This is a genomic window from Pseudoalteromonas agarivorans (genome assembly GCF_024518735.1).
GTDB lineage: Bacteria > Pseudomonadota > Gammaproteobacteria > Enterobacterales > Alteromonadaceae > Pseudoalteromonas > Pseudoalteromonas atlantica.
The window spans coordinates 1-57,671 of record NZ_JANIGJ010000003.1 but is presented as its reverse complement, the minus strand read 5'-3'; the positions used below and the strand labels follow the sequence as shown (position 1 = coordinate 57,671).

General features: G+C 40.9%; 49 protein-coding genes (1 of these 49 running past the window's edge). 29 read left to right on the top strand and 20 right to left on the bottom strand.

The genetic code is table 11. The features are described from left to right. From NQT65_RS06930 to NQT65_RS06910, 5 genes are all read right to left on the bottom strand, one after another. Positions 1-777: the 5' portion of a tetratricopeptide repeat protein gene (locus NQT65_RS06930; protein ID WP_096042897.1), read on the bottom strand. 252 nt of this gene lie to the left of the window's left edge; 777 of the gene's 1,029 nt are visible here — the first part of the coding sequence; it begins with the start codon at positions 775-777; the stop codon falls past the left edge of the window. Positions 778-833: 56 nt separating this feature from the next. Further along, positions 834-1,346 (bottom strand): cadherin-like domain-containing protein, encoded by a 513-nt coding sequence (locus tag NQT65_RS06925; protein WP_138579117.1) that lies wholly within the window; start codon positions 1,344-1,346, stop codon positions 834-836. 10 nt (positions 1,347-1,356) lie between these two features. After that, on the bottom strand, positions 1,357-2,949 hold the full coding sequence (locus NQT65_RS06920; RefSeq protein ID WP_029771656.1) for a DUF4331 domain-containing protein: 1,593 nt from the start codon (positions 2,947-2,949) through the stop codon (positions 1,357-1,359). A gap of 386 nt (positions 2,950-3,335) precedes the next feature. Next, complete coding sequence (locus tag NQT65_RS06915; RefSeq protein WP_256850787.1) at positions 3,336-4,019, bottom strand: anti-sigma factor; 684 nt, start codon at positions 4,017-4,019, stop codon at positions 3,336-3,338. Then, complete coding sequence (locus NQT65_RS06910) at positions 4,016-4,540, bottom strand: sigma-70 family RNA polymerase sigma factor (RefSeq protein ID WP_024031922.1); 525 nt, start codon at positions 4,538-4,540, stop codon at positions 4,016-4,018. The genes NQT65_RS06915 and NQT65_RS06910 overlap by 4 nt, the downstream gene beginning before the upstream one ends. A gap of 457 nt (positions 4,541-4,997) precedes the next feature. On the opposite strand from NQT65_RS06910, the gene NQT65_RS06905 reads away from it, so the two are divergent. Beyond that, positions 4,998-6,617: a diacylglycerol kinase family protein gene (locus tag NQT65_RS06905; RefSeq protein WP_126009045.1), complete on the top strand. Its 1,620-nt coding sequence runs from the start codon at positions 4,998-5,000 to the stop codon at positions 6,615-6,617. A gap of 38 nt (positions 6,618-6,655) precedes the next feature. Here the strand turns inward: NQT65_RS06905 and NQT65_RS06900 are convergent, their stop codons facing one another. Next, positions 6,656-6,964: a VF530 family protein gene (locus NQT65_RS06900; protein ID WP_004588743.1), complete on the bottom strand. Its 309-nt coding sequence runs from the start codon at positions 6,962-6,964 to the stop codon at positions 6,656-6,658. A 54-nt stretch (positions 6,965-7,018) separates the two neighbouring features. Next, positions 7,019-7,321, bottom strand: a complete 303-nt coding sequence (locus NQT65_RS06895; protein ID WP_126009043.1) for a DUF1496 domain-containing protein — start codon at positions 7,319-7,321, stop codon at positions 7,019-7,021. Between the two features lie 117 nt (positions 7,322-7,438). Here NQT65_RS06895 and NQT65_RS06890 point away from each other — a divergent pair, with 117 nt between their 5' ends. Beyond that, positions 7,439-7,672, top strand: a complete 234-nt coding sequence (locus NQT65_RS06890) for a TIGR02647 family protein (protein WP_004588741.1) — start codon at positions 7,439-7,441, stop codon at positions 7,670-7,672. On the opposite strand, the gene maiA is transcribed toward NQT65_RS06890, so the two are convergent. Then, a complete protein-coding gene (gene maiA / locus NQT65_RS06885; RefSeq protein WP_126009040.1) occupies positions 7,669-8,298 on the bottom strand; it encodes a maleylacetoacetate isomerase in 630 nt (209 codons plus the stop codon). The genes NQT65_RS06890 and maiA overlap by 4 nt on opposite strands. Before the next feature lie 5 nt (positions 8,299-8,303). Continuing rightward, the gene (hmgA, locus tag NQT65_RS06880) at positions 8,304-9,602 is read right to left on the bottom strand and encodes a homogentisate 1,2-dioxygenase (protein ID WP_256850951.1); all 1,299 of its coding nucleotides are present in this window, start codon (positions 9,600-9,602) and stop codon (positions 8,304-8,306) included. Between the two features lie 415 nt (positions 9,603-10,017). Here hmgA and NQT65_RS06875 point away from each other — a divergent pair, with 415 nt between their 5' ends. After that, a complete protein-coding gene (locus NQT65_RS06875; protein ID WP_256850786.1) occupies positions 10,018-10,443 on the top strand; it encodes a MarR family winged helix-turn-helix transcriptional regulator in 426 nt (141 codons plus the stop codon). A gap of 123 nt (positions 10,444-10,566) precedes the next feature. Here the strand turns inward: NQT65_RS06875 and NQT65_RS06870 are convergent, their stop codons facing one another. Together NQT65_RS06870 and NQT65_RS06865 are read right to left on the bottom strand one after the other, a co-directional pair. Further along, positions 10,567-13,707: a TonB-dependent receptor gene (locus tag NQT65_RS06870; RefSeq protein WP_256850785.1), complete on the bottom strand. Its 3,141-nt coding sequence runs from the start codon at positions 13,705-13,707 to the stop codon at positions 10,567-10,569. 330 nt (positions 13,708-14,037) lie between these two features. After that, entirely contained in the window at positions 14,038-14,883 is an 846-nt protein-coding gene (locus NQT65_RS06865; RefSeq protein WP_154945598.1) for a S1/P1 nuclease, read from the bottom strand. A 233-nt stretch (positions 14,884-15,116) separates the two neighbouring features. Here NQT65_RS06865 and NQT65_RS06860 point away from each other — a divergent pair, with 233 nt between their 5' ends. Together NQT65_RS06860 and NQT65_RS06855 are read left to right on the top strand one after the other, a co-directional pair. Further along, a complete protein-coding gene (locus NQT65_RS06860; RefSeq protein ID WP_004588735.1) occupies positions 15,117-15,998 on the top strand; it encodes a type 2 periplasmic-binding domain-containing protein in 882 nt (293 codons plus the stop codon). Further along, the gene (locus NQT65_RS06855; protein ID WP_256850784.1) at positions 15,991-16,935 is read left to right on the top strand and encodes a hypothetical protein; all 945 of its coding nucleotides are present in this window, start codon (positions 15,991-15,993) and stop codon (positions 16,933-16,935) included. Before NQT65_RS06860 ends, NQT65_RS06855 begins: the two co-directional genes overlap by 8 nt. A gap of 41 nt (positions 16,936-16,976) precedes the next feature. Here the strand turns inward: NQT65_RS06855 and ushA are convergent, their stop codons facing one another. Further along, complete coding sequence (ushA, locus tag NQT65_RS06850; RefSeq protein ID WP_256850783.1) at positions 16,977-18,599, bottom strand: bifunctional UDP-sugar hydrolase/5'-nucleotidase UshA; 1,623 nt, start codon at positions 18,597-18,599, stop codon at positions 16,977-16,979. Positions 18,600-18,895: 296 nt separating this feature from the next. Here ushA and NQT65_RS06845 point away from each other — a divergent pair, with 296 nt between their 5' ends. Next, the gene (locus NQT65_RS06845; protein WP_126009027.1) at positions 18,896-19,654 is read left to right on the top strand and encodes a peptidylprolyl isomerase; all 759 of its coding nucleotides are present in this window, start codon (positions 18,896-18,898) and stop codon (positions 19,652-19,654) included. Positions 19,655-19,702: 48 nt separating this feature from the next. Here NQT65_RS06845 and NQT65_RS06840 read toward each other — a convergent pair whose 3' ends face one another. Continuing rightward, a complete protein-coding gene (locus tag NQT65_RS06840; protein ID WP_256850782.1) occupies positions 19,703-20,122 on the bottom strand; it encodes an MAPEG family protein in 420 nt (139 codons plus the stop codon). A gap of 168 nt (positions 20,123-20,290) precedes the next feature. Here NQT65_RS06840 and NQT65_RS06835 point away from each other — a divergent pair, with 168 nt between their 5' ends. Next, positions 20,291-23,182, top strand: a complete 2,892-nt coding sequence (locus NQT65_RS06835) for an insulinase family protein (protein ID WP_256850781.1) — start codon at positions 20,291-20,293, stop codon at positions 23,180-23,182. Between the two features lie 117 nt (positions 23,183-23,299). Here the strand turns inward: NQT65_RS06835 and NQT65_RS06830 are convergent, their stop codons facing one another. Continuing rightward, the gene (locus NQT65_RS06830) at positions 23,300-24,682 is read right to left on the bottom strand and encodes a Na+/H+ antiporter NhaC family protein (protein ID WP_256850780.1); all 1,383 of its coding nucleotides are present in this window, start codon (positions 24,680-24,682) and stop codon (positions 23,300-23,302) included. Positions 24,683-24,968: 286 nt separating this feature from the next. Between NQT65_RS06830 and NQT65_RS06825 the strand changes: the two genes are divergently transcribed. After that, positions 24,969-25,469 carry a GNAT family N-acetyltransferase gene (locus NQT65_RS06825; protein ID WP_256850779.1) on the top strand — a complete coding sequence of 167 codons (501 nt, stop codon included), beginning with the start codon at positions 24,969-24,971 and terminating at the stop codon, positions 25,467-25,469. Here NQT65_RS06825 and NQT65_RS06820 read toward each other — a convergent pair. Genes NQT65_RS06820 through NQT65_RS06810 form a run of 3 tightly spaced genes read right to left on the bottom strand, consistent with a single transcriptional unit; the run spans position 25,466 to position 28,892 of the window. Further along, a complete protein-coding gene (locus NQT65_RS06820; protein ID WP_256850778.1) occupies positions 25,466-26,074 on the bottom strand; it encodes a PqiC family protein in 609 nt (202 codons plus the stop codon). The genes NQT65_RS06825 and NQT65_RS06820 overlap by 4 nt on opposite strands. Continuing rightward, positions 26,074-27,729 (bottom strand): intermembrane transport protein PqiB, encoded by a 1,656-nt coding sequence (gene pqiB / locus NQT65_RS06815; RefSeq protein WP_138684659.1) that lies wholly within the window; start codon positions 27,727-27,729, stop codon positions 26,074-26,076. The genes NQT65_RS06820 and pqiB overlap by 1 nt, the downstream gene beginning before the upstream one ends. Further along, positions 27,726-28,892 (bottom strand): paraquat-inducible protein A, encoded by a 1,167-nt coding sequence (locus NQT65_RS06810; protein WP_236695089.1) that lies wholly within the window; start codon positions 28,890-28,892, stop codon positions 27,726-27,728. Before NQT65_RS06810 ends, pqiB begins: the two co-directional genes overlap by 4 nt. A gap of 167 nt (positions 28,893-29,059) precedes the next feature. On the opposite strand from NQT65_RS06810, the gene NQT65_RS06805 reads away from it, so the two are divergent. Next, on the top strand, positions 29,060-29,785 hold the full coding sequence (locus NQT65_RS06805; RefSeq protein WP_256850777.1) for a substrate-binding periplasmic protein: 726 nt from the start codon (positions 29,060-29,062) through the stop codon (positions 29,783-29,785). A gap of 24 nt (positions 29,786-29,809) precedes the next feature. Here NQT65_RS06805 and NQT65_RS06800 read toward each other — a convergent pair whose 3' ends face one another. Further along, positions 29,810-30,631: a thioesterase family protein gene (locus tag NQT65_RS06800; protein WP_256850776.1), complete on the bottom strand. Its 822-nt coding sequence runs from the start codon at positions 30,629-30,631 to the stop codon at positions 29,810-29,812. 241 nt (positions 30,632-30,872) lie between these two features. On the opposite strand from NQT65_RS06800, the gene dnaK reads away from it, so the two are divergent. The 9 genes from dnaK to NQT65_RS06755 all read left to right on the top strand — a co-directional run bounded on the left by dnaK (position 30,873) and on the right by NQT65_RS06755 (position 40,176). Further along, entirely contained in the window at positions 30,873-32,792 is a 1,920-nt protein-coding gene (gene dnaK, locus NQT65_RS06795; RefSeq protein ID WP_256850775.1) for a molecular chaperone DnaK, read from the top strand. A gap of 201 nt (positions 32,793-32,993) precedes the next feature. Then, entirely contained in the window at positions 32,994-34,136 is a 1,143-nt protein-coding gene (gene dnaJ, locus NQT65_RS06790; RefSeq protein ID WP_024031901.1) for a molecular chaperone DnaJ, read from the top strand. A gap of 301 nt (positions 34,137-34,437) precedes the next feature. After that, entirely contained in the window at positions 34,438-34,899 is a 462-nt protein-coding gene (gene ybaK / locus NQT65_RS06785) for a Cys-tRNA(Pro) deacylase (protein ID WP_256845842.1), read from the top strand. A 120-nt stretch (positions 34,900-35,019) separates the two neighbouring features. Further along, the gene (locus NQT65_RS06780) at positions 35,020-35,424 is read left to right on the top strand and encodes a DUF1761 domain-containing protein (RefSeq protein ID WP_004588719.1); all 405 of its coding nucleotides are present in this window, start codon (positions 35,020-35,022) and stop codon (positions 35,422-35,424) included. A gap of 52 nt (positions 35,425-35,476) precedes the next feature. Then, entirely contained in the window at positions 35,477-35,845 is a 369-nt protein-coding gene (locus NQT65_RS06775) for a response regulator (RefSeq protein WP_024031358.1), read from the top strand. A gap of 157 nt (positions 35,846-36,002) precedes the next feature. Beyond that, positions 36,003-36,254, top strand: a complete 252-nt coding sequence (locus tag NQT65_RS06770) for a hypothetical protein (RefSeq protein ID WP_004588717.1) — start codon at positions 36,003-36,005, stop codon at positions 36,252-36,254. A 186-nt stretch (positions 36,255-36,440) separates the two neighbouring features. Beyond that, complete coding sequence (locus tag NQT65_RS06765; protein WP_004588716.1) at positions 36,441-36,707, top strand: CBU_0592 family membrane protein; 267 nt, start codon at positions 36,441-36,443, stop codon at positions 36,705-36,707. Positions 36,708-36,878: 171 nt separating this feature from the next. Further along, positions 36,879-38,603 carry a sensor histidine kinase gene (locus tag NQT65_RS06760; protein ID WP_256850774.1) on the top strand — a complete coding sequence of 575 codons (1,725 nt, stop codon included), beginning with the start codon at positions 36,879-36,881 and terminating at the stop codon, positions 38,601-38,603. Positions 38,604-38,757: 154 nt separating this feature from the next. Further along, positions 38,758-40,176 carry a coniferyl aldehyde dehydrogenase gene (locus NQT65_RS06755; protein ID WP_256850773.1) on the top strand — a complete coding sequence of 473 codons (1,419 nt, stop codon included), beginning with the start codon at positions 38,758-38,760 and terminating at the stop codon, positions 40,174-40,176. A 71-nt stretch (positions 40,177-40,247) separates the two neighbouring features. Here NQT65_RS06755 and NQT65_RS06750 read toward each other — a convergent pair whose 3' ends face one another. Beyond that, positions 40,248-40,973 carry a tetratricopeptide repeat protein gene (locus tag NQT65_RS06750; protein WP_024032214.1) on the bottom strand — a complete coding sequence of 242 codons (726 nt, stop codon included), beginning with the start codon at positions 40,971-40,973 and terminating at the stop codon, positions 40,248-40,250. A gap of 596 nt (positions 40,974-41,569) precedes the next feature. On the opposite strand from NQT65_RS06750, the gene NQT65_RS06745 reads away from it, so the two are divergent. The 7 genes from NQT65_RS06745 (at position 41,570) to NQT65_RS06715 (ending at position 49,701) form a co-directional block, all read left to right on the top strand. After that, positions 41,570-42,430, top strand: coding sequence for a DUF6279 family lipoprotein (locus NQT65_RS06745; protein ID WP_256850772.1), 861 nt, complete (start codon positions 41,570-41,572; stop codon positions 42,428-42,430). 417 nt (positions 42,431-42,847) lie between these two features. Further along, positions 42,848-43,867 (top strand): XdhC family protein, encoded by a 1,020-nt coding sequence (locus NQT65_RS06740; protein WP_256850771.1) that lies wholly within the window; start codon positions 42,848-42,850, stop codon positions 43,865-43,867. A gap of 1 nt (position 43,868) precedes the next feature. Continuing rightward, positions 43,869-44,477 (top strand): nucleotidyltransferase family protein, encoded by a 609-nt coding sequence (locus NQT65_RS06735; protein ID WP_055253989.1) that lies wholly within the window; start codon positions 43,869-43,871, stop codon positions 44,475-44,477. Between the two features lie 194 nt (positions 44,478-44,671). After that, positions 44,672-45,160 carry a (2Fe-2S)-binding protein gene (locus tag NQT65_RS06730; protein ID WP_029771953.1) on the top strand — a complete coding sequence of 163 codons (489 nt, stop codon included), beginning with the start codon at positions 44,672-44,674 and terminating at the stop codon, positions 45,158-45,160. A 12-nt stretch (positions 45,161-45,172) separates the two neighbouring features. After that, entirely contained in the window at positions 45,173-47,464 is a 2,292-nt protein-coding gene (locus tag NQT65_RS06725; protein ID WP_256850770.1) for a xanthine dehydrogenase family protein molybdopterin-binding subunit, read from the top strand. 84 nt (positions 47,465-47,548) lie between these two features. Beyond that, the gene (moaA, locus tag NQT65_RS06720; protein ID WP_256850769.1) at positions 47,549-48,520 is read left to right on the top strand and encodes a GTP 3',8-cyclase MoaA; all 972 of its coding nucleotides are present in this window, start codon (positions 47,549-47,551) and stop codon (positions 48,518-48,520) included. Between the two features lie 143 nt (positions 48,521-48,663). Next, the gene (locus tag NQT65_RS06715) at positions 48,664-49,701 is read left to right on the top strand and encodes a GGDEF domain-containing protein (protein ID WP_164521648.1); all 1,038 of its coding nucleotides are present in this window, start codon (positions 48,664-48,666) and stop codon (positions 49,699-49,701) included. An 8-nt stretch (positions 49,702-49,709) separates the two neighbouring features. Here NQT65_RS06715 and NQT65_RS06710 read toward each other — a convergent pair whose 3' ends face one another. Further along, entirely contained in the window at positions 49,710-50,648 is a 939-nt protein-coding gene (locus NQT65_RS06710) for a LysR family transcriptional regulator (protein WP_004588705.1), read from the bottom strand. A 120-nt stretch (positions 50,649-50,768) separates the two neighbouring features. Here NQT65_RS06710 and NQT65_RS06705 point away from each other — a divergent pair, with 120 nt between their 5' ends. Genes NQT65_RS06705 through NQT65_RS06690 form a run of 4 tightly spaced genes read left to right on the top strand, consistent with a single transcriptional unit; the run spans position 50,769 to position 57,542 of the window. Further along, complete coding sequence (locus NQT65_RS06705) at positions 50,769-51,935, top strand: efflux RND transporter periplasmic adaptor subunit (protein WP_126008997.1); 1,167 nt, start codon at positions 50,769-50,771, stop codon at positions 51,933-51,935. 9 nt (positions 51,936-51,944) lie between these two features. Continuing rightward, positions 51,945-55,097: an efflux RND transporter permease subunit gene (locus tag NQT65_RS06700; RefSeq protein WP_256850768.1), complete on the top strand. Its 3,153-nt coding sequence runs from the start codon at positions 51,945-51,947 to the stop codon at positions 55,095-55,097. Then, positions 55,090-56,499 carry a TolC family protein gene (locus NQT65_RS06695; RefSeq protein WP_256850767.1) on the top strand — a complete coding sequence of 470 codons (1,410 nt, stop codon included), beginning with the start codon at positions 55,090-55,092 and terminating at the stop codon, positions 56,497-56,499. The genes NQT65_RS06700 and NQT65_RS06695 overlap by 8 nt, the downstream gene beginning before the upstream one ends. A 14-nt stretch (positions 56,500-56,513) precedes the next feature. Continuing rightward, positions 56,514-57,542 carry a zinc-binding dehydrogenase gene (locus NQT65_RS06690; RefSeq protein WP_064387187.1) on the top strand — a complete coding sequence of 343 codons (1,029 nt, stop codon included), beginning with the start codon at positions 56,514-56,516 and terminating at the stop codon, positions 57,540-57,542. The last annotated feature ends 129 nt before the right edge of the window (positions 57,543-57,671 follow it).

Below are 57,671 nucleotides of genomic sequence, written 5' to 3'. Positions count from 1 at the left end.
TAACTTGAGCAAAATAGCGTCTTCAAGCGATGAGTGGCTATTGGCAAGTTTACCGAGTGTATTAAGCACTTTTTCAGGGTTGTTTTGCTGCAGTTGAATATCGGCCCACAGCACAATAAGGCTCACTGGGGCTGTGTTTAAATCAATATTATTTATATGCTGCTGCGCACGGGTGAATTTATTAAGTCTAAATGCCATTTCGCTGAGCACATGTTTTGTCGCTAAGCTGCTGTTTTTGTTTTGCGTAAGCTTAACTAACGCGTGATAACTTTCACTAAGTTTGCCCTGTTGGCTTTGTACATCTAGCACACACGTGCTGGCCGTTAATAGGCTGGTGTTACCAATTAATGCCACACAATGACGCTTAGCTTGTTCAAATTTGCCTTGTGTCATCAACATATTAGCGAGTAATAAATGGGTGTTTACATGATCTGGCTGGGTTTTTAATACGTTATTAGCAACGTCTATGGCACGCGAAAACGCATGCTCCTTTTGAAGTACCCGTGCATATAAATAACCGGTTTGTGCAGTTGCAGAAGCGGTATATAAGTTTTTTAAGCGTTTTTTTAATACACCTTGATAGCGCTCTGTTTGGCCTATGTATTGGCTATTTAGCACCAGCGCAGTGAGTTGCTCAAGGGTTAAATTAGCACTTAATGTTGCATTGCTTGAGGCAATAATTGCGTTATCTTTTGGGGTAATTGGTTTTGCAAGCACGTTATTTACACAAAGTGCAGCGCAAAAAACAAAGAGCATTTTTTTATAATGACTGCGCATTGTTTTATCCTCTTAAAAAAGCCATCCATGGCCATCAGCTTAATTTACTTACTGAGTTAGTTACCAGAAGCGCCCGATGAAATACCGCTTACGTCTGTGTCTGTATTGATAAAGACACGTCCGTTGGTAGATAGCGGTTGCGCAGTGGGGCTTTGATTAAATGCGTCGCTTGCAAATTGTGCAAAGTCCACTTGCAGTGCTTCAATGGTTATATTTACCGCTGCAGTCACTTGCTGGTTAACACCGTCTGATACGCCAAACATAAAGCTGTCGCTACCGGTTGCTTCTTTGTTTGGGGTATAGGTAAAGCTGCCATCGCTATTTACTACAGCGTTACCTAATGTCGGCTGCGAAGTTAATGTGTATGTTAATGTATCGCCATCAGCATCGGTGGCCACTAACATGTCGTTAATTTCAACTTCTGTTTGTGTGGTTAACATTGCATCACTAGCATTGGGCGCAGAATTTACAACCGGTGTGGGCTGTTTGTTATCATCATCACTGCTACACGCGCCTAGTGCCAAAGCGCATAACAATATACTGCTATGGGTAAGGTTTAAATTACGCATACGTTACTCCTTATTTAGAGCCTGCAAGTGGGGTGGCTAAGTATGGGAAAGTGGCATCCATCATGCTCGCATCAACTGGAGCACCATCAGTGAATGGCACTGTACCTACATCAGCATCCTCTGGTGTACATAGACCTAAGTCGGTGTCTTCACCATTTACAGGAATAGGGTGACATAAACGCCCCATTACCACGCGAAGTGCAATATCAACGACATCGTCACCTGGACGGCGCCCGTTTGGAAAACCTGCTAAATCATCACCGGCTACACCAAATGCAGACTGATCAGTTTGTGCTGTCGCTGCAATTGCAGTATTTAAACGTAGCATTTCTGATGGCGTTACGGTGGCTTGTTGGTTTACCCCTGCAAAACCAGTTAAAAATGCGGTGATTAAATCAGTACGTGGAAAGTTAGTTGGAGCAAGAGTTTCTAAATTAGCGCCAAGTGTGGTATTTACTGCATCTTTAAATAAAATATTTAACAGCTCTGGTAAAGACGGGTGCGAAACGTAATCTAAAAACTGTGCATCGTCTTTAGGGTGAGCCGTTGAGAAGGTATCTTTGTCTTTAATACCAATAACAAGCTCATTAACTAATGGATTACCTAAGCGTGAAACCTGCGTTAATGCACCGCCATTTACCGCGTTGTCTGCAAATTTAGCGTTAGGGTTTAAAATGCGTGCTTGAGGTAGGCTCGCTGTTGTCCATGAACCAATTACGCCGTTGCCTTCACCTACAATACAGCTTTTAGGCATTTCAACTGCAATTGAGGTAACGTTTTTATCTACGAGGTCGTCATTCTCACTGCTTTGTGTAATCCCTCCAGGGAAACCACCGCCATCCCCAGCACCTGGCGCACTATCACCTTCAACGGGAACGTAATTTACTAAATCGAATGTTTTACCTAAGTTAACGACAAATGGGTCTTTGCGCTGACCAACAAATACTTTGGCCATACTGTCACAGCCTGGTACCGAAACTTGATAAACAAACTGATCTGCATAGGTTTGGTAATCAGCCATTGAACCAAATGTTTTGTCACCTATATAATCAAGCGGTTTATTAAACGTGGTTGAACTGGTGGTGGTATTACTTAATGCTGTACTGGTACCCGTGCGTTGTGGACCGCTTATCATGCTGAGTGTGTATGACTCGCTAAAATTAGCGGCGCTATCATCACCTGCTGCTACACCACCAACGTTTTTAAGAGGTACAGATACAGTACGTTGATTATCTTCTGGGCCAACGGTTAATTGCACGCCTTGATTATCGTTTGGCAGCATACTGGTAAAATTAAAAGCAAAGGTAATATCCTCAACTGCATCACCGTCGTTATCAATATGAATACTGTAGGTTGCATCTGGGTCCATAGCAAAGTAGTTAGGGCCGCCGTAGGCATCTTGTAGAGGAATATAGTTGGCAATAAATGTAACGTAGTCGTCTCTGCCTGCTTCATAACTATTAAATACGTAAAAGTCGGTAGAGTCTAAGGTTGGAAAGCGGCTAATGTTCGGCGCTTCACGATGACTTGATGCCTCGCTAGAGGTGCTTACTAAGGTACTGCATACTACTACTGCGAGTATAGATGGAGTTAAAGCTTTCATGACTTTTTCCTTTAGTTTTGATTGGAGTCATAACTAATAACGAAACAAAAAGCACAATGGATGCAAAAAAGTTAAATATTTTTTTATTTTGTTAATAAAGGGGTGTTTAACGTTCAAGATTAAATTTGCAACAGGCTGTTTTGCATTTAGATAAGGAAGTGATAAGAGAGTGTTAAGGGGCTGAAGCGGTTTGGTTTTATACTTATTACAGGGGGTGTATGCAATTAAAATAACGCAGCAGGTATTGAGCACACAATATGATAAACATCGCACCCCGATTAAGCCTACTTTAGTTTAATCAAATATTAATGGTAAAGGGCGGTAGACCGAAGATAAATAAAAAGGTTGGCCAAACAAAGTTTGACCAACCAGTCGCGTTTATTTAGTTATAAAATAACTAAATCTGTCGTGTACAGTACTTGTGTTGGTAGGCCGTTTGGCGAGCCACCTAAAGGCTCTAAGCTAACAGCGAGTAGGGCAATGTCTTGCGCCTTAAAGCGTGTGCCTTTGAGTAACTGTTTTTCACCGTTTTTAGGCAGTAGACCCAACGAAATTGGCGTGTCTTGCCCTTTTAAAATCATCCACAGCTCGTAGTCTTTATCGGTTTGCGCAACGAGTTTATCACTGGCTTTAACCGATAATGTTTGCTCATCTACGTTAATAAACCACAGTGATTGCTTATCTTGGTTTTGTACTAAAGCAATTTGTTGGCTGTATTGGGGCTGAGTTGTGGGCTGAATAACTAAAAATGCTAAGATAATACAGGCAGCTGTGGCTATAAATGACCAATTGCGCCACAGCGATGTAGCTGGTTTGATCACCGGTTTAACGGGTTGGTTGGTGTGCTCTAGTGTATTTAAAATATTCTGCCACACTTGCGCGCTGGGTGTTTGAGGCGTAATTGCACTGGCTAAATCATTTAAATTTTGCTCCCACATTATAGTGGCTTCTCGGGCTTGCGGTAAGCTGAGCATTAAGCGTTGAAAACGTTTTCGTGCCAGGCCTTTTAAAGTACCCAATACATACTGCCCTGCTAAAGCATCAAGTAATTCTGGTTTATTATAATTCATAATGTTAAACACCTCTGCAACTGCTGCAAACCACGCCTGATCCAGCTTTTAACTGTGCCTAAGGGCGTTTCTATGTGATTGACTAGCTCACCATGGCTTAGCCCTTTGTAATAGGCTAAATGAATGGCTTGTTTTTGTTGGGGATCAAGTTGCTCAATACAATTAACAAGTTTGGTTTGTTCGTCGTAACTAACATCGACTGCTTGTTCATCGTATTCATCGTCACCCATTGCCTGCTCTTTTCTTACCTTGTGATAACGCAATGCATCTAAGCTGCGGTATCTCACAATGCTTATCATCCAGCTAATAACTGTGCCTTTAGATGAATTGTACTCTGACGCGTTATGCCAAATTTTTATAAATGCCTCTTGCAGTACTTCTTCTGCGTGCGCGCGGTTTGACAGCATATTTAAACTAATCGCAAAAAGCTTTGCGCTTGTTTGCTGATACAAATCAGCAAACGCGGCTTTGTTACCCTGTGCTGTTTTACACAAAAGGGGAAGTAAATTGTCGTTTTCCATAAGGTTCCTGTTGTTTTTATTATTACCGAGGTGTGTTGAGCTTCGTGAATTAAAAATTGTTTTATTTAAGCGCAACTTAATCGCTTTGAAATAGAGATTAAACAGGCTGTTATAAATTTAACTAATAAAGATAAACACACTCTCAATAAACGTGTGAAAAGAGTGATTGGATGCAAAAACTTTTAAGCTGACATTTATATTAGCTGCTGTACACATTGAAACAAGTTTTAAATATAAACAGTTACCTTTGGGTAGTGAGAAAAAATGACCGATTAGTGTGTAAAAAGCGCCTAATATGCGAATACAGCTAAAGCTATCTACTTTTATTTATTTTATATCAGTCACTTAGTGTTGTTTCTGTTCCTGAAAAACAACTTTTGTTGGCGTGCAAATTGCTACTACACTTATACACAGCTGTAAAAAAATGTGCCAAAACAGTAAAAATAAAGGAGAAAATATGTGGGCTGCAACGAGTTATTTAATTTTAGCGTTAATTTTTATATTTATAGGGTGGGAGGTTAACTCGGTATATTTTGCAGTGGTATTTTACTGGAGTGCATTGTCGTTAATTCTTGTCAGTGGTGCTTACATTTTTAATTTGGCGAAAATTTTTAGAAAGCGTGAAAATGGTGTTATTCCATTTTATATTCGCTGGGCATTTGTGCCTTTTTTACTGGGTGCTCAAATTTACAATGCGTATTCTCGCAAGCACGATAAAGTCCCTCCCATTCAAAAAATTAACGACCATTTATTTTTAGCATGCCGATTGTTCCCCTCTGATATTGATACGTTAAAAGAAAACGGCATAACGGCAATATTAGATGTAACGTGTGAGTTTGATGGCTTAGAATGGAGCTCTACACAAGAAAATATTAGCTATTTAAATATTCCGGTGCTTGATCATAGTGTGCCTACCCACTCGCAATTAAACCAAGCCATTAACTGGATACATCATCATATTAAAGAAGACCGCCGCGTGGTAGTTCACTGTGCACTGGGCAGAGGGCGTTCGGTATTTGTTATGGCAGCGTATTTACTGAGCCAAGATAAAAACGCCGATGTTCACCAAGTGCTCGCGCAAATAAAAGAAACCCGCGAAACCGCAAATCTTAATAAGCATCAACTTCGTCATTTAGCAAAGCGACATAAAAAGGGGGAGCTAGTTATTAAAAACAAAGCCGTTATTATTGCAAACCCTGTGTCGGGTACCAAAATGTGGCAAGACAAAGAGCATTTAATAGTGGCTAGGTTGTCGGCGTATTATGATTTAGAAGTATTAACCACCACCAAAGAAATAGACGGTATTGAGCTTGCTAAACAAGCTATTAAAGATAAGCCAGATATAATAATTGCCTGTGGCGGCGATGGAACCGTGACAGAAGTAGCAAGTGTGTTGGTAAACACTCAGTGCAAGCTGGGTATTATTCCAATGGGCACAGCCAATGCCTTAGCGCATGTGCTTATGGGGATTAGCTCTAAAATCATTCCTGTTGAGCAGGCCTGCGATCTTATTATTGATGGGCAAACCCAAACAATTGATACGGCCTATTGTAATGACGAGCTAATGCTGTTGTTAGCGGGGATTGGTTATGAGCAATCAATGGTAGAAAAAGCAGATAGAGACTCAAAAAACGAATCGGGTCAGCTTGCCTATTTAAGTGGTTTTTTTCAGGCATTTAGTGAGCAAAAAGCGCAAACCCTTTATGTTACCCTTGATGATAATCAAACGCAGGAGGTAAATACAAATAGCTTTATTGTGGCTAATGCTGCGCCATTTACTACGTTATTAGCCCAAGGAGGTGGTCAGCCCGATCACGAAGATGGCCTATTAGACATTAATTGGCTGCTACCTAGTGATGAAAACACCACCCGCGTGTTAAGCATTGCTGAACTTATGTTTAGTAGTATTACACAAACGCATTTAGCAATTAGCTCACATCACACTAACGCTAAAAAAGTAACGATAACCGCAGACGAAGAAATTAAGTATGTACTCGATGGTGAAATAAAAATAGCGGATACGCTTACTATTACAGTTGACCCTGCCTCGTTAAATGTAATTAGTAAGGAGTTATAAAATACAAAATGCACGTGTTTAACGTGCATTTTTGTGTATTACTTTTTAATGCTTGGCCAAACAAAACCACTGCTATCGCTTTGGCTGGCAGGCTTAGGGCGCTGAGCGCTTTTGGGTTTACGCAGCGGTTTGTTACTTAACGTATGTAAGTAGAGAGCTTCAACTTTATCGCGTGCCCAAGGGGTTTTACGCAAAAATTTTAAGCTTGATTTAATACTTGGTGAGTCGGTAAAACATTTAATGTTTACTTGCTCGCCCATGGCTTTAAACCCTAAGCGCTGCTCAAGCTCTACTAAAATTTGTTCTAACGTTACCCCATGAAGAGGATTTTTTGGTTGATTATCCATAGCCATACTACTTATTTAAACTGTGCGCATTGTAGCGTAAATCCTCTTTTAGCGCTAATTGACCGTAATGGTTTTAGGCTTTGTGGGATAAACAATATTGCCTTTTTTATCTAATTTTAGCCAAATTAGCTTACTGTTATTATGCTGCGGGTTTTTAGCAGCGCACACTAAGGTAAAAGAATGTACTTGCACCAGCGCGCCTTCACTATAACGTTTGTTGTCGTACCAACAAATATCACCATTATTAATAATCTCATTAGCGTCAATAATAGAATGCGTTTTGACTGTTTTTGCATAACTGCTAGGGGCTAAAGTGAACGCAATTAAAAAAATAAATAAAACCATAATATGGCGCATGAGCGACCTCGGATTTTGATAGTTTAAAAATAGTACACACGATTAAAAAACATGCTAGGGTAAGTAATAGCGTTAAACAACACTGACTTAAACACACAATTATAAAAAGGTGAACACATGCAATTTAATCAAACAATGATAGATGAATTTACGTTATTAGCTAAATTTCCACGTGAGAGCAAAATGCAAGGAATTAAGTTACATTCGGATGCTGAACCAAATTTATTAAGCGCGGCACAAAGGTTGTTTGATAAAGGCGTGATAGACAGCCCAGATGGCGGCTATTTAACCGAACTGGGCCTTGATTTAATAGAGCACGTGAGTGTTATTCACTGCGCGTTAAAAAGTTAAACTGCATCGCGCTGATTTTGCGGCGCGGCGTCACTAAAAGCGGGTAATGCATTACAACGTGCATAAATGGCTGCAATTTTTGGATACGCAGCCATATCTACATTAAAACGCAACGCATTAAATACCTGTGGCACTAAGCATATATCAGCGAGAGTGGGTGTATTGCCTACGCAAAACTCATTGTTTTCACTTAGCATCATTTCAATTTTTTCAAACCCAAGCTCTACCCAATGCCTGTACCAGGCGGCTTTAGCTTGCTCGTCTACACCCAATACGTTGCTTAAATACTTGAGCACTCGTAAATTATTTACTGGGTGAATATCACATGCCACTGCATAGCTTATATTACGAATTTGCGCTTTTTGCCATGCAGTGCCATAAATTAACGGCGTTTGCGGATAGCTTTCATCTAACCACTCTAAAATAGCCAGTGATTGCGCTAATACGCCTTCGTCCGTTTCAAGAGCAGGAAGTAAACCTTGCACGTTTTTATCTAAGTAAGGCTGAGCTAGTTGTTCAGATTTAAGTAAATTAACGAATTGCATATCATGCTCAATGCTTTTTAAATTAAGTGCTATGCGTACACGGTATGCGGCAGATGAGCGAAAGTAGCTGTATAGTTTCATTGTTATTATTCCTCGCCTGTAAAATGTTTTGTGATACTACGCCAGCACTGAGTGTAATTAGTTTGGCGCTCTTTTCCTTCAAGGGCATATTTAGTGGGCGATATTATGTAACGAGACTCGAACATAAAGGCCAACGTGTTCTCGTATTTTTGCGGTGCAAGCTCAGCGTTAGATGCTTTTTCGAATACCTCGGCTTCAGGCCCATGTGGCGACATACAGTTATGCAAACTAGCGCCTCCTGGTACAAACCCGTGCTCTTTTGCATCGTAAACCCCTTCTATTAAGCCCATAAACTCACTCATAATATTGCGATGATAGTAAGGAGGTCTAAATGTATTTTCAGCTACCATCCAGCGCGGTGGAAAAATTACAAAATCTACATTTGCCATGCCTTCAGTGGCTGAAGGGGAGGTAAGTACAGTAAATATAGAAGGATCTGGGTGGTCAAAACTCACGGTATTAATAACATTAAAACGTGCTAAGTCGTATTTGTACGGTGCGCTGTTACCGGTCCAAGCAACTACATCAAAAGGCGAGTGTGTGATAGGGCAACTAAATAAATGACCGTTAAATTTAGTGACTAATTCAAAGCTACCTTCTTTATCTTCAAATGCAGCAACAGGGTATTTAAAGTCTCTGTCGTTGGCGTAGCCATTTGCACCGACGGGGCCGCGCTCGGCAAGTTCAAATGCATGACCATAGTTTTCACAAATGTAGCCACGTGCGGTTTCATCAATTAAATCAACCGAGAATTTAATCCCGCGAGGAATGACGGCAATTTCCCCCGGCTTTACTGTGAGCTTTCCACATTCGGTGTGTAATAACAGTTCGCCATGCTGAGGCACAAACAACAGCTCACCATCGGCATTACAAAAATAACGCCCTTGCATAGAACTGTTAGCAACATAAACATGAATACCCATACCGGTTTGCCCATTGGCACTGCCATTTGCAGCCATTGTAATTAAGCCATCAATAAAATCAGTGGGCTTTGAAGGAATATCAATAGGGCTCCAACGCATCATCGTAGGGGGCGTAATTGCTTCAGTTATAGGCGCTGTTCTTATTAGTGCGTTATCTATAGCGGTGTATTCACCTTGTACCACCGATGGACGAAGGCGGTACAGCCACGTGCGACGATTAGCGGCTCGCGGGGCGGTAAAGGCCGTGCTGCTAAATTGCTCGGTGTATAAATTGTACTTCACCTTTTGTGGGGTAAATTGCCCAACAGGCAGTGCACCGGGTAGCGCTTCGGTTTCAAACTCATTGCCAAAACCGCTCATGTAGTTTATTTCGCTGGCCATATTTAGATCCTGTGAGAGTGACATTGTTTTATCTTTCTAGGGCCTGTTTATCTTTCGAGGTTGAATTTGCAGCAGTCTGTTTGGGAATTAGGCAAGGCAGAGCCTATGCAGTGTGGTTGTTCCCCATAAATAGGCGATAACGTAGCATAAATACCAAACAGGCGCTGCCCGAAGGGTTCTGCCTAGGGGCCATTTACTCTTTGTTGCTCGGTTTTTACTTAGCCCACTAGGTTACAAACCTCGCGCCGCGATTAAATGGCCCCTAGATTGAACAAATTTCAATCCTGAAAGGTCAACAGGCCCTAATTAGTTTAAAGTACTCTCAAGTGAGAGTAATTTCAAATGGGCGCATGTTTTAGCCTGTAAATAAAAATGCACAGTTTTCACAGTGTGTAAATGCGATGAGAAAGTATTAATGGAAATAGATCTAGAGCAGTTTTTGCCCTATCAGTTAAACCAAATGGCAAATCTCATAAGCGATGATTTTGCGCGTGTTTATCAGCAAAAATACAACTTAACCATCCCTCAATGGCGGGTGTTGGCAAACTTAGCGCAATACGGCAAAAGCAATGCAAAAGATTTATGTACACAGGCCAATATGGACAAGTCAACGGTTTCGCGAGTTATAAAATCATTGCTGCAAAGAGGGTATGTTGAAGCACAGCTAAATCAGCAAGATAAGCGAGTAACGCAGGTTATGTTAAATGAGCAGGGCAATGCACTTTACAAGCTCATAGCACGTGATGCACAAAACTGGGAAGCGCAATTAGCTGAAAAATTTAGTAAGCAGCAACAAGTCCAATTGCTAGATTTACTAAAAGAGCTTAGAGAGGCCTTATAAAACCAATCCGCAATAATACTTAATCATTTTGAGGGGCTAAATAGATCATTTAATTAAGCTGGTTGGTAAAAAAAAGCCCATCAAAAGATGGGCTTTAATTAGTAGTTTTTTACGCTAATGCGATTAGAAAGTGTAACGAACACCTACACGCATTTGCCATAGTGACGCATCAGATTGTACTGATGTATTTGCGTTGTTTTCATTAAAGCCTGAGTATACGTAACGGCCTTGCTCATCAATTGATGTTGAAATCATGCTAGCGCCAACGAAAGGACCTTTTTTAAGTACGCCCCAATCATCGTTTAACAGGTTAGTTAAGTTATCAATTACGAAGAACGCTTCACCTTTATGGCCATCCATAAAGCCTGGTAATTCTTGAGTAACTTTAAAGTTAAATTTAACAAACCAATCTGAGTTTTCAGCATTACGGCCAGTGATTTCACCACGCTCTAAACCGTTAGATGCGATAAAGTCGTTAAACGCGTTAATTTCATCAGCGCTCATGTCGTAAACAACGTTAGGATCGTTTTCAAGTGGTACGTAAAGTAACTGACGGTCACCATTCCAGTTAGCATCGCCCCATGCGTCATCACTTCCGTCAAATGTGTAGCTGTATGGTAAGCCTTTGTATGCTTCACCGTATAGGTTAAAGCGAGTAGCAAAACCATCTACAAATTCATGAGAGTAGCCAAGCGTCATAGTAAAACGATGTGGGATTTCGTAATCAGATGATGCAACACCAGGGTTACCAGGATCCGTTAGAGCAATGTTACCGTAGTTTGAGCCAGCAACAGAGCTTGTCATTGGGTTAACATCGTCTGAATCTGTGTACGCGTAACCAAAGTTAACGCTTACGCCATTATCAAACATTTTGCTTACTGCTAATGAAATAACCGATGAATCACCGCTATCGCCACTTACATTTGTAAGAAGGTATTCACCATCACGGCCTTCGATTGACTCGTAAATAGGACGACCATCAAAAGTTGTTTCACCTGTATCTTCAAGTGCGATATCGCGCATTAACGCTGCATCTTTCTTCTTAGAGTATAAGTAATCAAGTGAAATAACATACTCGTTTTCAGTTGTGTATGTAGCACCAATTGAGTATTTCCACTCTGAAGGAATTTCAAAGTCTGGGTCAACTGCATTTACTGTAGCATCACCTGAACCAATTACAGTGTTAGCAACTTCATCAAACATTTCTTGTGGTACTTCAAAACCAGGCGTGCCGCCATTTACGTTAGGCGTGTTGAATAAATCAACCGAGCTGCGGAATGTACCGATGTTTGTAATACCATCGTTAGAGTAAGAGTTAGATAACCAAACATTCGGGTTACCACCAGAGAATAAGCCAACACCAGCACGAACTTCTAACTCGTCAGTTGCATACCACTGGAAGCCTACACGTGGTTGAAGTAAATCAATACCATCGAATGTGCTTTGGTTACTGTAGCCGTAACGGTCAGTAAAGTTTTGGTTGAAGTTAGGTACGTCATCGCTTGTGTATTTATCATAACGTAAACCAAATGTGATGTTTGCATCTAGGTCTGTAAATGCGTATTCGTCTTGAACATAAAATGTATGCTGAGCGTATGAGAAGCTTGCAGCTGCATCGTTAGGATCATTAGTACCGGCAGCATTGTTGTAGTAAACAGCGTTTGCGATACCTTGTTCAAATAAATCTATACCAGTTAGGCCTGCATCTCTATCGTTGTAAAAACGGTATTCGCCTTCAGTATGTTGTACGAATAAGTTAAATACGTCTAACTCTTCAAACTCATAACCAGCAGTAATTGTGTGTTGGTCAAGGTAGTATGTACCCGCTACTTTAAATGTAGTGGTATCGTAGTCTAAATCATTTGATTGACGAGAATCATCTGGACCAATGTAAACTGTACCACCGTTATCAGTACTAATTTGCATTTCACCAAAGCTGCTTGCAGCATCAAGCGATTGTACCGTTGCGTCTAATTCTGATTTACCAATACGAACTTCAGTAGAAAAATCATCTGACCAATCTGAGTAAACAGAAGCAATGATTGAAGTAAATTCTGCACTTTGGTCGTAAAAGTGGTTTGATAGTGAAACACGGCTAGAACCAGTGTCTGACTGTGAAACCGTATTACCATCGTTGTAGTTATAGATTAAGTTTGCACGGTGATCTTCGTTGATGTTCCAATCTAATTTAACTAAGATTTTTTCATCTTCAACCGGCATACTTGAAGGCATACCGCCTACGTCATAACCATATACAGATTGAGCAACACTTGTAATACGAGCAATATCATCTGCAGTTACACTGCCGCTGCTTAAACCGTCGTAGTTAAACTGTTGCACACCTTCAAGTTTTTCGTATGAAGTGAATAAAAATAGTTTATCTTCGATTAACGGTAAGCCAACGTTAAAGCCGTAACGTTTTTCGGTGTAGTTACCGTTATCAACGTCTTCGCCTTCAATTTTATCGCCTTTTAATGAATCACTTGTGAAATCGTAGAAGATGCCACCGTGAACTTCATTACCACCAGATTTTGTTACCGCATTAATGTTACATGAGGTAAAGCCACCGTACTGTACGTCAAATGGTGCTAGCTCAGCTGAAACCTGTTCAATTGAATCAAAAGAGAAAGGGGCACGAATAGTTGGGTAACCGTTAGAGCTTAAACCAAAGTTATCGTTCATACGAACGCCATCTAGCGTTAAGCTGTTGTAACGAGGGTTACCACCACCACAGTTGATTGAACCACGACTATCATCAATTGTGATACGCGGGTCAATACGAATGATATCTTTTAAATCACGGTTAATAGCAGGCGTGTTTTCAAGATCAGTTAAAGTAAATGTAGACGCTGGGCCAGTACCACCAGACATAGAGCTGATAGGTGCACCCGTTACTACAATTTGCTCCATGCTTGATTGTGGCTCAAGTGCAGCATTTACTGGGTAATCGTTACCAATGTTTAGGATAATATTATTAAATTCTTGATCAGCATAAACATCAGAATCAACGATTACCTTGTAAGGACCACCAACACGAAGGCCTTTAGCAGTAAAGTAACCTGCATCGTTTGCTTCTGTTGTTTTAACTGAGCCAGACGGTACGTGTAAAATTGTTATTTTGGTACCTGGAGCTGGGTTACCGTTTGGACCGGTAATTTGACCCTTAATCGCAGAGGTTGTTTCGTTGGCGAATGCAGCGCCACTTACACTTACACACGCAGCGATAGCAAGTGAGAGTGCTGTTTTTTGAAGTTTAGTCTTCATTTTCATTTCCCGTGAAAGTTATAATTAAATTGTTATTTTAAGTAGTATAAAGTCAGCAGTGTTGTTGAATTTATACTCTTGTAATATGCAAAATTAATTTGCACAATTTATACTTGTATACTTAACTAAATTTGGATTAATTACTTATTGTTATGTTACCGCCGTTATGTGACAGTATTATGAAATGCAAACTTTATAATTCCTTTTACAATTAATTATTTACATTTTGTAATTAATACATTTTTAGCTGTATTATTTTAGCTATACTCCAGAGAGTGTATAAACATAAATTAATTCCCGTGTGTAGGTTTTTTATTTATAGGTTGATTGTTATTTTGTCGTTATTTTTAATTTTTTATTCTCATCTGACGAATCAAATAAATAGTTCAATACACCCGCAAGCCTAACGCCTGCTTTTTGCAAACGCTGCTTAACAAGCGGATTGTATTTGAAAACATAACTATAGCTCACTTCATCACTGGTTGAGGTATAAATATCTTCGGCCAGTTTGTGAGATTCCATCAGCCAAGTAGTAGGGCTGCTGTTTAAGTATGTTTTAATTAATGCTGCATCGTCGGTATCTATAAACTTAGCGTATTCAGTGTAAGCTAAGTTTTCATTTTCTATTAATCCAGTGTCCCAAAGGCTATGCAAATTGGTTTCGTTGTCAAAAAAATCAACTTTAATTAAATTGCCGCCTCTATCTTCACTTCGCCCAGCATGAAATGGTTGATGGCTGTCGCCAACCAAGTGAACTAAAAACTTTAAAGCAAACTGTTTTTCATTAAGGGAAGAGGTAGATGACTGAAGTGTATTAATAGAGAAGTAAATACCTTCTAGAATATTTGTTACATCGTCTTTGCTGTGTGTATGTGCGTGATTTAGAGAAAGTGTTTTATTTTTAGGAAGGTTTATGTAATGCCAGCGTGAAGATTTTTTACGCCAAAATAGTTCAGGACTAGATCGCATTTCATCTGCCCAAGTAGAAATTTGAGCTAGGGATTGTCCTTCTAATAGTGGCAACAGGTTATGCACTGTTTCATCACTCAAATGTTGCTCAGCAATATGCCCAACAATTCGATGACCATTTTGACCCCACGCATACGCTTTAGAAGTTGTAAAAACAGCACCAATTATTAACGTTGTTGCTACGAGAGTAGCAATTTTAATGCGCATCAATGTTTCCTGCATTTATTTTTATTCACCTATTAGCTGGTGTAAACATTGTGATTGTTTTTGCTAAATATAGAAAGGAGTCAAGAGTATTCATTATTTCTTATTCATAATCACATTAAATCAATGGCTTACCTTTGATGGGTAAAATTACCTGTTGTAATAAGTAAATAATATTGTTCAAATAAAGCCTTAGCGTTGTTAGGTACATCTTATTGATGGGGTTTGGAAAGGTCATGTTACATAAACTGTCGTTTGTTACACTTTTGTTTCTGGTTATGGTTGCTGCATGGTCTGTTGGAAAGGTGAGCGTTAAAAGTGATGAAATAAATTTCCCAGAACTAATAAAAACGTCAACACAATGTTATACAACAGCCAGTGAAAACAAAAATCAGCTTATTGTATTTACGCCATCGCAAAGCGTGGCAGAGAAGCTTACAGAGTCTCTATGCCTTGATACCGTGGTAACGAAACAATACGGTTCAGTTAAAGGTTACTGGGGTGACAGTACAACGGAAAGCTTCGATTTTGTAGGCAAAGGGATTGCAGACCTCGTACTTGCAAAAAATAATATAATGGACGCCTTTAATGCAGAGCTAACTTATAACTATCAATCTGTGGTGGGCTTTTCTGATTACACCGCATTTTTTATCTCCTCAAAAGAAAAACCACGCTTAACAAAACAATACTTTTTAGATAAGCGTATAGGCTTATTAGATTACCCTACAAGCCGCTCTGGCCATATACTTCCAAAGAAAATGTTTAAAGATTTAAATATCAACTTAGCCAATTTAGATATTACTTACGCCAGTTCGCACAGCGAGCTTCGTGACTTATTAGCTAATGGGCAGGTCGATATTATTGCGTCTTTTTGGAAAGAAAGTGATGCTGCCCGTTTTTCAAAAAATTATATTACCCCTTTAAGTAATAAAATTTCAGGTTCGCGCTGGTATCTAAAAATGCAGCAAAACAATACAGACCTTTTATGTGCTGTACAGCGTCATATTCTTGATATGTCAAAGGAGCAGACACTGAGTTATTACAAAGAGGCGCAATCGTACTGGGATTGCAGTTCAGAGCAGGTAACAGCTAAAGATGAGAGCGTTAAAAATGGATAAGTATAAATATGTTTTTTTTGGCTGCGCTGTTTTTATTATTAACTGTTTAGTGTTTTATGTGTCTGTAATTAATGAGCAGAGTGACGCTATTAAACGCCAGGTTATTGAAACCGAAAAACAAGTTGCACTGGATTTACCGTTAATTGCGCTCTCTAATGAGCTTTTAAAGCACTCGGGTAACCAACATGCAGTGCAAGACTACTTATTAAAGCTCAACGGCTATTTAGACAATAACCTTCGCTTAGTTAAAATTGTGCCAAAATCTGCTAAGCCTTTAACTTTAAAGCCAAACCAGTTTGTAAGAACACTCAAGTCGAGCACTACCCATGTCTCTTTAGTGTTTGAGAAAAACGCACAGTTTTGGTCAGAAAACAGGTTTTTGATTTGCTTGTTATTTTTAGTTTTGAGTATTTTATTTAGCAAATGGCTGAAGTCTATTATAGGTATGCCTGTAGATGCTAAAGGCCCATCACTGAACGCTGATACTGACTTAGGAAAACCAAAAGAGCTGGCATTGATCATTGATTTAAACACTAAAACACTCAGTAATAGTTCTATGCCTGAGGCTACAGTGTGTTTAGCTAACAAACCGCTATGCTTTTATTTAGCATTAATAGAGTTTTGTCGTGATAATAAAGATGTTGTGCTAAATCAAAATAAATACGTGCCAGATGAGCTTATAGAGCTTGCTAATAAGTACTTTTATAGGTTGATTGAGCTTGGGCATACTATACGCAAGCGGCCAAATTTTAATAGCAGCTTAGAAAAAACACTCAGTGAGATTCGTGCAGCTCTTGACGAAGTCTTAAATGAACACCCTGATATGAAAGACATTTATTATCCGCCTAAAGCATATGGCGAGGGCTCTCGCTCACGTTTACACAGTTACGGCTTAATAAATATTGCAAAGGGAAACATAGAAATAAAAGGAAAGTAGACAGCTACTTTCCTTAAACATTATCTTTTAATAACGTTTTGTTATTTAGGTGCAAACTGCGCAGCTTTAAGTGGACTATTTTGTGAGACAAAGGTTTTAAGTGCCTGGGCATCGGTTTCATCTGTGCTAACAAACCCTTTTAGTTTATTAATAGCAGGGTAACCGTCACCACCTGATGCGTTATAGCTATTTAAACTCATACGGTAAGTTTTATTTTCATCAAATGGCTTACCATCAATGAGTACACTGACTAATTTGCCATTTTTACGGGTAAACGCTAATTTGTGATATTGCAAATAGGCACCTGCATCAACAGGGAAGCTGGTCACTGTTTCTAAGTAGTTCCATAAATCACGCCCTTGCCAGTCCATGTAAGTAATGCGATTTTTAAACGGGTGTACTTTTAAAATATCTTTATAGCTAATATCGCCAGCTTCAATAGAGCTTCTTATTCCGCCACCACTAATAAGGCCAAAGTCGGCGCCAACTACATTCATTTGTGCTTGTATAATCACACGCGCTAAATTAGTTTGTTGGTAACGTACCTTGTTTCTATCGCCCTCTAAACGCGCATCAACACTGCCAATTTTACCTGCAATTTGTTTTGCGCCTTTTGCTTGGTAACTTGCTAAAAAAGCTTCTAGGGTCGGATCGGGTTTAATGTATTCGTTGGCTAATACTTGTTTACTAGACCCATCGGCTTGAATTTCATCAACATATAAATTAACTGGCAGCAATTTATAATCGAGTAGGGTGAGCTTTTCGTTTTCTAACTTAAACTCTGCCTTACCCACATACTTGCCCCACTCATGTGCTTGCATAATCCATGTGCCGTTTTGCTGATCGGGCTTACACGCAAGACCGGGTTTAAAGTTATCGTCATTTTTATTTTTAGCTGCCATACAAACCGGCTCTTGCGAGTGACCACCAATAATCATATCTAAGGTATTAGCGGGTAAAGAGCGGGCAAGTGTGACATCGCCCGGGGCATTAATCCCAAAGTTTGCATCTACATAATGGCCCATGTGAGTAAGTGCAATAGTGATATCGGGGTTGTATTGCTCATTAATTTTTTTAGCGAGAGCTGCCGTCACATCAACGGGGTCTTTAAATTCTAAATGGCCAATATATTGTGGGTTAGCTATTTTAGCGGTGTCTGTAGTGGTAAGTCCTATAACCGCAATTTTTAAGCCCCCCTTTTCAAAAATTTTATAGCCTTGAAATGCGCTTTCCCCAGTTGCTTTGTCAAAAATATTTGCAGACAGTAAAGGAAAGGTAGCCCATTGCTGCTGCTTACTTAAAACGCTCAGTGGGTTATCAAATTCATGGTTACCAATTGCCATAGCATCGTAACCGAGTAACGACATCCCCTTAAAGTCAGGCTCTGCGTGCTGTAAGTCTGACTCAGGTATACCGGTGTTAATATCACCGCCAGAAAGCAGCAATACTTCATGGCCTTGCTGTTGAGCTTTGTTACGTAAAGCGTCAATTAACGTTTTACGCGCTGCCATACCATATTCACCTTTTTCGTTATGCCAAAAGCGCCCGTGATTATCGTTAGTATGTAATACAGTAATATACTGTGGGGCAGTGGAGGTGTTTAAAGGTGAGTTTGTACAACCTATAACAGATAAAATAACTGAAAATAAAATAATTATACGCATGAAATACCCATTTATTATGGTGTGCTTAATTTATTAGGCGGTTAGTTTAAACTAATTTAGCGATAAATAACGTACTTATTTTATACTTTTTTATATTCGAGTTTTAAAAGTAATATTAAATTATTAAATGCTTTTACACAAAGCGAATACAGCGAGTGTTATTTAAAAGAATATGTAATGAAGTGTAACTAAAAGGGTGTTAATTGTAGTTGTGCCTTTTAAATGCTTTTTCTTGGCGTATAGTGTGGATTAGAATTAACACTTAATTTAAATAACAATAACAAAAAGGACTCATAATGAAAAAGTGCCTGATTGGCTCACTACTTGCGTTTTCGTGCTTTACTAGCCAAGCCACTATTGTTGAAATGCAAACTTCGCACGGGGTGATAGAGCTTAACTTGTTTGATCAACAAGCCCCCAATACGGTTGCTAACTTTTTAAGTTATATTGAAGATGACGCATACAACCAAACCGTAATACACCGCTCAGTCAGCGACTTTGTAATACAAGGCGGCGGCTTTACATTTACCGACGAATTAGTGCCAATAACCACCAAGCCTGCTGTTGTTAATGAGCCTGTTTTATCTAATGTGAAGGGCACAATCGCGATGGCTAAATTAGCCAACGATGAAAACAGCGCAACGAGCCAGTGGTTTTTTAATGTGGTTGATAATAGCGAAGCGCTTGATACTCAAAATGGCGGTTTTACAGTATTTGGACAAATTACAGCGCAAAGCCAAGCTACGCTCGATAATATTGCTGGATTGGTACACTGCGGCGATATCCCGTTGGTTGATATAACCAGTGAACAATGCTCAAGTAGCGACGTCGCTCTGAGCAGCGCTAACTTTGTAACTATTAATAGTGTGGTGGTATTAGATGACGACCCGCTTTCATCTGCCAACTTAAACCCAACAGCCAATACATTAATAAGCCAAGACGATTCATCAGCAGAGGCTGGCTCATCGAGCAGTTCGGGTGGGAGTATGGGTATTGGTTTTTGCTTAATTGCACTGCTTGGTGTGGGTAAACGCTTAAAACGCGCTAAATACTAATTATGTGTTAAACAGTAAATAAAAAAGCGGCTAATTAAGCCGCTTTTACTAAAATGCTAAAATTCGCCAAACAATCGCAAGCCATAAAGCAAACACACTGGCGCAGCCTAGTAAAAAAACATTAAAGCGCAGTCTTACATTATTACTGCCAATATGAACAGCCGTATGCACAATACGCGAAATAACAAATAAGCAAGCAAGCGCAGTAATTAAGTAGCTAGCGCTGTTAAGTTGCAATGCAACAATACAACCGATATAAAAAAGCACTGGTATTTCAAACTGATTGGTAAAGTTTCTATCAGCTACGCGTACGGTATCGCCTGCGTTATCAAGGCGCATGGTTTTAAAATCGCTCAACTGTAATTGTTTGTTTTTTGCAGCAGCAAAGCGTCGCTTGCCCATAATTAACATTACAACGAGCGATAACGTTACTTGTGCAAACATGGCGAGTATTATTATTTTTTCCATCCTATTTCCTTCGTTATTATTTTACTGACTTTAAGTATGCAGGTGTTTTTCACAATGTGTTACATAAATTAGTATTATTTTGTGGTAAACCCTTAATTGTTAGTGTTAATTTAGCTCTATTACGTTGTTTTGAGCGCATCCTAAGCGCAATTTTAATGGAAAAACATAATGAAAAAAATTCTTGGTTTTAGCGTCATCGCTTTAGCAGTTTTAAGTGGCTGTACAAATACATCATCTACCTCATCGGTTGCTAGTTCTTCGCAAAGCTTCTTACTCTCAGACACATTAGTTGTAAGCCCAAATGATACGCGCGAATATAAAACTCTTACCCTCGAAAACGAAATAGAAGTCATTTTAGTCTCTGATCCAAGCGCTGAAAAATCAGCAGCATCGCTAAGTGTAGGCGTAGGCTTACTACACGACCCTATGATGCAGCAAGGTATGGCACATTACTTAGAGCATATGCTTTTTTTAGGCACAGAGCGCTACCCCGATACAAAAGGCTACTCTGACTTTATGACCAAAAATGGCGGGGTAAATAATGCGTATACCTGGCTCGATATTACCAACTACATGTTTAAAATTAATAACGATGCCTTTGATGAAGCGCTAGACCGTTTTGCTGATTTTTTTAAAGCCCCTAAGCTGTACCCTGAATATGCAGATAAAGAAAAAAACGCTGTAAATGCCGAGTGGTCGATGCGCCGCGAAATGGACTTTTTTGGCCAGTTTAAACTTGCCCGTAAAATGATGGGTGATCACCCGGCAAATCGCTTTTTAATTGGTAACCTAGAAACGCTAGGAGACAAAGAAGGCAGCCAATTACACAAAGAAACGGTCGACTTTTACAATAAATACTATTCATCAAATATCATGAAAGTGGCGCTTATTTCAAACTTGCCAATTGAGCAAATGGAGCAAAAAGCAAAAACTTATTTTGCCGATATCGAAAATAAACACATTGAAAAGCCAACCGTTACTGCAGAGCTTGATTTTGATAAAGCCGGTGGCAAAAAAGTATATTACTCACCTAATGAAGACGTAAAACAGCTGCAACTTGAGTTTACGATTAATAACAACAGCAGCGACTTTGCGGTTAAACCTAACCGTTATGTCAGTTATTTATTAAGTAATGAGATGCCAGGTAGCCCGGCACAATTACTACGCGACAAAGGCTGGGTATCGCAATTAACAGCGTCTCCTTCTCCTAGTCAGTACGGCAATTACGGCGCGCTTACTATTTCGCTAGAATTAACCGATGAAGGCATGAAAAACCGCGAAACAATTGTCGCAACTATTATGCAATACATTGAACTGATTAAAAAAGAAGGTGTAGATGCTAAGTACTTTAATGAAATTCGTACATCACTTAGCAATCAATTTAAGTTTTTAGAAAAAGGCGATGAGTTTAGCTATGTCAGCGCGCTTACTGGTAGCATGCAAGATTACCCATTAAATCATGCCATTGATGCACCTTACTATTATGCCAAATTTGACGCAGAGGCGATAAACGAGGTACTTAAACAATTAAATGCCGATACGCTGCGCGTTTGGTATATTTCGCAACAAGAAGAAACCGACTCGCAACTGTATTTTTATGATGGTAAATACCGCATAGAAGATATTAGCGATGCCGAAATTGCCAGTTGGAAAACATCAAGCGAGTTTAAGCTTGCTTTACCAAGTGTAAATAACTTACTACCTGAAAGCTTCGCGATTAAAACAGCTGAGTTTAAAGAGCAGAAACACCCTGAACTGGCTTACGATAAAAACGGCGTAAAAGTATGGCGCCAAGCAAGCCAAAAATTTGCTGCCCAGCCAAAGGGGTTGGTTGAGGTATATATTAATACCCAACCAGGCTTAAATGATATTAATGCTGAAGTACTTTACTCAGTATGGGCCGACTTATATAACATTCAACAAAGCCAACTAAGCACCGAAGCCGCCATTGCCGGCATGAGTGTAAACCTTGCGCCAAGTAATGGTTTAGTTTTATCAATGAGTGGCTTTACCGATAAGCAAGATGTACTTTTAAAACAAGCGCTAAGCGGGTTAAAAGCCGACGTAACTGCACAAGCATTTACCCAAGGCATTGATCGCTACAAACGTGGCTTGTTAAATCAGCAAAAGCAATTTCCGTATGCACAAGCATTTGGCGCCTACTCAAAACTTATCCGCACAGGCAGCTTTGATACAGAGGCACTGATAAAAGCGGCAGAATCGCTAAGCGTTGCCGATTTAAACAAGCTAAAAACGGCCACATTTGCCACCAACGATTTACGTGTATTTAGCTACGGTAATTACAACCAACAAGATATAGAATCGATAGCCACTGAGTTAAGTGCCACTTTACCAAGCAATCATACATCGAGTGAGTTTGCGCGCAGTAAAGCATGGTTACCGCAGCCAGGCGAAACGCGAGTATTGCAAAAAGATATTGATGTTGCCGATGTGGCAGTAGTTGATATGACTGTTCACCCAGTGCCAGGGTATAAACAAAAAGCGCAAGCTGCGGTGTTACAAAGCCACTTTAGAACCATTGCATTTGATAAAATGCGTACCGAAGAGCAACTTGCATACGCCGTAGGCGCGCTGGCTCGCCCAATAGAGGATTACTCGGCAATTGGCTTGTTTATTCAAACACCTGTTAAAGGGCCAAAAGAAATACAGGCACGTTTTGATCAATTCAAAAAAGAGTACGCGGTAGAGCTTGATAATATGAGCTTAGATACTTTTGCTCAACTTAAAAATGCCACGCTTGTATCACTAAAAGAGCAGCCTAAAAACCTAAGCGATGAAATGGGGCCACTTATTACCGATTGGTATCGTGAAAACTTTAACTTTGACTCTAAGCAAAAGCTAATTGATGAAGTTGAAAAAGTAACGCTTGAGGATATTAAGCAGTACTACAAACAAACTATGCTAAACCCACAAGCCGCACGTTTAAATGTGCAGTTACGTGGTACTAAGTTTGTAGAAAGCGACTTTGCTGATTTACCAAATCAAACCAAAATTCAATCGCTTGAAACCTATTACAATGGTATTAAATTACAAAAATAAGCTATATATATTTATACAGCTAAAAGAATACCAATCCGCTTAATTAAGTATTATTGTGGATTGGTAAAACACCCCAGTGTAGTACTACATTGGGGTTTTTATTTATATTAACTTAATTTATGCCATAGCAATAAAGCCGACAACGGCAAGTGCCGCGGCAACTAATGTATAAGGTAGTTGCGTTACTGCATGGCTCATTAAATTACAGCCAGAGCCTTGTGCTGCAAGTACGGTAGAGTCTGAGTAAAAACAGGCTTGGCTACCAAATGATGAGGCCGATAACAACGCGCCAATAACCAGTGGAATATTAGCGTCAACGGCAGTTGCCAGTGGCATAACTATTGGGATCGACACAGCAAAAATACCCCAACTAGAGCCTGTAGCAAACGCTAACACCGCCATAGCAATAAATACCACCGCCGGTAAGTATTGGGCAGTCATGTACGGGCTCAAACTACTGATCACAAACTGCGGTAAGCTAATTAAGTCGCACACATCTTTAAATATAAATGCCGCTATTACAGTGCCAATAGCCGGTATCATGCTTTTAAAGCCATCAAGCATGCGCTCTATCATTTCGCTAAAGCTCATTAATTTTTGTAGTGCATAAAAAGGAAGCGTTACCGCCATAGTTGCCAATAAGCCTTTATATACATCTATTTCAAAGTAAACTGTAAAGGCTACTAGTAAAATTATAGGCAGTAAAAAGTTGTGTAATTTTCCTTTAGGGTCGGCATCTTCAAAGCTTTCTTCTACTGCTTTTACAGCGTATTCGTCGGCTGTTTGAATATCACTAAATTGCGCAGGGTCTACAGTGGCTTGCTCAACTTGCGCTAACCTTTCGGCTTTTTTCATAGGCCCAATAGCAGGTATAACACCCAGTACCACTAACAAAACCACCAATACTGCAAACCAGGCGTAAAACATATAAGGAATGGCTTGAATATAAACCGCAATGTCTTTGCCCTCCTCGGCAATGCCGTTATCGACTAACAAGCCGCCAAAAAATACCGCCCAAGTCGATAAAGGGACAAGTACGCAAATAGGTGCCGCTGTTGAATCTACAACGTAGGCGAGCATTTCTCGGCTAACTTTAAATTTATCGGTAATGCGTTTCATCGTTTCACCAACGGTAAGCGCATTTAAATAGTCATCAATAAAAATAACCACACCTAAACAAAAGGTCATAAATAAAGAAGAGCGTTTACCTCTAGTGTATTTTAGCGCTAATTTGCCAAACGCCGACGCACCGCCAGTGCGCACTAATAAAGCGATTAAAGCGCCAAAGCCTCCGCACACGAGTATTAACCAACCTATGGTTTCGTCGGTCATTACTTTAAGTGACGTGCTGGCAAAGTTAGCAAGCACCTGAGCTGGGTCGGCTATTACTAAGCCGACTAAAGCGCCAATAAGTAAAGATAAAATAGGGCGGCGTAAAACAACAGCCAATACCACAACCACCGCTGGTGGCAGCAAACTTAATGCAGAAGGTTCAAGCATTTAAAGATTCACAAAATTAAAAGCATATTTAAATAATAAATTGCTTAACAAAAACAAAGCAGGTAATAGTTATTACGTGCCAAGTCACTGCTTTTGCCGCGTAGGGTGCTTTGCTGTTATGTTAAATTAATAGCGAAAGGGAAACGCGTTGGCTTTGGCGCCAGACGGTGCAAGAGAAGCATGCCGCTATTGTTGTGCCTGTAAAAACATCGGCGCAAAAATAATCCGGTTTTGTATTTCAGTCAATAAAAATTTACGTACAAAATAACTTTTTATAGGAGATAACGTGGAGGCCGTATTTAAAACCCAACGTTTATTATTGCGCTATGCAAATGAGCACGATGCAGCCATGTTAATTACTTTGGTGAATCAGCCAAATTTTATAAAATATATTGGCGATAAAGCCATTCATACGCACAGCGATGCCACGCGCTACATTGAGCAATCGTTTAGAGCATCCCATAAACATCAAGGGTTTGGCCCTTATATTATTACTTTACACAATGGTGAAGTAGTAGGAGTTGTGGGCTTTTATAAACGCGACGTACTGCAACTGCCAGATTTAGGTTTTGCCTTGTTAACCCGTTATGAGAAAAACGGTTATATTTTTGAAGCGGCCAAAGCGCTATTACATAATAGGCACGCACTTGGGATAAAGCAGGTCAGTGCTATCTGCGCAGCTAATAACACCGCTTCTCAGTGTGTATTATTAAAGTTAGGTTTTAATAGGGTAGGCAAGGCGGTTATTAATAATGATAAAACCGCCATAACTATATATGGTTATTAAAGTCGCGCTTGCTCTATGGCTTTTGCTACGCTTAGGTTTATGTTTTGCCAAGTTTGCTCAAGGGTAGCCACTAAGCCATCGTAACCATCATCTTCTATTGGAACTACATGCGAAAAATTATGCACACTAATCAGGCTGCGGCCGGTTTCTGGGTGGGTGTAATATAAGCGCCACAGGCCAGAAATATCAGCGTTGCCTTGCATATCACCATTAAAGTGGTGCACTTCATATTCAAGCTCGAAAAACGTTTGTTGATCAAGCTCGGTAATTACCGGTAAGCCCTTAATGACCATCCAATTAGGCATTGCATTAAAAAGGGTTTGTTGCGCTGTAGCGGTGAGCATCACATCGGGCGATTCACCCCATAGGTTGTAATTTGCCGCATGAATTTGGTTGCTATCAATTTTCATTGCTATGCCCAAATTATTTAATGCGCCTCTAAGGGCTACAGTTTGCACTCTTAATTGGGCATCAGTTTCTTTTACATGGCGTGATGATGAAGCAATGGGTTGTTCAAACTGATAATACTGCGTTGCGGTTTGAATTGACGCACTGCACCCTGCAAGGGTAATTAACACGGTTATGGCTAAAAATAAGTGTTTCATTATTGCTTCCTTGGTTGTGGATCAGCAGGGAGTGCTTTATCAAAAATAAACATATTAGGTTGTTCGTTTAAACCCCGTGTAAGCGGCTGAATTTCTTCACTTAAGCGTTTAAATTCAAGCAAGGTTTGCTGTAATTGATGATGAAACTCAGAGCCGGCCTGATAACTTGCCATGGTTTTATCAAATTGACGCATGGTCACTTCAAACTGCTCCATACTTTTGGTCATTTTATCAAAGTTACGGTTAAAGTCGCCGGGTAAGTTTTGGGTATCTTTTTGGCTTAATAACGCACGCATTTCGTTAGCAAGCGCTTGGTAGTCGCTAAATGTAGCCTGCATTTGCGCTAGGCTGTCTTCAATTTTTAAATCGTTTACCTTGTTAAGCACATCCGAGACCTGATCGGCAAGCACCGTAATGCCGCTAGAAATACTCGGAAATACATCATATTGGGCAAGTTTTGCTAAATGCGCTTTTGGTGCGTCGGGGTATATATCAAAATCTACATACACTGCGCCAGTTAAAAGGTTGCCGGGTTTTAAAGAAGCACGCATACCATTTTTTATCCAGCCGGTTAGGCTACTTTGCCAAAACTCTTTGGCCGCTGCGCTATCGTGATATAAACGGCCATACTCAATTTTAATTAGTACCGGCACCGCCGTATTATGGTTTTTAAAATGTGCAGGTTTGCCATTAACAATAACGTTAGCGGGGGCTTCTACCACGGTACCAATTCGGGTGCCGCGATATTCCACAGGCGCGCCGGGTCTTAGGCCACGTATAGATTGTTCAAAATCAATAATGTAGTAATCAAAGTCGTAAAAGCGCTCTTCTAGTGCTTCTTTGTAGCTTTGGCTTAGCGAAAAGTTGTGGCCGTCTTGGGCTAAGTCGCCTGGGGCTTGTTGCTCTGGCAAGCCAACCGAAATACCGCCTTTGAGGAGTTTACTTAATGAGCCGGTACTTATATTAATGCCATCGGCCGACAAATCTATTTCAATGCCGGCATTAACCCAAAATATAGAGTTTAATGTTATGAGGTTTTGATACGGTTCGTTAATAAAAATACCGTACTTCATTGCTTGGTTTTTCCAGTCAAAAGTAGCGGTTTCTATTTGGCCTATTTTATAGTTTTTAAAAAATATCCCAGTGCTTACCTCTAGCACTTCAGCGTTGTAGCTGAGTAACTGAAAACGCCCACCTTTTACATCTTTACCAATAAGGGCTGGCTCGTCTTGTAATACAAAACGCTCTTTTAGTTTTTTACTCTCCCCCGGTGAAAACTCTAAATAAACACCCGACAAAAGCGTACTCATACCACTAATGCCCGTTTCGTCTATACGAGGTTTAACAACCCAAATTTTGGCATCCTCGGTGAGGAGCTCATTATAGTTTTTGTCTATTTGTGCGCGGGCAATAACGCTATCTTGCGAGTCAGAAAGGCGTATAGCATCAATTTGACCAATTTTAACACTGCGCACTTTTATTTCTGTTTTACCTGCAATAATGCCCTCTGCGTGGGGCATTTTTATATAAATAGTAGGGCCTACATTTGCTTGGTATTGATACAACATCCATATACCAACTAATAAGGCTATCAGTGGAATAATCCAAATAGCAGAAATTTTTGGTTTTGTTGTTACATTAGCCGTTTCGGTCATGCTTTATTCTCTGAATGTTTGTTTTTTGGTGTATCCCACAACAAGCGCGGATCAAACGCATGTGCAGCCATCATTTGGCATATTACCATAACAGTAAAAAATACAATGCCTAGCCCTGGGGTAATTGACATTAAGTTGCCTAGTTGCACTAAGGCAACGAGTATAGCAACAACAAATACATCGATCATTGACCATTTGCCAATAAATTCAGTAAGTTGATAAATTTTAGTATAGCCTTTTGTGTGCTTGTTAGCAGGTTTTGCCACCATAATGCATAAAAAGCTAAGCACAAAGGCTTTGGCCAGTGGCACCACTACGCTGGCCAAAAATATAATGGCAGCAATGGGGTAGGAACCACTTTTCCAAAGTGTCAGTACGCCGCCAATTAAGGTTGACGGTGACACATCACCCAGGCTGGTAGTGTGCATTATTGGTAATAGATTTGCAGGTATGTAACACAGTACAGAAGTCACCAACCAAGCCGTTGCTTTTTGAACACTGTTGGGGTTTCTTACATGGGTTTTAGTGTGACAACGCGGGCAAATACTACTTTTACACAGTTGATGGCATACGTGGCAAGCTTTAATGTTTTGATCAATAGCGCGTTTGGCATGTGCTGCGTCTTCGAGTGTTGTTGCTGGTTTAATATGTGCCCATAAGCGCGGCTTATTTAAATGGGCAAGCGCCGCAATATACATAATAACAAAGCCAATATATGCCCAAAAGCTGGTGCCAAAACTAATGTCGGCAAGCGACATAATTTTAACCATGCTTACTAACACGCCAATTAAAAATATCTCAGACATGATCCACGGCTCAAGGGCCAAGGTAAACTTGAGCAATCGCCTAGCGATGGCCTCAGGCAAAGATTGCAAAAGCCCAAGATGCATAGGAATAAGAATGATCAGTAAGCTCATTGGCAGCGCAATAATGCTTAAATCAATAAATAAGCCAAGTAACTCACTGTCGTAATTAAATAAAATTCGGGCAGCATCGGGCAGGGTGATGGTTTGCGTTATTCCGCTGCTACTAAATGAAATAAACGGGTAAAACATGCTGCTTAATAGCATTAGTAATGAGCCAATACTTAGCGCAACTACTTTACTGTCGTTGTTTACATCACCTTCGCACAACTTATGGTGACAATGCGGGCACACGGCCATTTGCTTATCGGCTATTGCGGGTATATCAATTATTAGGTCGCAGCACGGGCAAATTGTTTGCAAGTTATAACCATCAAAGAAGAATGTTTACGCAATTTTGCTATATTTAAGTTATTAATACAACGCGATTCATCATTAAGCGCAATAACAATACGTTAAGGATAGATGTGAGGCTGTTATTACTTTGCTTTATTAGCTGTTTTTTTATAAGCCCGCCAGTGTCTGCCGCTTGGCAAAAACAGCCAATTGTGATTGCTGCCAGTGCGACTATTCCTCCCTATGTAATAGAAAAAACAGATACGGGTATACAACTTAATATAATTAAAGCGGCACTTATTGAGCAAGGCTTAGATAATATTGTGGTTATTTACATGTCTAACAAGCGCGCCGAGCAGCAACTGCATAGCGGTAATGTGGATATACTGCTTAATTACGCAGGAAAGCGCGGCGCAGGTATTTATTCTAGTCAGCCAGTATTGAGTTATAAAAATGTGGCGGTATCACTTAAAAAGCGCAACTTTACTATTGAGACTATAAAAGAGCTAAACAATAAAAGTGTATTAGGATTTCAACATGCAACAGCTTATTTACCACCCACATTTGCAAAAGGGGTTGCTCAGTTTGCAAGTTATGAAGAAGTAGTCAATCAGCGTGCGCAAGTCGATAGGCTAATGAAAGACTGGGTGGATGTAATTATCCTCGATGAGCGGATATTTCATTACTATAATAATGACTATGCGCACTCATTACCCGTTAATATTCACCCAATTTTTCCAAAAGCCCCACGCCCTGCTTATTTTAACAGCGCAGTGCTGCAAAAAACATTTGATAAAGGCCTGCTAACTATAAAAGCAAAGGGAAAATATCAACAAATAATGAGTGGTTACCACTAAGCTCATTAGTAAGCTAAGCGGTGCTTAATCAAACAAAGCAACGGTTTGACGTGTCAAAGCAATTAGCTCCCCCGATTGCGACCAAATACAGCCATCTTCTAAGCCATAACCCCCTTTAGCATGATGTGTAATTGCTTCAAAGCCTAACCATTCACCGGGTGTAAGCGTTGGCTCTTGCACAAATTCTAAATACCACGACATGCTACTTGCAGGAGCTGGCTGTTTAAACATTTGTAATAATGTAGGAGGCCACGCATCGGTAAGGGCTATTATATGTGCTTCGGTAATTGCCTCTGGGGTATGTTTAAAGCGCATCCAGCCGCCTAAATGCGAGGTCTGTGCAGCGCTAAAAGGCATAGCGCCTTGCTGCGGACATAAATCAACATGTTGGAAAAACTCAGGCATTTGCCCTTCAATAAACGGCAATGTATGACGTGCATCCACAGGCTTTAATCCCATTTCTTTACTAACCGGTACATTAACACCCGATTGCCTATCAATAGCAAAACACGCTTGGACAATAACGCACACTTGTTCACTCTGAATCACTTTAGCTAATACCTGAGTACTGCTTTTACCTTGGCGTAAAATTTCAACTGACAATGAAAAAGGTGTATCGGCGAGCAGCGGCCCAACAAAATTAGTGCTCAAAGACAGTAATCGTCTACTTGGGTCAATGTGTTTTCTGATTGCTTGATAAAGTAGTGCAGCAGAAAGGCCACCAAAAGCGGTTCTACCTTGGCACCAATTAGCAGGAAACTCCATTGTATTGCTGTTATTGGCAAGCGAAGCCGAAGAAGAGCTTGAAATAGCAGCGGCTTGTTTTAATAAGTCATCAAAATGCATCGTTAATATCCTTGAAATTATCATTATCAGACATATATAGCACATAACAACTGGTCAGACTAGTTGTGTTAAATAGGTGTATTTGGCGTAAAAAACATCAAACCCTACTTTTATTAAGGTTTTTTGTTAAATAAATTACAAAAAATGAATTTTTTTTCATTTTTACAGTTGAATTAACTTTGTGGCATCCCTATTTACTAGTCATCGAACGTATTAACGAATTTGAAGTTGGAGAAGATTCATGGGTAAAATTATTGGAATCGATTTAGGTACTACAAACTCTTGTGTTGCAGTACTTGATGGTGATAAAGCACGTGTTATTGAAAATGCGGAAGGCGATCGCACAACCCCGTCTATTATTGCTTACACGCAAGACGGCGAGACTCTAGTAGGTCAACCTGCTAAGCGTCAAGCGGTTACTAACCCAACTAACACGTTATTTGCAATTAAGCGTTTAATTGGTCGTCGTTTTGAAGACGAAGAAGTACAACGCGATATCGGTATTATGCCGTTCAAAATCATCAAAGCTGATAACGGCGATGCATGGGTTGAAGCGGGCGGTGAAAAACGCGCTGCACCACAAATTTCTGCAGAAGTACTTAAAAAAATGAAGAAAACGGCAGAAGACTTCTTAGGTGAAAAAGTAACTGAAGCTGTAATCACAGTACCTGCATACTTTAACGATTCACAACGTCAAGCAACAAAAGATGCTGGTCGTATTGCGGGTCTTGAAGTTAAACGTATTATCAATGAGCCAACAGCTGCTGCCCTTGCTTACGGCATGGACAAAAACAAAGGTGAAAACGTTGTTGCAGTATACGACTTAGGTGGTGGTACTTTCGATTTATCAATCATTGAAATTGATGAAGTTGAAGGCGAGCACACATTTGAAGTACTTGCTACAAACGGTGACACTCACTTAGGTGGTGAAGATTTCGATAACCGCGTAATCAACTACTTAGTAGCTGAATTCAAGAAAGACCAAGGCATCGATTTACAAAACGATCCGCTTGCTATGCAACGTGTTAAAGAAGCGGCTGAAAAAGCGAAAATCGAACTATCATCTGCACAATCTACAGAAGTTAACCTTCCGTACGTAACTGCCGATGCATCAGGTCCTAAGCACATGAACGTTAAACTAACGCGTGCTAAACTTGAATCATTAGTTGAAGACTTAGTAACTAAGTCAATTGAGCCACTTAAACGCGCACTAGCGGATGCTGATTTATCTGTAAATGATATTAACGATATCATTTTAGTAGGTGGTCAAACACGTATGCCACTAGTACAAAAAACAGTTGCTGAGTTCTTTGGTAAAGAGCCACGTAAAGATGTTAACCCTGATGAAGCTGTAGCAGTAGGCGCGGCAATTCAAGGTGGTGTATTAGCAGGTGACGTTAAAGACGTACTATTACTAGACGTGTCTCCATTATCGCTAGGTATTGAGACAATGGGCTCAGTAATGACCGCGCTAATTGAGAAAAATACAACGATTCCTACTAAGAAATCGCAAACGTTCTCTACAGCAGAAGATAACCAATCTGCAGTTACGATTCACGTACTACAAGGTGAGCGTAAGCGTGCTAGCGACAACAAATCTCTAGGTCAATTTAACCTAGAAGGTATTCGTCCAGCACAACGTGGTACTCCACAAATCGAAGTAACTTTCGATGTAGATGCGGATGGTATCTTACATGTATCAGCGAAAGATAAAGATACAGGTAAAGAGCAAAAAATCACGATTCAAGCGTCTTCGGGCTTAAGCGATGAAGAAGTAGAAAAAATGGTTCGTGATGCAGAAGCTAACGCTGAAGAAGATAAAAAGTTTGAAGAGCTAGTAGCAACTCGTAACCAAGCTGATGCAATGGTACACGGTACTCGCAAGCAAGTTGAAGAAGCTGGCGATGCACTACCAAGCGAAGACAAAGATGTAATTGAAGCAGCTGTTGTTGACCTTGAAGCAGCTATTAAGAGCGACGACAAAGCAGAAATTGAAGCTAAAACGCAAGCACTTGCTGAAAAGTCTCAAAAGCTAATGGAAATCGCTCAAGCTAAAGCGCAACAAGGTGGCGCAGATGCAGGCGAGCAACCACAACAGTCTGCTAAGCAAGACGACGATGTAGTTGATGCTGAGTTTGAAGAAGTAAAAGACGACAAGTAATTGTCAGCTAAGCTTCTAACTAGCCTAAACAACATGATTTGCTCAAGTTTTTAGGGTAGGATGAACTTTTGAGGCGCGCAGGCTACAGCTTGTCGCGCCTTTTGTATGTATTTAAGGTTTAAAATTTTCATGATAAATCGATGTGATTTATCGGTTTATCCCGCAGCCTAGCTGCAAATAGAAAAGAGTAGTGTGATAGATATGTCAAAACGCGATTATTACGAAGTTCTCGGCGTAAGCAAAGATGCAAGCGAGAGAGACATAAAAAAAGCGTATAAACGCTTAGCGATGAAATATCACCCAGATCGTACCGCCGGTGATAAAGATCTCGAAACTAAATTTAAAGAAGTAAAAGAAGCTTACGAGATTTTAACCGACGATCAAAAACGTCAAATGTATGACCAATACGGCCATGCTGCCTTTGAACAAGGCGGTGGCGGCGGTCACGGTGGCTTTGGCGGTGGTGGTCAAGGCGATTTTGGTGATATTTTTGGTGATGTGTTCGGTGACATTTTTGGTGGCGGTGGTGGCCGTCGTCAATCGCGTCAGCAACGTGGATCAGATTTACGTTACAACATGGACCTAAGCTTAGAAGAAGCGGTTCGTGGTAAAGAAGTAGAAATAAAAGTACCTACGTGGGTTAGCTGTAAGCCATGTGATGGCAGTGGTGCAAAAGCGGGCTCTAAGCCTAAAACATGTACTACATGTCACGGTGCTGGCCAAGTACAAATGCGCCAAGGTTTCTTTGCTGTTCAACAAACGTGTCCAACGTGTCAGGGCCAAGGTCAGATTATTTCAGACCCATGTGATAAGTGTCACGGACAAGGGCGTGTTGAGAAAACAAAAACGTTGTCAGTTAAAATTCCAGCAGGCGTAGACACAGGCGATCGTATTCGTTTAACCGGTGAAGGCGAAGCGGGTATGCACGGAGCGCCAGCTGGCGATTTATACGTGCAAGTATCGGTACGCGAACACCCAATTTTTGTACGCGATGCGAATAACTTGTACTGCGAAGTGCCAATTAGCTTTACTACCGCAGGTTTAGGTGGCGAAATTGAAGTGCCTACGCTTGATGGCCGTGCAAAACTTAAAATACCGTCTGAAACACAAACGGGCAAAATGTTCCGTATGCGTGGCAAAGGTGTTAAATCGGTTCGTAGTGGTGCTCAAGGCGACTTAATTTGTAAAGTAGTGATTGAAACGCCAGTTAACTTAAACGAGCGTCAACGCGAGTTACTTAAAGAGTTAGACGAGAGCATGGGCAAAGATAGCTCAAAAAACCGTCCTAAAGAGCAAGGTTTTTTTGACGGCGTTAAAAAGTTTTTTGACGATTTAACTAAGTAATTAGTTATCGTAAAAACTAAAAAAAACGGTGCTTGATGCACCGTTTTTTTTGGCTCAAATTCATGTGATTTAACCATATTACTGGGCACGACTTAGCAATATTATAAAATGCGTATACTCAATCGATTGATTCACTGAGCTATTTTGTTGCCTTGTGCAATTGACCCACATTGCTTTACCCTTTGTACCTATACCCTCGTCAATAAAAGGCTTTTTACGTCTCTGCTATTAAGTTACTCTTCAAAATGATTAACCCTTATTGTAGATTAATAATGCGCTTAAAATAATGTGACTAAATTGTATGACCCCGGCAATAGAATTACTGAAAAAACAAAATGTGCCTCACGATGTACTTAGTTATCAACACGATGCTAATACAACACGTTATGGCCAAGAAGCCGTTGAAAAGTTAAACCTTAATAGTGAGCAGGTATTCAAAACCCTCGTGCTTGAAACCAATGAAGGGCAGTTAATTGTTGCCGTTACACCGGTATCCCAGCAAGTAAATTTAAAGCAATTGGCCAAACTGAGTCACGCTAAAAAGGTCGCAATGGCAAGCGCGCCAAAGGTACAAGCCGCCACGGGGTACATTTTAGGAGGGGTTAGCCCACTTGGGCAAAAAAAGCGACTAACCACTTTTATTCATTCAAGCGCTATGGCCTTTAAAACAGTGTATGTAAGTGCAGGTAAGCGAGGGCTTGAGGTAGCGCTATCGCCAATCGATTTAAAGGTACAAACATGTGCCACCTATGGCGATTTTTAGAAATCTCCACAAAAACCAACGCGCCCTATACCATATATTTTAAAGGCGATAATTTGCTGCTTAGGGTATTTTTAACTACAGTCAAAATACCCTTGTACACTATGCATTATGGCAGTATGTATGAATTTTACTGATGTTAATTTTTTTGCCGTGCTTGTGGCGGCGCTTTCCTCTTTTATGCTTGGCGGTATTTGGTATTCAAACGCTTTTTTTAAAAATGCCTGGTTAGAGTGTACAGGCCTTACGGAGCTTGATTTACAAACAGCAAAACCGGCGTTAATTTTTGGCGGCAGTATGGTACTTGCACTTTTGTCGGCAGTGGTGCTTTCATTATTTTTAGGTAAAGAGGCCGGAATGGGAGAGGGCGCCTTTACAGGTTTTGCCATCGGTTTGTTTTGGGTAGGTAGCTCGCTGGGGCTCAGTTACATTTATGAGCAGCGGCCAATCAAGTTATTTATAATTAATGCAGGGTATTACACATTACAATTTACATTAATGGGTTTTATTATAGGTGTATGGCCCTAAGTACGCTAAATAAGGCGCCACCTTTAAGCGCTAAAATACAATAAAGATAAATATGAAAATATTAGTCGTTGATGATATGCCACTTATGCGCCACGTATTAATTAACATGCTAAGGCAGCTTGATTACAAAAATGTTGTAGAGGCAACTGACGGCCAACAGGCATTAAAAATACTGCGTCAGCAAAAATTTGATTTAGTAATAACCGACCTACACATGCCTAAAGTAGACGGTGTAAACTTGCTCGATAACATACGCCACGATCAAGCCTTAGTCGATTTACCTGTTATTATGGTCACGTGCGAAGATAACGCTGATACAGTAAAACAAGTTATTAAAGCAAAAGTGTCGGGGTTTATTATTAAACCATTTAATATGAATGTGTTATCAGCGCAATTAAACCGTTTGTTTTTTAGAGATTAGCGAAACGCTTTTATGGCGTTTTATATCGTACCTATTATTTAATCCCTTGCGTTTTTCTCCACCGCTTATTAGGCAGTTTACCTAGCTTCTGTAACGTTTTTATTTATTAACTGCTAAAATGCCTGCTTTGTATCAACGTAGGTATGTTAAGGAGTGTATGGCTAAGCCAAATAAAAAAGGGCCGACTAAAACAGTCGATATTTTTTGCTCTGCTTGCAAAGCGGCGCTGTTTAAATATAGAAAAGGTGGCAAAGGCGCTTTAGTAAAGTGTTTTATAGAGCGAATAACCCAAGATTACACAACTACACCGTGTATTTGCCCCCAATGCGAGCGCCCATTTGCGCGCCCAGCAATCATACGCGGTACACCAGCTTATAAAATAATTGGCGGTAAGGTTACCTTTAAATAACCCAATACGTTTAAAAATGTAATAACTACAAAAGCTTAGATTTGCTGCTTAGTAAGGCGGACAATTGACCTTGTACCAATAAACAAGCCTGATATACTCGCCCGGTTTTGCTGTTTCAATGATTGAAAAACACCCTCCCCAAGGATAGGGCCAGTTAGTTGGGTTTTTTAAGCAAAGGATAAACGTGTGATAGCACTGTTATTTGATATTGTAGGTATGGCGGGTACTTTCTTAGTTGTTGGTGCATTCTTTTTATTACAACTTAATAAAGCATCCCCAACGGGGTTATTGTACAACATAATGAATTTAACAGGGGCAATTTTGCTGTTAATCAGTTTGTGTTACAACTTTAACCTTGCAAGCTTTGTAATTGAGATTTTCTGGATTGCAGCTTCACTGATCGGCTTATACAAGTACGCTAAAAATAAGCCTCAATTAGCCACTAACTCGTAATTTTGGTACCGCTAATGATGTTTACTGTTGCGAGTCAGTACAGACTTGCAGCAGTTTATAAATAAATTAAGATTTATTGTATTTGTTAACACAAAGTTTCTGTTGTTAGCGCCCATAACCCGTTAAACTAGCGCCCTTAAATTTTATAGCTATTTTGTTGTGAGCTAGGGCATGTTCTCCTTTTCTAAAAAACTTCTTTTATCTTTTGTTGTACTGATAGTGCTATTGTCGGTCGTGTTTTGCTATGGCCGAACTCATTATTATAATCAGGCCGAGCAAAAAGCAGCCCAGCAAGCAACTCAGTTAAAGCATTATATTGATGCTGAGCTTACGCGTTTTTCAAAAATTCCTCAGCTTCTTACCTATAACAATGAGGTTATTGATTTTTTAGGTGCGGCGCAAAATAACGAAAAAAAGATTAATAACTACTTAGCTGATATACAACAAGCCAGTGGTGCCTCAGATATTTATATTCTTGATGAACAAGGCGCTGTGATTGCAAGCAGTAACTGGCAGGCCGATCATAACTTTTTAGGCAGCGATCTGTCGTTTAGACCGTATTTTAAGCGCGCATTTGCAGGTGAAAAAGTAGCGTATTTTGCCCTAGGCATGCGTACAAAAGAGCGAGGCATCTATTTTTCACAAGCCATTTATAACAATAATCAAGCGGTAGGGGTCGTTGTTTTAAAAGTCAATGTGAACAAATTTGAAAGTGACCGTGAGCTTTTAAATACCGCCAAAGGCAGCCACTTTTATGTGCAGCTAGAAGATAGCGTGATTGCTATTTCAGATATGGAAAATTGGCGCCTGAATACGTTTTCTACACTCGATATTACTCATCGTCGAGACATCGCTCAGCGTCGAGCGTATTTAGATTATCAACCTAAGCTGATTGCCCATTCAAATTACACATCACAAAGGTTACTGTTTAGCACAATTGATGAGCATAATTATTTATCGGTAGAGCAAAAATTACGCTTTTTGAACGCATCGGTTACCGTATTAGTAAATGTATCTAATGCTAATATTGCACAATTACCGGCGTTATTTGGCTTTGTGGTAATTTATGCGCTTATTATTGCCCTAGGGTATGTTGTCTTAAGGCGCTTTGTTGGCGTTAAAAAGCTGGTTTATTCCCATCACAGTGTCAGTCAGGAAATTAGTGCACGTACTAATGCTTTTAAAGCACAGCAAGATGCGCTTGTACAATCAACTAAGCTTGCAACAATTGGCCAGCTTAGCATGGGCTTTAACCACGAAATTAACCACCCGCTTAATACCATTAATACTTACTTAGCCAGTGCTAAACGCTTGCTAGCTAAAGGAAAGTTTGAAGCCCTAAACGAAAATTTACAGTTTGTTGAAGCCTTAGTAGCAAGAGTGCATAAGATAGTTGCACAGCTAAATTATTTTTCTGATTCTGCAAAAACGATTATTAGCGAAGTGGCATTAAGTGAATCAGTAGCCAAGGCACTTGAGATTAATAAAAACCAGCTAAAGCAGGACAATATAAGTGTTTTACCGCCTAAAATTGACAGCCAATTAAACGTGTTAGCAGATAAAGCGGCCCTTGAAGAAGTGTTAGTTAACTTAATATCGAATGCCAGCCAAGCAATGCAGGGGTGTATTACTCGCGAGTTGAGTATCAGTGCCAATTATCTAAATAATAGTGTGCAACTGTGTATTGAAGATACCGGTCCAGGCATAGAAGTGCACGATATAGAGACTATTTTTGAGCCTTTTTACAGTACTAAATCGGTTGATGGACTAGGGCTTGGGTTGTGTATTTCTAAGCAAATTATTAGCGCGCTTAATGGCACGCTAAGCGCACAGAACCGCGAGCAAGGCGGCGCTAAATTTATTATTACGCTGCCTTGTGAGCCGCTAACGAGCTAAATAAAAGTAATTTAAGGGCTAAATTATTGAGCGAGTAGTGATTAATTGTGGCTATTTGTTCCTACAAAAACGGTAATTTTTAGATAGTTAGTGTTATTGCTCGAAAATCAGAACGGCGTTATAGTCGTAGCAAAATGATACACGAGTAGCACCTTTGGATACTGATAGCACACACACACCCTCACTCAGCGATACGTTTAATGAGCTGCAAAATAGCTTTTTAGCCCAGTCGTACCTCCCGATAGATAAGCGTATCGTATTATTAAAAACGTTGAACAAACGCATTGTTAGTAATGAACAAGCGCTTATCGATGCAGCATCAAAAGACTTTGGCTACAGAACCGCGTTCGATACGTTACTTGGCGATATTCTGCCAACGGTTCAGGGCTTAGCGCACATTATTAAAAAATTGCCAAAATGGGCAAAACCCAGTAAGCGCTCAACTAGCTTAAGTTTGTGGCCATCAAAAGTGAGTGTGACTTACCAGCCACTTGGTGTAGTTGGCGTGATTGCACCATGGAATTACCCCATACAATTGGCATTAGTGCCTGTTATTACCGCCATTGCTGCGGGTAATAGAGTTATGCTTAAGCTCAGCGAGTTTACCCCGCATACTAATGCAGTCATCGAAAAAATATTTGCAGACGAGCTACAAGCGCATTGTAAAGTGGTGTTAGGGGCAAGCGATGTAGCGAGTGAGTTTTCTGCACTGCCATTTGCACATCTGCTGTTTACTGGCTCAACGTCAGTGGGCAAGCTGGTTATGAAAGCAGCCAGCGAAAATTTAACTCCTGTTACCTTAGAGCTTGGTGGTAAGTCGCCGGTGATCATTACTGAACAAGCTAATATTAAAAAAGCAGCGCAAACATTATTGTTTGGTAAAATGGCTAATGCGGGGCAAATTTGTGTAGCCCCAGATTATGTATTTGTGCCTAAGGCCCTTGAGCATCAGCTGGTGCAGCAATTGTGCGAGCTTTATAAAAAGCACTTTAAAGACGGGGTTGAAGGCAAAAACTTAACGTCAATTATTAGCGATGCGCATTACACTCGCTTAGAAGGGTATTTAACACAAGCACAACAGTTAGGTGCGCAAGTTATTAAGCCGCTAGATCAAAACCAACAAGACAAACAAAAGCATAGAATGGGTTTGCATATTGTTACCGCACCTAGCGATGATATGACGTTAATGCAAGATGAGTTATTTGGCCCCATTTTGCCTATTAAAACCTACGAAAAGCTCGATGAGGCAATTAGCTACATAAAAGCGCATAATCACCCTTTAGCGCTATATATTTTAGGCCAAGATAAGCACGCTCAAGATTACATCATGGAGCAAACATTAAGTGGTACAGTTGCTGTAAACGATGCCTTAGTGCAGGTGACAGCAGACGATGTGCCATTTGGTGGCGTTGGGCATTCTGGAATGGGGCATTATCATGGTAAAGAAGGGTTTTTAACCTTTAGTCATGCAAAAAACACCTTGGTGTCTAGCTCGTTTAACCCGCGTACCGCGCTTTTACTCAAACAGAGCAACCTTATTGTTAAGCTGCTTAAATTTTTATATATTAAGTAAATGGGTATAAAAAAGGGCCAATGCGAGATGCATTTGCCCTTGTGTAACGCTTTGGTTTAGCTAGGCGAAAATTAAAATAAGCGACCTTCACCGGCGTACGTGCCTGCGAGTATTTTTTCGTAGATTTTGTCGGCTTTTTCTTTTGCTTCTTCTATTTCTTTAGGTAGCATTTTACGCTCATCTAGCTTACGGCTATGGCTTGCTTGCATGTTGCCGTTGTATTCTGCAATGGTGTTCCACACATACGACTTCTCTAAGTCTTTTGGCATGCCTAGGCCTTCAAAATACATGAGCGCCAGATTAAATTGCGCCAGTGAGTAGTTATTAGCAGCGGCTTTTTCGTACCACGTTCTGGCTTGTTTATAATCGCGCGTTACGCCCTCGCCATTTGCATACATAACACCTAAATTAAATTGTGCGGCGGGGAGGTTTTTTTTCGCTGCTTTTTCAAATAACGTAACCGCCATTTGCTTATCAAGCTTTACGCCTTTGCCTTCATCGTATAAAACCGCTAGCGCAAACATTGAGTCAGCGTGATTTTTTTTAACGCCTTCTTTATAAAGCTCTGCCGCTTTAAAGTAGTCGCGTGTAACACCATAGCCGCCCTCGTAAAGTTTACCTAGTTCGTAAATACCGGGGGCAAAGCCTTTATCAGCTAAATATTCAAATTCTTTTAGTGCCGTCGCAAACTCGCCTTCGTTGGCAGCTCTTATACCGTCTTCAAGAGTTGCATGTGCAAATGGGCTTGAAAGCAAAACGCCAGTGAGTATTAATGCTTTTAAATTAAACTGTGACATAGCCATGTCTCCAATAGGTAATAGTTGCAATGTGTATGTATAAAAACCTGTTTTATTGCAACACTTTGTACTTACTATTTAATAGCCACGTATAAAATGGTGCAAGTGCTTGCGGTTAAGTGAAATACTAACGCTTTGGTGATTATATGCTCGTTTAACACTTAGCCAAGCTGTTGTGGTAATTATAGCTTAAATAAGCAATTATATTGCTAATAATGCGCTGTTTATAAGCGTAAGATACAGATATTACAGAAAATTTAAAGCAGTAAAAAAGCGCAAGCCAAGGCCTGCGCTTTTAATGTCATATTAACCGTCACTAATATGAGCAATGTAGCAAGTAGAGATGAACTTTTATGCTATTACTTGGGTCGAGTAAATAATAGCCATTAAGCAGTCACGCGCTTAAAACAAAATGTCAGCATCCATGCTGTATTTCTTCCTTGGGCACTGAGGTCGTTACACTTTGTTTATGCGATTAATTATTATTTAGATTTGACGGTGTGTCAACAGTAAATAATAATTATTATCAATTAAAATAAATTAACATCTTTGCGTATTATGTGAGAGTTTGAGAGAAAGCGTTAGTTGAGGATTTCATGTTTAAAATAAAAAATATAAAAGTTTCGCGCGTAGCCATTGCGCTCAGTCTGCTCTTTTTGTGTAGTTGTTCGGCTTCGTTTACTTATAATAACTTAACGTGGCTTTCGTCGTTTTGGGTAGATGACTACATTGACCTAAATAAGCAGCAAAACAAGCAACTTAAAAATATTATTAACACAACCCAGCAGTGGCACCGTACCACGCAATTACCCGCCTACAAGCAAGATATCCTAAATTTAAAAGTGTTATTTAATCAGCAGTTAGACTATCAGCAACTAAAGTCGCAAGTGGTATTGGCCAGAGCTCATTTTCAAAACATTCTTGAACATGCGCATATACCGCTCGCGCAGTTAGGGCTTACGCTTTCTTATGCGCAGCGCGAAGAGCTTATTGCTAATATCCAAACGCAAATTAACGAAGAATACGAAGAGTTTAATGAATTAACAGCGCAGGAGCGCAAAAGCGAGCGCCTAGAAAGACAGCTCGATTACTACAAACAATGGCTAGGAAAGTTAACCCCTGTGCAAACGCAGCTTATTACCCAAGCTAACAATGCTCATTATGACTCTTCATTGCTTTGGCATCAGTACAAGCAAACGCGCTTAAATGCAGCGCAGCAAGTACTTTTAAATAAAGCGCTCATTGAGGCCGACTTTGTAAAACAATTAAGCTATGTAATTACACAGCGAGAAGCGTATATGAGCGAAGAACTATTAGCCAGTAATGATGCAAACTTAGCGCTCTATGTAAACCTACTTATTGAGCTAAATACCACCTTGAGTGAGCAGCAACGCGAGAGTGTAAATGATGAGTTTGATGAGCTGATTAATACGCTCACCGATTTAATTGAAGATTAATGCTTATTTAAGCCAAGGCTGACATTAGCTAAAAAGCTAACGTATTGTTTGCTAATTAAGCATGTGCGCCTTTTTATAAATTATACGCTTATTAAGGAAGTTAGGGCGTGGCGTACTGCGGTGGATGAATTTACAGCAGGGCGTTTGGTTTTTAGTCAGGGCAAAGCCTTTGAAGGCGATTTAATTGCACCTAGAGTGAAAAATTTCAATCCACACAGGTCACCTCGCCCTCGATAAATGCTAAGATAATATTTCATATTTAATAACGTCCTATCTGATCGATTTTAAAATATATCACGTACGCTTCTCACTTATTTGTTGCTTGATTATCCTCGTTATATCTAACAAATGAAGCAAAGCGACACAATGGTGATAATTAAAACGCGCGCATATTAAGGTTTGTAATGGCAGCAGCTAATGGTTACTGATTTAAAAGGAATGCTCAATACGTGGTATCCGCTTCGTGATGAACAACAATGGGTGCTCGCAACCTTGTACCAAATTGAAGGGTCTAGCTATCGAAAATTGGGCGCGATGATGCTTATTTCGAGCCTTGGCCAGCGTTTAGGCATGCTTTCGGGTGGTTGTTTAGAGGCTGATATTCAGCGCCACGCCAAACAGGTTATGACCTCATTACATTCTAAAACTATTACCTACGATGCAACCGATGAAGACGACTTAACATTTCAGCTAGGAATTGGCTGTGGTGGTGTGGTGCATATTATTTTGCAAAGCGTTAATAGTGAAAACGAATACTTACAACTAGATAGCATGTTTAATGCGCTTAAAAATAAGCAATCGGGGCACTACACACAGCAAATTAAACCTTTGGTGGCAAAGGGGTCTGGCGTTTTTAAAACCGTGGCGCAGCAGCACAACTTATCTTTAAACCGCAAAGCAGCGCTTTTAGAGCAAGATAAAGTCCAACGTTTAGAAGTGGCTATTTACCCCAGCGCACATTTATTAATTGTCGGTGGTGGCGCTGATGCGATACCGGTATACGCGTTTGCTAAACAACTCGGGTGGACGGTAAGTGTATGGGATAGCCGAGCTGCAAATGCTAAAAGAGACTACTTTAAGCAGGCCGATAATATTTTGCGTTGCCCAGCTGCGCAGCTTAAACAATTTTGCGAACAGCACAAAGTGGATGCCGCTGTTTTAATGGCCCACAGTGTAGACCTTGACTCACAGGCGTTAGCCGCACTTGAGCAAAGCCAACTAAAGTACATGGGGTTACTGGGGCCAGCACATCGCCGAGCGCAAGTGTTTGAACATGCAAATACAAAGGTAAATAAGGTAGTAGCGCCTGTATTTGGTCCTGTTGGGCTTAATTTGGGAGGCGACTCGCCAGAGAGCATAGCTTTGTCGCTCATTAGCGAAATTCATGCGGTATTTGCTAATAAAGATGCTACATCGTTAAGTAATTGGGGCAACTAAGGTGCGCGTAGCAAAGGTTATTTTGGCCGCTGGGCAATCGTCGCGCTTTAACGGCTGTAAGCTTATAGCCGATGTAGGTAATAAACCAATGATTTGCCGCGCCGTAGATACCTTACAAGGTGATGACACATTACCCATATACGTTATTAGCGGTGCTTGGCATGCGCAAATTGAACACGCGTTACGTGGCTATAAAAATGTTGAAATACTGCATAACCCACACTGGCAAATAGGCTTAGGAAAATCCATTGCGCTGGCAACACACACTATAAGTAAGGCGCACTCATTAGAGGGGATTTTATTTATGCTGGCGGATCAGGTTGAGCTTAGTGCGGCACACATAAATACTTTAATTACTCATTTTAACAGCAACCCCTCGCGCTGGTGCGCTGATTATGGCGAACGCATTGGCGTACCTGCTGTATTTCCTGCCTCTGATTTTAAAACTCTAGCAGCGCTAAATTGCGATAAAGGCGCTCAACATTTACTGCGCGATACACAGGTTGACGTTAATACCATTTTACTTAAGCAGGCAAGCACAGATATCGACACTCAACAGCAATTAAAGCAGTTTATTAATAATAACAACAACCTAACTGTAAGCGAATAAACTAAAAAATATAGCCTAAACTTTAGGTTAAACGTTCAAAACGAGATTAAATTTTTAACAGTTATGTCAGCGCGCATTTTAAATGTGCGCTGAAATGTAAAGCGTAATAGTTTCAACGTACGGTGGTATAAAAAGTAACGTGTATGGGTCATGTGTTACTTTAATTTTATTTGGGCTTAATCAAGGGGCAAGCTATGGTGACGTTTACAGTTAATGGCAAAGAGGTTAAATCGCAAGCAAGTGCAGATACACCTTTGCTGTGGGTTATTCGCGATGAAATAGGGTTAAAAGGAACTAAGTTTGGTTGTGGTATTGCTATGTGCGGTGCATGTACGGTGCACCTAGACGGACAAGCAACGCGCTCGTGTGTATTACCCGTGGGCGCAGTGGCAGGAAAAAACATTACGACCATTGAAGGACTTAACAACGCGCATCCGCTGCAAAAAGCGTGGGTCGATGAGCAAGTGCCTCAGTGCGGTTACTGTCAATCTGGGCAAATTATGCAAGCAGCTACGTTATTAGCAGACAATCCAAATCCAACAGATCAAGAAATAGTAAATCATATGAATGGCAACTACTGCCGCTGTATGGCGTACAAGCGTATTAAATCGGCTATACAACGTGCAGCTGATGAATCGCAAAGTGCAGTACAAATGTTTAACCCCAAAGAGCTAGACGTGTAACTGGAGCCGACAATGAAAAAACTATTTCAAAAAAATACCGAAACCGTAGACTTAAACCGTCGCTCTTTTATGATTAGTACAGCAACTGCTGGCCTGGTTATGGCATTTGCTCCGGCTTTATTTTCAGGTGAACTTAGCGCCAAAGAGTCGATTGCACAACAATCGTTTTCACCCACAATTTGGTGGACTATGAACCAGCAAGGTGAAGTAGTCGTTAGTATTGCCAAAGCTGAAATGGGCCAACACGTAGGCACCGCCTTAGCGCGTATTGTGGCAGATGAGCTTGAGTGCGACTGGGATAAAGTATCAATCACGTATGTAGATACGCACGAAAAGTGGGGCTACATGGTTACAGGTGGCTCGTGGTCGGTGTTTCAAAGCTTTAAGCCGCTTTCACAAGCCGGCGCTGCGGGGCGTATAGCCCTTATAGATGCAGGGGCTAATATGCTTGGGGTTAAACCGGAGCAGTGCCACGCTAGTAAAGGGCGCATAATTGCAGGCGATCAATCACTCAGTTATGCCGATATTGTTAAAAATGGTGAGTTTAACCGTACATTTAGCAGTGAAGAAGTTGCAAAACTGCCGTTAAAGCCTGCCAACAAGCGCCACTTAACGGGTTTAAAACAAGACTTTAAAGCGCTTGATATTCCGGCAAAAACAAATGGTACTGCCGTATACGGCATAGATGTAGAGCTTGAAGGCATGGTGTATGCGCGCCCTGTGATCCCACCAACACGTTATGGTAGTGAAGTGACACAGGTGGACGATAGCGCTGCAAAAGCAATAAAAGGCTATAAAGGGTTTGAGATTTTAAACGACCCGAGTAATACCGTACAAGGCTGGGTGGTGGTTTTAGCTGACAATTACCCCAGTGCTATTAAAGCGGTAGATGCGCTAAAAGTAACCTATAAAAAAGGGCAAACAGCTAATGTTACAGAGGCCGATATTCAATCTCTGGGCGAAAAATTATGTAACGATAGCAACGCTGGCACCTTATTTGTTAATGAAGGTGATACCACTAAAATGCAGGCTGAGGCAACGCAGTCGCTTGAGTCACTGTACACCACAGCAACAGCAAGCCATTATCAATTAGAGCCGCTTAACGCGTTGGCAGAGTTTAAACAAGACAAGTGGATTATCCATACTGGTAATCAGTGGCAGTCTTTAACATTACCTGCATTGGCCAAGGCGTTAGAGGTTGAACAAAATAACGTTATTATTCGCCCTTATTATTTAGGCGGTGGATTTGGGCGTCGCTTGTTTGGTGATTGGACTGTGCCTGCAGCATTAACAGCGAAAGCAATTGGCAAACCCGTAAAACTAGTATTTACGCGCGCAGACGATAGCTTATTTGATCAATCACGCTCTGCCTCTACAGCTAAATTAACAGCTTCGTTTAATGAAAATGGCAAGCTTAGTGCAATGGAGCATGCTTTTGCAGCAGGCTGGCCAACAAAAGCAATGGCACCTGGCTTTTTATCACCAGGGGTTGATGGCAAAGGTAAGTTTGATGCATTTTCAGCCTCTGGAGCCGATCACTGGTACAGCATGGATAACCACCGTGCCCGCGCAATTAATAACGAATTAGCGCAAAGCACATTTACCCCAGGTTGGCTTCGCTCGGTAGGCCCTGGCTGGATAGCATGGAGCCTAGAATCTTTTATCGACGAAATAGCGCACAAACAAGGGATTGATCCGGTTGAGTTTCGTTTATCAATGCTCGACGGCAAAGGTAAACAAGCAGGTAAAGCCCCTGAAAGCGTAGGCGGAGCGCTGCGCTTAAATGCGGTACTTAAAAAAGTGTCAGCGAAGGTCGCAAATGTTAAGCTGGGTGAAAATGAAGGCATTGGTTTTTCAGTAAGTTCAGGCCAAGAGCGTAATATGCCAGCGTGGATTGCCACAGCAGCCCATGTGCACGTAAATAAAAGCGATGGCAAAATTACGCTTAAAAAGCTTTACGCCGTGGTAGATGCAGGTTTAATTGTTCACCCAGATGGTGCACTAGCCCAGCTTGAAGGTTCGTTACTGTGGGGCACAAGCCTTGCGTTACATGAATCAAATAATTACCAAAACGGACAAGTAGCAGCCACTAACTTTAACACTTACTTGCCACTTAGAATGCAAGATGTGCCCGATATGGACATAGAGTTTGTACAAAGTGATGAGTTTCCAATGGGCTTAGGTGAGCCAGGAGTAATTGGTGTTGCGCCAGCTATTGGAAATGCGGTATTTAATGCAGTTGGTGTACGGTTACGTAATTTACCCATGAAACCCAATGAGCTTAAAGCAGGTCTTTCGGCCTAGTTAAGTGCTAACAAAGCGCGTAAGGCACAGGCTTTACGCGCTTTGAACTTAGCGATGAATTATTAAAATGTTAAAGGCTTTTTTATGCTAGTCGACCCAGCAGGGCGAAAATTTAGTTATCTGCGTTTATCTATTACTGATGTATGTAATTTTAAGTGTGTGTATTGCTTGCCGGATGGTTATCAATGCGATCACGACCGAGACTTCCTTTCACTTAACGAAATTAGCAACACAGTAAACGCCTTTGCTCATCATGGCATATCAAAGTTACGCATTACTGGCGGTGAGCCAACCCTCAGAAAAGATTTTATAGATGTAATTCGTGCGGCAAAAGACACCCAAGGTATTACCAAAATAGCCGCCACTACAAATGGTTACTCAATGCATAAACATGTTAAAGATTGGGCACACGCAGGGCTCAATGCAATAAATGTTAGCATCGACAGCCTAGACCCACGTATGTTTAATACCATTACCGGCAATGATAAGTTTGCCGCGGTTATGCAAGGCATAGACACGGCCCTAGAGAGCGGCTTAGATTCAGTAAAAATAAACAGCGTACTAATGAAACAGTACAATGGCCGTGCCCTTGAAGCTTTTTTAGCGTATTTAAAGCACAGACCCGTAACGATGCGCTTTATTGAGTTAATGCAAACAAACGACAATAAAGCATTTTTTGATGCTAACCATATATCGGGGCAATCCATAAAAGAGCAGTTGCTTCGCGCTGGTTGGCAACCCATTATACGCGATGTAACGGCGGGGCCTGCGCAAGAGTTTTTCCACCCTGATTATTTAGGCAAAATAGGGTTAATAATGCCTTACAGTAATGACTTTTGTGCTACCTGCAACAGGTTAAGAATTTCATCACTGGGGAAACTGCATTTATGTTTGTTTTCTGAGCAGGGTATATCACTTAGAGAATACATGAGTGATAACACCAATCAGGCATTAATTGATCAGTTAGCGCGTTATATAAAAACAAAAAAACCAACACACTTATTGCACCAAGGTAACACTGGGGTCACTACAAACTTATCTATGTTAGGTGGGTAAAGGCGTAAATGTAGTGTAATTCGCTACTGAGTTTGCTGTTTTCGCTACACAGTTTAATAAAATGACTGTTTTTACCTATTTAGCTACTTGTTATATTTAATTTTAGCGTTACACTGAATTTTTTATTATTTTAAGTTTTTTGAATGGATATAGCAGCACTTAGTAGTACTAAATCATTAAGAAGAAACGTTCTGAAATGGATGTGCTTGTGTTTTGGTTTTGTCTCATTGTTTTTTGCTGCGTTTAATATTTTTTTAAATAACTTTGCGTTATTAGGCTATTTAGAAATAGCGCTCACTGTATTTTGTGCCTACACCTACCACCGCTTAAACACACACGCACTCGAAGTATGGCAATCTGTTGTTATGTGCATATTTGTCACATTTGTTATTGTATTAGGTAATTATTTAGCAAAGCCAATAAATGGTTTGTATGTGTGGTCGTTTGCGTTACCTGTGTTGTATTACCTACTGTTAGGTAAGCGCTATGGCATTGTATTATCGGCTTTGTTATTTGTACTCCAGGGGGCCATATTATTAACCAAAGCATCGCAACTTCCTCTAACAACGCTTAACTTCGGTTTAAATCTTGCCTTTGTTTATATCAGCATTTGGGCCATTTCTCATGTATTTGAAGGCAGTCGTGCTTTATCGTCTAAACGGCTGAAAAATCTGGCCTTGTTAGACCCACTTACTGGGGCTGCAAACCGTTTATCAATGAACCATTACTTTGCAGTAGAGCTTAAAGATAAGTCGCAACTTTATTTGTTTTTACTCGACCTAGACTTTTTTAAACAGGTTAACGACACCCATGGCCACGCAGTAGGGGATAAAGTGCTGATTGAAGTCGCCACTTTATTACGGGTTGTATTGGCAAAAGGGTATGTATTTAGAGTGGGCGGGGAAGAGTTTGCTTTACTACATTCTTTTGCGTCACAAAGTGATGCATTGGCAATGGCCGAAACCATAAGAGAAAAACTCAACAATTCGGCATTTGAGATTGATGGACTAAAAATAAATGTAACTGCCAGTATCGGCGTTGTTAAGTATCGCCAAGGCGACACGCTTGAAAAGTTTGTAATTAAAGCAGATAAACAACTGTATAAAGCAAAAGAATATGGCCGCAATAAAGTGTACTTTCAAGCAAATGCCAACCTGATTGAAAAGCCTCAAATAGCCTAAGTACGAGGCTAGTACATTTGCTCAAAATTTGGGATGTTGTTTTCCCAAATTGGTTTGTCTTTACCTAGGTATTCTCTCACTGCATCAAAAAATAAACGTGTTCTTACCGGTAAGTCTCTGTGTGGATACACCGCATACATATGGCTAAACTCTTTTAACTTAACATCCGTTAAAATGGGCACCAATTGACCTTGTGTAATTTCTTTATCGATAATAAATGCTGGCGCAACAAAGTAGGTAGTCCCTGAAATAGCTTTCATTAGCAGTACTTCAGCGTCGTTTGCTCTGTACACGCTTTTTATTTTTAGCTCGCACGGCTCACCTTTACTATCGTAGTAATCTATGGTTTCTACGCGCATAGCGTTACTTGCATAACTTGCAGCGGGTAACTGCACCAGCTCTTCTATGGTTTGTGGCATACCATAGGTTTTTATAAATTCAGGGGCGGCTACAATAAGCAGCCTGTTACGGGCAATTTTACGGGCAATTAATGAGGAGTCTTTAGGCTCACCAATTCTAAATGCTAAATCAAACCCTTCAGATACAATATCAACTAGCCTATCGTCTAAACGTAGCTCTACTTCTACTTGTGGAAAACGTTTTTGGAAGTCGTTTAGCACAGGTTGTAAATAACGCCGACCAATTAATGTTGACGAGGTAACCTTTAGCACACCGCGTGGCTCTAGGTGGTAGTTTTCGGCCATACGTACGGTTTCACCAAGTAGCTCTCTTAGCTCTGACGCTTTTTTTATCATTTCTGCGCCCGCCGCCGTTAACGAAAACGAACGGGTGGTGCGGTTTAATAACCTAACGCCTAGCTCGTCCTCTAATCGACTGATTTGTTTAGATATAACAGAGCGGTCTATGTTTCTTATTTCTGCAGCTTTGGCAAAAGAGCCTTGTTCTACCACTTCAAGCAGCATTAAAAGCCGGCTTGTTGTATCCATTATGATCACCCAATAAATGTTATTGATGCCATTTTGGCATTAATGAATTTATAAATCTATGGTTTTTGTCCGCAAGTATAGTCCGTAACATGCCAGGTAAATAAATAAAGGAGCGTCTTCATGAATAAACATTTAATTGCTGCTGCATTAGCTGCGGCAACTCTATCCTTAGCGGGCTGTGCCGATGAGAGCGCACCTAATGCGCAGCAACAACAATTACAACCTATAGATGTAGCACAAGTTTTAATTAAACCAGTACAAAGCTGGCACACCTACACCACGCGTTTAGAATCGCCGCAAGAAGTTGCGCTGATGCCGCGTGTATCTGGGGTGATTGATAGCATTGAATTTAAAGAAGGTGATGTTGTTAAGCAAGGCGATGTGTTGTTTCAACTTGACGAGCGCCCTTTTGCAGCAGTTGTAGCAAGCCTAGAAGCGCAAATACACAGCGCAGAAGCTGCACTTGAACAAGCTAAAAGTGAAGACAAACGAGCAGTGCGCTTATTAGAGCGTAAAGCTATTTCAACAGAACAAGCACAGGCGCGTACCTCAACGCTTCGCCAGCGCGAAGCACAACTGGCAGCGCTGCAAGCACAGCTTACTTCTGCAAAGCTCGATTTAGAATTTACATCAGTGGTTTCGCCGATTGATGGTGTTATCTCACGCGCAAATATTACCAAAGGTAATAACGTATTAGCGGGCCAAAGTGTATTAACGTCAATTGTTTCTAATAAAGCAATGTATGCCTACTTTGATGTTGATGAGCGTACTTGGAATAGCGCTTTTAATGATGTAACCGCCCAAAGCCGCCAAACAGTTGTTATGCAAAAAGTAGGGCAAAAAGAGTTTGCTTACCAAGGCTATATTAACTTTATTGATAACCAAATTAATTCAGCAACGGGTACTTTACGTGTACGTGCGGTATTTGAACAAGATAACAATCAACTACGTGCAGGTTCTTTTGCTCGCGTTAAATTGGCAGCAAACGAAGTGAGCGAAAAAGTAATTATTCCTGAGCGTGCTATTGGCACCGATTTAAAAAATCGCTTTGTATTAACCGTTGGCGAAAACAACGTGCTTGAATACAAATTAATAGAAGTAGGCGAGCGCTATGGTGCGTTACGCGCTGTTACTGCTGGCCTAAACGAAGGCGATGTTATTGCGGTAAATGGCCCTGCACGTGTAGGCCCAGGTATGCCAATTTCGCCAAATACAGTGACAATTGATACAAGCGGCGTGGCTTTTACACTGTCAAACGACAACGCGCAGCTAATGGCTAAGCAATAAGGTTTATTGATGAAATTTTCACACTTTTTTATTCAGCGACCAATTTTTGCAGCCATGCTGTCGTTGGTTATTTTAATTGCTGGTGGTATTTCACTGTTTCAACTTCCTGTAAGTGAATACCCAGAAGTTGTGCCACCTACTGTTGTGGTAACAGCAAATTACCCAGGTGCTAACCCAACCGTTATTGCGCAAACTGTGGCAACGCCGCTTGAGCAAGAAATTAACGGTACCGAAAACATGCTGTATATGTTTTCTCAAGGCACCAGCGATGGCCGTATGACACTTACGGTAACGTTTGCATTAGGCACCGACCTAGACCGTGCACAAGTACAAGTACAAAACCGTGTAAACAGTGCATTACCACGTTTGCCCGAAGAGGTGCAGCGCTTAGGTGTAGTAGCCGAAAAATCATCACCCGATTTAACCATGGTGGTGCATTTATACTCGCCTGAAAACAGCCACGACACAGCGTATTTATCTAACTATGCCGACATTCATATTAAAGACGAGATTGCCCGTTTACCAGGTGTAGGCGACATTCAATTATTTGGTGGTGGCAAATATTCAATGCGCGTGTGGCTAAACCCAGATGCATTAGCAGCCCGTGAGCTTACAGCCACCGATGTTGTGGCCGCTTTGCGCTCGCAAAATCAGCAAGTTGCCGCGGGTAGCTTAGGTGCACAGCCAATTTCTAACGACAGCCAATTTCAAATTTTATTAAACGTAAAAGGGCGTTTAAACAGTGTTGAAGAGTTTGAAAAGGTCATTATTAAAGTGGGCGAGCAAGGGCAATTAACGCGTTTGTCTGATGTAGCCCGTGTTGATTTAGGCCAAGATACCTATGCACTTCGTGCAGAGCTTGATAACCAGCCAGCACTTGCAATGCCTATTTTTCAACGCCCAGGTTCAAATGCGATTGAGCTTTCAGACCAAGTACGTGAAACAATGGCGCGTTTGTCAGAAGATTTCCCAGCGGGTGTTGAGTACGACATTGTATATGACCCTACGGTATTTGTTCGTGGTTCAATTGATGCGGTAATTGCTACATTGCTAGAGGCAATAGTATTAGTTGTAATTGTGGTTATTGTATTTTTACAAACGTGGCGCGCGTCTATTATTCCATTGATTGCGGTGCCTATTTCGTTAATTGGTACGTTTGCTGTAATGCAATGGCTAGGCGTGTCTATTAATACACTTTCGCTGTTTGGCTTGGTACTGGCAATTGGTATTGTAGTTGATGATGCGATAGTTGTTGTTGAAAACGTAGAGCGAAATATAGAACAAGGGTTATCGCCTTTAGAGGCAACACGTGTTGCTATGAGCGAAGTAACCGGGCCAATTATCGCGATAGCGTTAGTGCTGTGTGCGGTATTTATTCCTACTGCATTTATTACCGGTTTATCGGGTCAGTTTTATAAGCAATTTGCACTAACAATTACTATTTCGACTGTTATTTCGGCGTTTAACTCGTTAACCCTTTCGCCTGCGCTATCGGCATTATTATTAAAATCGCACGATGCAAAACCAGATGCATTCACGCGTTTACTTAATAAACTGTTTGGTGCGTGGTTATTTAAACCGTTTAACCGCGTGTTTGACCGTGGTGCTAAAGGCTACGAAAAGCTGGTACAAAAGCTTATACGTATGAGCGTTATTGTTATGGTGGCCTATGTTGCGCTGGTGGGCGGTACAATTAAATTGTTTGATACCGTACCTGGTGGCTTTATTCCACAGCAAGATAAGCAATATTTAGTTGCGATTGCGCAACTGCCAGATGCAGCCAGTTTAGACCGCACCGAAGATGTGCTCTCGCAAATGCAAAAAATAGCATTAGAAGTACCAGGCGTTGCACACACCGTGGCGTTTCCAGGCTTATCGGTAAACGGTTTTACTAACAGCCCAAATAGCGGCATTGTATTTACGCCACTTGAGAGCTTTGATAAACGTACCGACCCTAGTCAATCAGCGATGGCAATTGCCGCGCAGTTAAATCAGCGTTTTGCAGCTATTGATGAAGCGTTTGTGGCTGTATTTCCGCCGCCGCCAATTCAAGGCTTAGGTACCACCGGTGGCTTTAAGCTGCAAATTGAAGATAGAGCAAATAAAGGCTTTGATGCACTATTTAATAGTTTGCAAACCATTATTGGTAAGGCGCAGCAAGACCCCGCGTTAATGGGCTTATATTCAAGTTTCCGTATTCAAGTACCGCAAATGGATATTGACATAGACCGCGAGCAAGCGCTTATTCAAGGTATTCCTCTTGATGAAGTATTTGACGCATTGCAAATATATTTAGGCTCTGTGTATGTGAACGACTTTAATATGTTTGGTCGTACTTATCAGGTTAATGCGCAAGCTGATGCTGATTTTCGTCTTGATCCTGAGCAAATCCTTAACCTAAAAGTACGTAACAGTGCAGGAAATATGGTGCCGCTTGGCTCGGTACTTACAGTTACACCAACAATAGGACCTGACCGTGTAATGCATTACAACGGTTACCCAAGTGCAGAACTAAACGGCAGCCCAGCCCCCGGTTATAGCTCTGATCAGGCACAAACTGCTATTGAAACAATATTAGCCGACAACCTGCCAACAGGTATTGAGTACGAGTGGACAGAAGTAACGTACCAACAAGTACTTGCAGGTAACACCATGGTTTATGTATTCCCATTAGTTGTGTTGCTTGTATTTATGGTGCTTGCTGCGCAGTACGAAAGTTTACGTTTGCCACTAGCCATAATATTAATTGTACCGATGACTATTTTCTCAGCACTATTAGGTGTGTGGTTTGTAGGCTCAGACAATAATATATTTACTCAAATTGCATTAATTGTACTGGTGGCACTTGCCTCTAAAAACGCCATATTAATGGTAGAATTTGCCCGCGACCAACACGGCGGTGGGTTAACGCACTTTGAGGCAATATTAGCGGCGTGTCGTATGCGTTTACGCCCGATATTAATGACCTCAATTGCCTTTACAGCTGGGGTTGTACCTTTAGTACTTGCAACCGGTGCAGGCGCCGAAATGCGCCACGCTATGGGTAACGCGGTGTTTGCAGGCATGATAGGGGTAACGGTGTTTGGCTTATTATTTACACCTGTGTTTTATATGTTAGTTGTGAAAAAGCAGCAAAAAGCAAAGGGGTTATCGCATGACTAATTTTATCGCTAAACCTATCAAAACGCGCTTAACGTTAAGTGCTGTGTTAGTGGCTGCTTTTTTATCTGGTTGCGCTAGCAAAATAGATACACAAAGCGAGCAAAACGCTATTAACGATTTTGTAGCTCAAGCAAATATTGCCAGTAATGTTGCCATTGCAGATGAAACAAATTGGTGGCACAAGTTAGAGTCAAAGCAGCTAAATGCTTTGGTTAATAGCGCACTTACCAATAACTACAATTTGCAAACAAGCCAATTAACGCTCAAAAGTACCCTTGCCCGACTTGGTGAACAAAAAGCGCAATATTTACCCCAAGGCGGGGTAAATATTGGCGCAGCACGAAGCGATGCACCGAGTGTGTTTGACCGTCAATCGAGTGCTAACATAGCGCTTGATTGGCAGTTAGATTTATTTGGCCGTATTACTGCTTTGGTTGATGCTGCAAATGCATCGGCCATGAGCCAAGCCGAGCAAGTACGTTCACTGCAAATTGAAGTGGTATCGTCTGTTGTTAAAGGGTTTGTAAGCTATCAAGGTAATGTTGAAAAACAACACATCATAGCCATGCAAATTAACGCATTAGAGCAAAGCATTGAGGTACTTCAAGCACGTGTAGATGAAGGCGTTGCCAACGAGCTTGACCTAAACCGTACGATGGCACAGCTTAGGCAGCAAGAAGCCCTAATGCCCGCTATTGAGTATGCTAAATACAGCGACTTATCAACTTTAGCGGTGCTTACAGGTAAGCTTGCGCAAGACATTGCGATAGACAATGAGCAAAACCTGCTTGAGCAAAGCTTTAGCGTTGCGCTTAAAAATGCCAATAGCGCCATTGCCCTGCGCCCAGATATAAGCCGTGCATTGTATGATTTTAGCCAAGCCAACAGCTTAAGTGTGGCGGCAAGTAAAGCCTTACTACCTGATATTAGCTTATCAGCCTTTGCAGGCGTAGTGAGCATAGACAGCACGGGCTTAAAAAATACTGATCAGCAATGGCAAGTAGCCCCCCAATTGCAATGGTCAATATTAAGTTACCCCGCACTCCTTGCCCAGCGCGACGCACAGCAGTTTTTAAGTGAAGCTGCCTACAGCGACTATCAGCAAATAGTATTAAATGCGGTGACTCAAAGTGAACTTTCATTGCAAATGTTGGTCAATCAAAAACAGCAAGAGCGTTATGCTAAACAGCGCTATGGCTTTGCAAATAAAGCATTTTTACAAGCACAGGCGATGTACGAAGAAGGCCAAATACCGTACTTAGAGTTGTTAGATGCACGCCAGGATGTTTTAATGGCACAAGAAAACGCTGTTGACACAACTATTGCTACATTGCTTGCTAAAGTGAATGCTTATCAGGCATTTAACGGCCAATGGAGCTATGCACTTAGCAGTACAAAATAGGTAGAGTTAATTGAATGAGCAATACTGAATTATCACATCAAGGCAGCCCCTTACAAACCATGCGCGCTATTGTTTTATCACAACCAGATGAGCAAATACGCTTGCAAGATGTTGAGGTTGATATACCCGAGTGCGCCGACAACGAACTGTTGGTAAAGCTTGAGTATGTAGGCCTTAATCCTGCTGATGCCTATTTTGCTAAAACGGGCTTTTGTAAGTGGCAATACCCTCATATTTTAGGCCTGGACGCCGTTGGTGTGGTAGTTAAAGCTAACAAAGGTGTGTTTCCTGGGGTTGGCGAACGAGTAATGTGGCATGCCAATATAGGTAAGCAAGGGGTACTGAGTGAATACACCACCGTGCCTAACTTTGCTGTATCGGTTGTGCCCGATGGGCTGTGCCCTGCAAAGGCTGCTACGTTACCGTGCGCTGGTATGGCCGCCCTTATTAGCTTAGATAAAATTGCCATTACGGAGGGCGACCAAATCCTAATCGAAGGTGGCTCTGGTGCGGTAGGGCAGTTTGCCATTCAATATGCTAAACAACGCGGTGCCGATGTATTTACCACCGCTTCAAAGCGTAATCACAAACTGGTAAAGCAGCTAGGTGCCGATGTGGTATTTGATTATAACGACAAAAAGTTACGCGACAAAATTCGCCGCGAGCTTGGCCCGCAAGGGTTTGATGCGGTAATTGATACTATGGGCGGTGAATCAACGCTTAGAAATATTGAATTAATGCGTTTTTGCGGGCGTATCGCGTGTTTAAACTCGCTGCCTCATTTTGATCAAGATTTAATGTACCACCGAGCGCCTAATATTAGTGTGGTGTCTATTGGTGGTGCGTGGCTTGCCAATAGTTTATGTGCACAGCAGCGCTTAAGTTTTATGGGCAATTTATTGCTTGAAGGCGCGCTATCGGGCGATATTAAAACACCGGCAATCACTGCGGTTGACTTTACTGCTGACTCAGTCAGTGCTGCCTTAAATAACCAAATTGCGGGTGGCTTTACAGGCAAACACGTTGTGCAAATAAGTAGTTAACGTTGCCCACCTTATTTTAAAAACGCAGCCCAAGTGGCTGCGTTTTTTTATGCCTAAAAAATAGCTTTTTATGAATATGGGGCTTAATTGTTGCCAAATAGAGGTATTTCAGCGCACAAGTGTAAGCCT

Excerpts from the sequence above, each read along its gene's own strand:
- NQT65_RS06710 (WP_004588705.1), bottom strand. The coding sequence starts at position 50,648 with ATGGATACAACAAGCCGGCTTTTAATGCTGCTTGAAGTGGTAGAACAA.
- ushA (WP_256850783.1), bottom strand. The coding sequence starts at position 18,599 with ATGCGTATAATTATTTTATTTTCAGTTATTTTATCTGTTATAGGTTGT.
- NQT65_RS06875 (WP_256850786.1), top strand. The coding sequence starts at position 10,018 with ATGGAAATAGATCTAGAGCAGTTTTTGCCCTATCAGTTAAACCAAATG.
- NQT65_RS06725 (WP_256850770.1), top strand. The coding sequence starts at position 45,173 with ATGAAAAAACTATTTCAAAAAAATACCGAAACCGTAGACTTAAACCGT.
- NQT65_RS06715 (WP_164521648.1), top strand. The coding sequence starts at position 48,664 with ATGGATATAGCAGCACTTAGTAGTACTAAATCATTAAGAAGAAACGTT.
- NQT65_RS06780 (WP_004588719.1), top strand. The coding sequence starts at position 35,020 with ATGAATTTTACTGATGTTAATTTTTTTGCCGTGCTTGTGGCGGCGCTT.
- NQT65_RS06835 (WP_256850781.1), top strand. The coding sequence starts at position 20,291 with ATGAAAAAAATTCTTGGTTTTAGCGTCATCGCTTTAGCAGTTTTAAGT.
- NQT65_RS06830 (WP_256850780.1), bottom strand. The coding sequence starts at position 24,682 with ATGCTTGAACCTTCTGCATTAAGTTTGCTGCCACCAGCGGTGGTTGTG.
- NQT65_RS06700 (WP_256850768.1), top strand. The coding sequence starts at position 51,945 with ATGAAATTTTCACACTTTTTTATTCAGCGACCAATTTTTGCAGCCATG.
- NQT65_RS06905 (WP_126009045.1), top strand. The coding sequence starts at position 4,998 with ATGTGGGCTGCAACGAGTTATTTAATTTTAGCGTTAATTTTTATATTT.
- NQT65_RS06760 (WP_256850774.1), top strand. The coding sequence starts at position 36,879 with ATGTTCTCCTTTTCTAAAAAACTTCTTTTATCTTTTGTTGTACTGATA.
- hmgA (WP_256850951.1), bottom strand. The coding sequence starts at position 9,602 with ATGGCCAGCGAAATAAACTACATGAGCGGTTTTGGCAATGAGTTTGAA.
- NQT65_RS06770 (WP_004588717.1), top strand. The coding sequence starts at position 36,003 with ATGGCTAAGCCAAATAAAAAAGGGCCGACTAAAACAGTCGATATTTTT.
- moaA (WP_256850769.1), top strand. The coding sequence starts at position 47,549 with ATGCTAGTCGACCCAGCAGGGCGAAAATTTAGTTATCTGCGTTTATCT.
- NQT65_RS06820 (WP_256850778.1), bottom strand. The coding sequence starts at position 26,074 with ATGAAACACTTATTTTTAGCCATAACCGTGTTAATTACCCTTGCAGGG.
- pqiB (WP_138684659.1), bottom strand. The coding sequence starts at position 27,729 with ATGACCGAAACGGCTAATGTAACAACAAAACCAAAAATTTCTGCTATT.
- maiA (WP_126009040.1), bottom strand. The coding sequence starts at position 8,298 with ATGAAACTATACAGCTACTTTCGCTCATCTGCCGCATACCGTGTACGC.
- NQT65_RS06860 (WP_004588735.1), top strand. The coding sequence starts at position 15,117 with ATGTTACATAAACTGTCGTTTGTTACACTTTTGTTTCTGGTTATGGTT.
- NQT65_RS06745 (WP_256850772.1), top strand. The coding sequence starts at position 41,570 with ATGTTTAAAATAAAAAATATAAAAGTTTCGCGCGTAGCCATTGCGCTC.
- NQT65_RS06740 (WP_256850771.1), top strand. The coding sequence starts at position 42,848 with ATGGTTACTGATTTAAAAGGAATGCTCAATACGTGGTATCCGCTTCGT.
- NQT65_RS06695 (WP_256850767.1), top strand. The coding sequence starts at position 55,090 with ATGACTAATTTTATCGCTAAACCTATCAAAACGCGCTTAACGTTAAGT.
- dnaJ (WP_024031901.1), top strand. The coding sequence starts at position 32,994 with ATGTCAAAACGCGATTATTACGAAGTTCTCGGCGTAAGCAAAGATGCA.
- NQT65_RS06750 (WP_024032214.1), bottom strand. The coding sequence starts at position 40,973 with ATGTCACAGTTTAATTTAAAAGCATTAATACTCACTGGCGTTTTGCTT.
- NQT65_RS06840 (WP_256850782.1), bottom strand. The coding sequence starts at position 20,122 with ATGGAAAAAATAATAATACTCGCCATGTTTGCACAAGTAACGTTATCG.
- NQT65_RS06775 (WP_024031358.1), top strand. The coding sequence starts at position 35,477 with ATGAAAATATTAGTCGTTGATGATATGCCACTTATGCGCCACGTATTA.
- NQT65_RS06925 (WP_138579117.1), bottom strand. The coding sequence starts at position 1,346 with ATGCGTAATTTAAACCTTACCCATAGCAGTATATTGTTATGCGCTTTG.
- NQT65_RS06705 (WP_126008997.1), top strand. The coding sequence starts at position 50,769 with ATGAATAAACATTTAATTGCTGCTGCATTAGCTGCGGCAACTCTATCC.
- NQT65_RS06920 (WP_029771656.1), bottom strand. The coding sequence starts at position 2,949 with ATGAAAGCTTTAACTCCATCTATACTCGCAGTAGTAGTATGCAGTACC.
- NQT65_RS06800 (WP_256850776.1), bottom strand. The coding sequence starts at position 30,631 with ATGCATTTTGATGACTTATTAAAACAAGCCGCTGCTATTTCAAGCTCT.
- NQT65_RS06890 (WP_004588741.1), top strand. The coding sequence starts at position 7,439 with ATGCAATTTAATCAAACAATGATAGATGAATTTACGTTATTAGCTAAA.
- NQT65_RS06690 (WP_064387187.1), top strand. The coding sequence starts at position 56,514 with ATGAGCAATACTGAATTATCACATCAAGGCAGCCCCTTACAAACCATG.
- NQT65_RS06810 (WP_236695089.1), bottom strand. The coding sequence starts at position 28,892 with ATGGCCGTGTGCCCGCATTGTCACCATAAGTTGTGCGAAGGTGATGTA.
- NQT65_RS06730 (WP_029771953.1), top strand. The coding sequence starts at position 44,672 with ATGGTGACGTTTACAGTTAATGGCAAAGAGGTTAAATCGCAAGCAAGT.
- ybaK (WP_256845842.1), top strand. The coding sequence starts at position 34,438 with ATGACCCCGGCAATAGAATTACTGAAAAAACAAAATGTGCCTCACGAT.
- NQT65_RS06900 (WP_004588743.1), bottom strand. The coding sequence starts at position 6,964 with ATGGATAATCAACCAAAAAATCCTCTTCATGGGGTAACGTTAGAACAA.
- NQT65_RS06915 (WP_256850787.1), bottom strand. The coding sequence starts at position 4,019 with ATGAATTATAATAAACCAGAATTACTTGATGCTTTAGCAGGGCAGTAT.
- NQT65_RS06865 (WP_154945598.1), bottom strand. The coding sequence starts at position 14,883 with ATGCGCATTAAAATTGCTACTCTCGTAGCAACAACGTTAATAATTGGT.
- NQT65_RS06855 (WP_256850784.1), top strand. The coding sequence starts at position 15,991 with ATGGATAAGTATAAATATGTTTTTTTTGGCTGCGCTGTTTTTATTATT.
- dnaK (WP_256850775.1), top strand. The coding sequence starts at position 30,873 with ATGGGTAAAATTATTGGAATCGATTTAGGTACTACAAACTCTTGTGTT.
- NQT65_RS06870 (WP_256850785.1), bottom strand. The coding sequence starts at position 13,707 with ATGAAGACTAAACTTCAAAAAACAGCACTCTCACTTGCTATCGCTGCG.
- NQT65_RS06910 (WP_024031922.1), bottom strand. The coding sequence starts at position 4,540 with ATGGAAAACGACAATTTACTTCCCCTTTTGTGTAAAACAGCACAGGGT.
- NQT65_RS06845 (WP_126009027.1), top strand. The coding sequence starts at position 18,896 with ATGAAAAAGTGCCTGATTGGCTCACTACTTGCGTTTTCGTGCTTTACT.
- NQT65_RS06895 (WP_126009043.1), bottom strand. The coding sequence starts at position 7,321 with ATGCGCCATATTATGGTTTTATTTATTTTTTTAATTGCGTTCACTTTA.